At 50.0% G+C, this 57,671-nt stretch carries 52 protein-coding genes and 6 pseudogenes (2 of these 58 cut by a window edge); 47 read left to right on the forward strand and 11 right to left on the reverse strand.

What is annotated here, in order from left to right:
* Positions 1-1,991: the 3' portion of a YecA family protein gene (locus NSS88_RS09785; protein ID WP_049626463.1), read on the forward strand. The gene continues 205 nt to the left of window position 1, outside the view; 1,991 of the gene's 2,196 nt are visible here — the last part of the coding sequence; the start codon falls outside the window, past its left edge; the stop codon is at positions 1,989-1,991.
* A 504-nt stretch (positions 1,992-2,495) separates the two neighbouring features.
* On the forward strand, positions 2,496-3,830 hold the full coding sequence (locus NSS88_RS09790) for an SEC-C domain-containing protein (protein ID WP_341084233.1): 1,335 nt from the start codon (positions 2,496-2,498) through the stop codon (positions 3,828-3,830).
* Between the two features lie 86 nt (positions 3,831-3,916).
* On the opposite strand, the gene NSS88_RS09795 is transcribed toward NSS88_RS09790, so the two are convergent.
* Positions 3,917-4,633, reverse strand: a complete 717-nt coding sequence (locus tag NSS88_RS09795; protein WP_061580649.1) for a plasmid pRiA4b ORF-3 family protein — start codon at positions 4,631-4,633, stop codon at positions 3,917-3,919.
* A gap of 125 nt (positions 4,634-4,758) precedes the next feature.
* On the opposite strand from NSS88_RS09795, the gene NSS88_RS09800 reads away from it, so the two are divergent.
* The 5 genes from NSS88_RS09800 (at position 4,759) to NSS88_RS09820 (ending at position 13,084) form a co-directional block, all read left to right on the forward strand.
* Positions 4,759-6,879, forward strand: coding sequence for a YecA family protein (locus tag NSS88_RS09800; RefSeq protein WP_049624260.1), 2,121 nt, complete (start codon positions 4,759-4,761; stop codon positions 6,877-6,879).
* Positions 6,880-7,216: 337 nt separating this feature from the next.
* On the forward strand, positions 7,217-8,563 hold the full coding sequence (locus NSS88_RS09805; protein WP_341084236.1) for an N-acetylmuramoyl-L-alanine amidase: 1,347 nt from the start codon (positions 7,217-7,219) through the stop codon (positions 8,561-8,563).
* A gap of 321 nt (positions 8,564-8,884) precedes the next feature.
* The gene (gene brnQ / locus NSS88_RS09810; protein ID WP_055358998.1) at positions 8,885-10,195 is read left to right on the forward strand and encodes a branched-chain amino acid transport system II carrier protein; all 1,311 of its coding nucleotides are present in this window, start codon (positions 8,885-8,887) and stop codon (positions 10,193-10,195) included.
* Between the two features lie 238 nt (positions 10,196-10,433).
* Entirely contained in the window at positions 10,434-11,774 is a 1,341-nt protein-coding gene (locus NSS88_RS09815) for a UDP-glucose dehydrogenase family protein (protein ID WP_061580651.1), read from the forward strand.
* 125 nt (positions 11,775-11,899) lie between these two features.
* Positions 11,900-13,084 (forward strand): M20 family metallopeptidase, encoded by a 1,185-nt coding sequence (locus NSS88_RS09820; RefSeq protein WP_061580652.1) that lies wholly within the window; start codon positions 11,900-11,902, stop codon positions 13,082-13,084.
* A 182-nt stretch (positions 13,085-13,266) separates the two neighbouring features.
* Here NSS88_RS09820 and NSS88_RS09825 read toward each other — a convergent pair whose 3' ends face one another.
* Entirely contained in the window at positions 13,267-13,497 is a 231-nt protein-coding gene (locus NSS88_RS09825; protein WP_055358995.1) for a hypothetical protein, read from the reverse strand.
* A gap of 569 nt (positions 13,498-14,066) precedes the next feature.
* On the opposite strand from NSS88_RS09825, the gene NSS88_RS09830 reads away from it, so the two are divergent.
* From NSS88_RS09830 to NSS88_RS16750, 11 genes and pseudogenes are all read left to right on the forward strand, one after another.
* Positions 14,067-15,176, forward strand: coding sequence for an RNA-guided endonuclease InsQ/TnpB family protein (locus NSS88_RS09830; protein WP_055358994.1), 1,110 nt, complete (start codon positions 14,067-14,069; stop codon positions 15,174-15,176).
* 267 nt (positions 15,177-15,443) lie between these two features.
* The gene (locus NSS88_RS09835) at positions 15,444-15,896 is read left to right on the forward strand and encodes a VanZ family protein (protein ID WP_049625161.1); all 453 of its coding nucleotides are present in this window, start codon (positions 15,444-15,446) and stop codon (positions 15,894-15,896) included.
* An 87-nt stretch (positions 15,897-15,983) separates the two neighbouring features.
* Complete coding sequence (locus tag NSS88_RS09840) at positions 15,984-16,100, forward strand: DUF3789 domain-containing protein (protein WP_011232702.1); 117 nt, start codon at positions 15,984-15,986, stop codon at positions 16,098-16,100.
* Positions 16,101-16,441: 341 nt separating this feature from the next.
* A pseudogene (locus NSS88_RS09845) lies at positions 16,442-16,729 on the forward strand (substrate-binding domain-containing protein); the annotation flags it as partial.
* A gap of 388 nt (positions 16,730-17,117) precedes the next feature.
* Positions 17,118-17,270 (forward strand): annotated as a pseudogene (locus NSS88_RS09850) (D-ribose ABC transporter substrate-binding protein); the annotation flags it as partial.
* Positions 17,271-17,386: 116 nt separating this feature from the next.
* Positions 17,387-17,770, forward strand: coding sequence for a DUF1360 domain-containing protein (locus NSS88_RS09855; RefSeq protein ID WP_341084246.1), 384 nt, complete (start codon positions 17,387-17,389; stop codon positions 17,768-17,770).
* Between the two features lie 318 nt (positions 17,771-18,088).
* On the forward strand, positions 18,089-18,322 hold the full coding sequence (locus NSS88_RS09860; protein WP_233434054.1) for a transposase: 234 nt from the start codon (positions 18,089-18,091) through the stop codon (positions 18,320-18,322).
* Between the two features lie 181 nt (positions 18,323-18,503).
* Positions 18,504-18,704, forward strand: a pseudogene (locus NSS88_RS09865) (arsenic resistance protein); the annotation flags it as partial.
* Positions 18,705-18,719: 15 nt separating this feature from the next.
* A complete protein-coding gene (arsC, locus tag NSS88_RS09870) occupies positions 18,720-19,139 on the forward strand; it encodes an arsenate reductase (thioredoxin) (protein WP_011232692.1) in 420 nt (139 codons plus the stop codon).
* Between the two features lie 215 nt (positions 19,140-19,354).
* Positions 19,355-19,612, forward strand: coding sequence for a DUF4275 family protein (locus tag NSS88_RS16745; protein ID WP_233434073.1), 258 nt, complete (start codon positions 19,355-19,357; stop codon positions 19,610-19,612).
* Between the two features lie 34 nt (positions 19,613-19,646).
* Complete coding sequence (locus NSS88_RS16750) at positions 19,647-19,793, forward strand: DUF4275 family protein (RefSeq protein WP_233434072.1); 147 nt, start codon at positions 19,647-19,649, stop codon at positions 19,791-19,793.
* 95 nt (positions 19,794-19,888) lie between these two features.
* Here NSS88_RS16750 and NSS88_RS09880 read toward each other — a convergent pair whose 3' ends face one another.
* Together NSS88_RS09880 and gloA2 are read right to left on the reverse strand one after the other, a co-directional pair.
* Entirely contained in the window at positions 19,889-20,875 is a 987-nt protein-coding gene (locus NSS88_RS09880) for a Gfo/Idh/MocA family protein (protein ID WP_341084253.1), read from the reverse strand.
* A 98-nt stretch (positions 20,876-20,973) separates the two neighbouring features.
* The gene (gene gloA2, locus NSS88_RS09885; RefSeq protein ID WP_341084255.1) at positions 20,974-21,360 is read right to left on the reverse strand and encodes an SMU1112c/YaeR family gloxylase I-like metalloprotein; all 387 of its coding nucleotides are present in this window, start codon (positions 21,358-21,360) and stop codon (positions 20,974-20,976) included.
* Positions 21,361-21,923: 563 nt separating this feature from the next.
* Here gloA2 and NSS88_RS09890 point away from each other — a divergent pair.
* From NSS88_RS09890 to NSS88_RS09905, 4 genes and pseudogenes are all read left to right on the forward strand, one after another.
* Positions 21,924-22,256: pseudogene (locus tag NSS88_RS09890) on the forward strand (carbohydrate ABC transporter permease); the annotation flags it as partial.
* 162 nt (positions 22,257-22,418) lie between these two features.
* Positions 22,419-23,291 (forward strand): ROK family protein, encoded by an 873-nt coding sequence (locus tag NSS88_RS09895; protein WP_055358826.1) that lies wholly within the window; start codon positions 22,419-22,421, stop codon positions 23,289-23,291.
* A gap of 201 nt (positions 23,292-23,492) precedes the next feature.
* On the forward strand, positions 23,493-23,633 hold the full coding sequence (locus NSS88_RS09900; protein WP_033008215.1) for a hypothetical protein: 141 nt from the start codon (positions 23,493-23,495) through the stop codon (positions 23,631-23,633).
* Positions 23,626-24,522 carry a TetR/AcrR family transcriptional regulator gene (locus tag NSS88_RS09905; RefSeq protein WP_341084258.1) on the forward strand — a complete coding sequence of 299 codons (897 nt, stop codon included), beginning with the start codon at positions 23,626-23,628 and terminating at the stop codon, positions 24,520-24,522. Before NSS88_RS09900 ends, NSS88_RS09905 begins: the two co-directional genes overlap by 8 nt.
* A 259-nt stretch (positions 24,523-24,781) precedes the next feature.
* Here the strand turns inward: NSS88_RS09905 and NSS88_RS09910 are convergent, their stop codons facing one another.
* Positions 24,782-26,218, reverse strand: coding sequence for a DDE-type integrase/transposase/recombinase (locus NSS88_RS09910; protein WP_289667381.1), 1,437 nt, complete (start codon positions 26,216-26,218; stop codon positions 24,782-24,784).
* A 168-nt stretch (positions 26,219-26,386) separates the two neighbouring features.
* Between NSS88_RS09910 and NSS88_RS09915 the strand changes: the two genes are divergently transcribed.
* Entirely contained in the window at positions 26,387-27,994 is a 1,608-nt protein-coding gene (locus tag NSS88_RS09915; RefSeq protein WP_061580905.1) for an MDR family MFS transporter, read from the forward strand.
* 157 nt (positions 27,995-28,151) lie between these two features.
* On the opposite strand, the gene NSS88_RS09920 is transcribed toward NSS88_RS09915, so the two are convergent.
* The 4 genes and pseudogenes from NSS88_RS09920 to NSS88_RS09935 all read right to left on the reverse strand — a co-directional run bounded on the left by NSS88_RS09920 (position 28,152) and on the right by NSS88_RS09935 (position 31,333).
* Entirely contained in the window at positions 28,152-29,207 is a 1,056-nt protein-coding gene (locus NSS88_RS09920) for an RNA-guided endonuclease TnpB family protein (protein ID WP_061580906.1), read from the reverse strand.
* 324 nt (positions 29,208-29,531) lie between these two features.
* Positions 29,532-29,885, reverse strand: a complete 354-nt coding sequence (locus NSS88_RS09925) for a DUF779 domain-containing protein (RefSeq protein WP_033013749.1) — start codon at positions 29,883-29,885, stop codon at positions 29,532-29,534.
* Positions 29,886-30,077: 192 nt separating this feature from the next.
* Positions 30,078-30,767 (reverse strand): annotated as a pseudogene (gene adh / locus NSS88_RS09930) (aldehyde dehydrogenase); the annotation flags it as partial.
* A gap of 5 nt (positions 30,768-30,772) precedes the next feature.
* Positions 30,773-31,333 carry a hypothetical protein gene (locus tag NSS88_RS09935; RefSeq protein ID WP_235599051.1) on the reverse strand — a complete coding sequence of 187 codons (561 nt, stop codon included), beginning with the start codon at positions 31,331-31,333 and terminating at the stop codon, positions 30,773-30,775.
* Positions 31,334-31,554: 221 nt separating this feature from the next.
* On the opposite strand from NSS88_RS09935, the gene NSS88_RS09940 reads away from it, so the two are divergent.
* The 5 genes from NSS88_RS09940 (at position 31,555) to NSS88_RS09960 (ending at position 35,635) form a co-directional block, all read left to right on the forward strand.
* Positions 31,555-31,989 (forward strand): DUF1284 domain-containing protein, encoded by a 435-nt coding sequence (locus NSS88_RS09940; protein WP_033013751.1) that lies wholly within the window; start codon positions 31,555-31,557, stop codon positions 31,987-31,989.
* Positions 31,973-32,131, forward strand: a complete 159-nt coding sequence (locus NSS88_RS09945) for a hypothetical protein (protein WP_155266779.1) — start codon at positions 31,973-31,975, stop codon at positions 32,129-32,131. The genes NSS88_RS09940 and NSS88_RS09945 overlap by 17 nt, the downstream gene beginning before the upstream one ends.
* A 133-nt stretch (positions 32,132-32,264) precedes the next feature.
* Positions 32,265-33,641 carry an aspartate kinase gene (locus tag NSS88_RS09950; RefSeq protein ID WP_033013752.1) on the forward strand — a complete coding sequence of 459 codons (1,377 nt, stop codon included), beginning with the start codon at positions 32,265-32,267 and terminating at the stop codon, positions 33,639-33,641.
* Between the two features lie 380 nt (positions 33,642-34,021).
* Complete coding sequence (locus NSS88_RS09955; protein ID WP_055358119.1) at positions 34,022-34,948, forward strand: processed acidic surface protein; 927 nt, start codon at positions 34,022-34,024, stop codon at positions 34,946-34,948.
* A gap of 24 nt (positions 34,949-34,972) precedes the next feature.
* Positions 34,973-35,635 carry a class D sortase gene (locus tag NSS88_RS09960; protein WP_049625969.1) on the forward strand — a complete coding sequence of 221 codons (663 nt, stop codon included), beginning with the start codon at positions 34,973-34,975 and terminating at the stop codon, positions 35,633-35,635.
* Between the two features lie 211 nt (positions 35,636-35,846).
* Here the strand turns inward: NSS88_RS09960 and NSS88_RS09965 are convergent, their stop codons facing one another.
* On the reverse strand, positions 35,847-36,284 hold the full coding sequence (locus NSS88_RS09965) for a YwpF-like family protein (RefSeq protein WP_033013755.1): 438 nt from the start codon (positions 36,282-36,284) through the stop codon (positions 35,847-35,849).
* Positions 36,285-36,555: 271 nt separating this feature from the next.
* Between NSS88_RS09965 and ssb the strand changes: the two genes are divergently transcribed.
* The gene (gene ssb / locus NSS88_RS09970; protein ID WP_276521818.1) at positions 36,556-36,915 is read left to right on the forward strand and encodes a single-stranded DNA-binding protein; all 360 of its coding nucleotides are present in this window, start codon (positions 36,556-36,558) and stop codon (positions 36,913-36,915) included.
* A gap of 181 nt (positions 36,916-37,096) precedes the next feature.
* Here the strand turns inward: ssb and NSS88_RS09975 are convergent, their stop codons facing one another.
* Positions 37,097-37,507, reverse strand: coding sequence for a helix-turn-helix domain-containing protein (locus NSS88_RS09975; protein ID WP_049624694.1), 411 nt, complete (start codon positions 37,505-37,507; stop codon positions 37,097-37,099).
* Positions 37,508-37,716: 209 nt separating this feature from the next.
* On the opposite strand from NSS88_RS09975, the gene NSS88_RS09980 reads away from it, so the two are divergent.
* The 18 genes and pseudogenes from NSS88_RS09980 to NSS88_RS10070 all read left to right on the forward strand — a co-directional run.
* Positions 37,717-38,226, forward strand: a complete 510-nt coding sequence (locus NSS88_RS09980; RefSeq protein ID WP_033013768.1) for a hypothetical protein — start codon at positions 37,717-37,719, stop codon at positions 38,224-38,226.
* 154 nt (positions 38,227-38,380) lie between these two features.
* Complete coding sequence (locus NSS88_RS09985; RefSeq protein ID WP_341084266.1) at positions 38,381-39,733, forward strand: C40 family peptidase; 1,353 nt, start codon at positions 38,381-38,383, stop codon at positions 39,731-39,733.
* A gap of 45 nt (positions 39,734-39,778) precedes the next feature.
* Complete coding sequence (locus tag NSS88_RS09990) at positions 39,779-40,558, forward strand: hypothetical protein (protein WP_049625131.1); 780 nt, start codon at positions 39,779-39,781, stop codon at positions 40,556-40,558.
* Between the two features lie 372 nt (positions 40,559-40,930).
* The gene (locus NSS88_RS09995; RefSeq protein ID WP_341084268.1) at positions 40,931-43,642 is read left to right on the forward strand and encodes an S-layer protein; all 2,712 of its coding nucleotides are present in this window, start codon (positions 40,931-40,933) and stop codon (positions 43,640-43,642) included.
* Between the two features lie 384 nt (positions 43,643-44,026).
* The gene (locus tag NSS88_RS10000; protein WP_053915189.1) at positions 44,027-44,512 is read left to right on the forward strand and encodes a tetratricopeptide repeat protein; all 486 of its coding nucleotides are present in this window, start codon (positions 44,027-44,029) and stop codon (positions 44,510-44,512) included.
* A 14-nt stretch (positions 44,513-44,526) separates the two neighbouring features.
* The gene (locus tag NSS88_RS10005) at positions 44,527-46,125 is read left to right on the forward strand and encodes an O-antigen ligase family protein (protein WP_025949153.1); all 1,599 of its coding nucleotides are present in this window, start codon (positions 44,527-44,529) and stop codon (positions 46,123-46,125) included.
* A gap of 9 nt (positions 46,126-46,134) precedes the next feature.
* Positions 46,135-47,076 carry a YveK family protein gene (locus tag NSS88_RS10010; protein WP_341084273.1) on the forward strand — a complete coding sequence of 314 codons (942 nt, stop codon included), beginning with the start codon at positions 46,135-46,137 and terminating at the stop codon, positions 47,074-47,076.
* Positions 47,077-47,757: 681 nt separating this feature from the next.
* Entirely contained in the window at positions 47,758-48,186 is a 429-nt protein-coding gene (locus NSS88_RS10015; RefSeq protein WP_341084274.1) for a hypothetical protein, read from the forward strand.
* Positions 48,187-48,328: 142 nt separating this feature from the next.
* Entirely contained in the window at positions 48,329-49,210 is an 882-nt protein-coding gene (gene galU / locus NSS88_RS10020; RefSeq protein WP_025949781.1) for a UTP--glucose-1-phosphate uridylyltransferase GalU, read from the forward strand.
* Between the two features lie 697 nt (positions 49,211-49,907).
* The gene (locus tag NSS88_RS10030) at positions 49,908-51,041 is read left to right on the forward strand and encodes an IS4 family transposase (protein WP_121678437.1); all 1,134 of its coding nucleotides are present in this window, start codon (positions 49,908-49,910) and stop codon (positions 51,039-51,041) included.
* A 92-nt stretch (positions 51,042-51,133) separates the two neighbouring features.
* Positions 51,134-51,364, forward strand: a pseudogene (locus NSS88_RS10035) (sugar transferase); the annotation flags it as partial.
* A 50-nt stretch (positions 51,365-51,414) separates the two neighbouring features.
* Positions 51,415-52,296 (forward strand): glycosyltransferase family 2 protein, encoded by an 882-nt coding sequence (locus NSS88_RS10040; protein WP_025949784.1) that lies wholly within the window; start codon positions 51,415-51,417, stop codon positions 52,294-52,296.
* Positions 52,274-53,563 carry an oligosaccharide flippase family protein gene (locus NSS88_RS10045; protein ID WP_075261376.1) on the forward strand — a complete coding sequence of 430 codons (1,290 nt, stop codon included), beginning with the start codon at positions 52,274-52,276 and terminating at the stop codon, positions 53,561-53,563. Before NSS88_RS10040 ends, NSS88_RS10045 begins: the two co-directional genes overlap by 23 nt.
* Positions 53,564-53,624: 61 nt before the next feature.
* Positions 53,625-54,512 carry a glucose-1-phosphate thymidylyltransferase RfbA gene (gene rfbA, locus NSS88_RS10050; RefSeq protein ID WP_025949786.1) on the forward strand — a complete coding sequence of 296 codons (888 nt, stop codon included), beginning with the start codon at positions 53,625-53,627 and terminating at the stop codon, positions 54,510-54,512.
* 18 nt (positions 54,513-54,530) lie between these two features.
* Entirely contained in the window at positions 54,531-55,088 is a 558-nt protein-coding gene (gene rfbC / locus NSS88_RS10055) for a dTDP-4-dehydrorhamnose 3,5-epimerase (protein WP_053915197.1), read from the forward strand.
* Positions 55,089-55,090: 2 nt separating this feature from the next.
* On the forward strand, positions 55,091-56,104 hold the full coding sequence (rfbB, locus tag NSS88_RS10060) for a dTDP-glucose 4,6-dehydratase (RefSeq protein WP_341084283.1): 1,014 nt from the start codon (positions 55,091-55,093) through the stop codon (positions 56,102-56,104).
* A complete protein-coding gene (gene rfbD / locus NSS88_RS10065) occupies positions 56,101-56,946 on the forward strand; it encodes a dTDP-4-dehydrorhamnose reductase (RefSeq protein ID WP_025949789.1) in 846 nt (281 codons plus the stop codon). Before rfbB ends, rfbD begins: the two co-directional genes overlap by 4 nt.
* 14 nt (positions 56,947-56,960) lie before the next feature.
* Positions 56,961-57,671: the 5' portion of a glycosyltransferase family 2 protein gene (locus tag NSS88_RS10070; protein ID WP_025949790.1), read on the forward strand. It continues 213 nt past the right edge of the window; the window shows 711 of its 924 coding nt (coding positions 1-711); its start codon is at positions 56,961-56,963; its stop codon lies off the right edge, out of view.

The following is a 57,671-nucleotide window of genomic DNA, read 5'->3' on the forward strand; positions in this document are numbered from 1 at the left end:
TTCGCCGAATGATCGAACAAAAGGATCATCGTGAAGAGTTGAAGGTGTTTGAGACGCTTTGGCGTTTTTTCCTCCATCGTTATCCGAATGGATTGCGCGGCGTTGAATGGTTTCAACAGGAAAAAGGGCGTCGTCTGTCTCCGGAGCTCAAGGAAATGTTGGACCGCTGGGTTCGACTTGTGCCGCGCCTTGTGCAATTTGTCGATTTGGATGATGAAGGAGGAGTGGCGGTCGACCGGTTGACGGGCGAGAAACTTCTCATGCCGTATTGCGAGACATTGGAGGTTGTGCGCCCTTGGGGCGGCATGTTTGCCTTTTTGGAGCCCTTTGACGGCGGCTATTACGTTTGCGGTGTATCATCGATTGTGGATCCGAAGGGCGTGGAACGGGCGGAAGAGAACATTCGCGTCTTGTTGACGCAAACCGATTGGCCGTATGAAAAGGTAGCCGTTGAACATTTTCTCGATATCGTTGATGCAGGCTATCCTCCGAGGGCGGACGATATGCAAGAGGAGCGCACGCGATGGACGTATGAATACGAATGTCAGGAAGCCGCTGAGGCGATGAGGAAGCTTGCTTCGATCGGACGCGCTCACATTGATCATGACGATGGGGAGAAAGTGGAAGGTTCATGGTGCACCAATGTGTACCATTATGTCGGAGTGATTTCCCCCAAGCCGATTCATGTGTTTGAATTAGGCGGGTCATTATCCGCTCATCGGTCGCGTCTCGTGTTGTCTACCGAGGAGGAAGGGACGGCCGAACAGCTCGTGTCGCTGCTGCAGGCGTTTGGGTATTCCCCAAAAGAACGAAAACGGGGGACAGAAGCCGTTTTGCGCCGAAAATGGATCGAAAACGTTTCGCTTCATATTGATTCAGACCCAGACTCTCCCCCTTGGGTGGCAACGATGGCCGGATTGGATGTTCAAATGGAAAAAGCCCTTCACACCCCGCTTGAGAAATGGAATGGAAAAACCCCTCACGAAATGGCGCGCGAGGGGCGTGTGCAGGAAGTGGATGTGTGGCTGAAAGAGTATGAATTCCATTTGTTTAACATGCAAGAACGAGCCAATTTGCCGGTGCTCATCGGAGTGAATCCCATTCGCTCCCGTTATGGATTGCCCCCATCTCCGTTTAGCTCATCACATCGTCTTTCGGACTTATGGAAAATGAAATGGATGGGGCCGGAAAGAACCGAGACATTGTTGATTCGCGCGGAATGGGAAGGGATGTATTTTACCGATGACGCATTGGCGTTTTATAACGAAGTCATCGTGAGCGGAGAAAAAGAGGCCAAAGAGGCGTGTTGGGCCGTGATTTTGCTCGTGTGTGAATATATGACCGGGCGGACGTTTTCATCGTGGGAGGACGTAGGAGAAGAAGAATGGAAACAATGCATCGTCGAGCAAATCCCGTCAAGATGGAGTTCGTTTTCATGGGAAGTGGTGAGCCGAGCGCTCGATATGTTGCTTGAGTGGGCCGATTGGCTGGACCGCCGTTATGGAACGAATCATCGAACTGTTGTTTGTGCCGTGCTGGAAGAGGTCAGAAGCGAATTGGAACATTGCTTTGCTTTGCTGGATGAATGGAGGGGCGAGAACGGAAAGGCGGATGAGGAACTGATGGCTTGGCAGCTTGCTCGTTTGTTTGGTTTGCCTATTCCCCTTTCCGTCGGTTTCTCGTTTTTCCGCGTCAAGCGTGTGGAACAGGGGAAGGCGGTGCTGGATTGGCTTGCCCATAACCGAACGGTGACATGGGACATTCCGAAGCGGGCAGAGCCGCATCTGTTGCCGGGCATGTATATCGTCGCCGCGACCGATCGCAACGGCAAGCTGGACGATCTTGCCCGCGTATATCCGCCGTCTTTCTCACCGTACGTAGAGCCGTGGCTTCAGGCGCTGCAAGAGTGGCCAGACAAGGTGGAGAAAGAACGGGCTGTGTTTCAAGAGCGCCTGCTTGCCTCGTTGTCCCGTTTGCTTCGCCGGCCGTAGGCGTCCCGATGAATGACGGGGCGCTTGTTTCTCTCGGCTCGGCCTCTATGATTCTCCATTATGCAGGCAAGCCCAATGGTAAGAGTCATTCATATTCTATTCTTAGGATTTTGGGCCATCACCATAACGTGTGCTTGAGAAGCAGGGTTTTTCTCGTTTTACCGAGAAACGGATGAGGACGCGAATGATCCAAGAATCCTACACCTTTAGGAGTGCGGAGTGTCAACCGGCATGAAAATCATGGATTGGCTGATTTCTCCTTGGAGAAGGAAATATGGCATGTTTTGAAAAAGCCAAGGGCACCTTTTGATAAAAAATGGAATGCGAATCGATGTTCTCGACATGAGCGGCGGAAGTCCCAAAGTGCTTGCGATATGTGTTGCTGAAAGCAGTTCCATCACACGTTGATCGTGAATGTCTCCCCAAAGTGTTTAGCTGGCCCGAGCGTTAGCGTAGAGGGGGAGAACGTTCAATGACTATGATACAAAGAAAGTAGGTAGCTATATGGTGAAGGCATCGCGAAACAATCTTTGTCCATGCGGCAGTGGGAAAACGTACAAGCATTGTTGTGGGAAGAAAGAAGCAGTATCGATAGAATCTCTAATTGACCGTGAAGTGGCCAAATGTATGCAAGATGTGTTTTCGTTTGCGTTAGAGCGATATGAGGAAGAGCTTGCTTTCATGATGTCTGGTTCTCCATTTCAAGGGCTTCCTAACGAGCTGGAGACCAGCGCCAATTTATTGCTGACGAACTGGGCGATTTTTCACAGACACGTTGATGACAAAGGGATGACAATTTTTTCAGCCTATATGAGAAGCCGGCGCCGCACGCGGTGGCGTCCAGCAGTGCAAACTCATTTGAAGCGATGGGACGAGGCGGTTCCGTCGTTTGACGAGATCATTCATATCGAGGATGAGCGGCGTTTCCTTGTACGCGATCTGTTGACCAGAAAAGAAAAGTACGTCCGTTTTTTGACGCCGGAGGAGCTTCCGTCTGCTAGGGAGGGGGACGTGCTAGTAGGATGCCTCGTTCCGCATGGGGACGAGTGGACGTACTTCATGAAGGTGCTGCCGATTCTAAAGAGCGGGAAGGATCGGCTTGCGCGGGCGCTTCAAGCGGAATGGAATCCGGATACGAAAACGTGTGAAGTGTTTTTGCGCGAGTCGTTTCCGGAATTGCTTGAAATAGCGGTCCATGAGCTGTTGTGGCAGCTGCTGAGCGAAAAGGACTGGGGGGATCGAGATCAAGATGATGTTTTTCGCGAATTGAAGAAAAAGGAAGAAACAACCTCCTCCCTAGTGCTCAGCGAGGCTGCGTTCCTTTGGCGCGCATATTGCGAAATGGATGAACCGGTCATCAAGAATCCTGCTGTGTATGCGGCTGCACTCCGTTATTTGGCGAGTGAAATGGCTGGAAGAGAATTTGTCAATATGGAAAAGGTTGCGGAACACTACGGCGTTCCTGTAGAGGAAGTGGAAGCCGCTGTGATGGAATTGTTTTTATTTCGCACAGAGTTGCTCGATGATGGAGATGATGAGGGCGAGAATGATGATGAGTGGCTCTTTGACGATGGGGATGACGGTGATGAGATCTGGTTCGACGACGGTGGGATGGAGGATGGCGATGAGCTGGACCGTGCGATTGAGGAATGGCTTGACCAAGTTGAGGAGTTGTTTGATTGCGAGGGCTGGGACGTTGATCAAGTCCATCGCTTGATCGACAAAGCGATCCGAACATGGAAAAAGGACGGGTTGCTTGAAGGAGTCGATGCAGCTGAGTTGCGCAAGGAGCTCGAGGAGCTCGTCTGGGAGACGTTTGCCGAACGGGGATTTTTGTAAGGCGATGGACAAAGCAGGCAACAAAGGACAGATGGGTGCGAAAGAAGGTGCCCTTGAGAGATGACGGATACCTTCTTTCGCATGCGTTACAATCGGATATAGGCCAGCCGCTCGTTCGCTTCCTCGACGTCAAAGGCATCAGGATCAAAATCTTCGCCTTTCATGTCGTACATCCAGTCTACCAGCTCGCGCAATTCGGGATCGGCAAGAGAGTCTTTTTGCGCCGCCGCTTCCAGCAGCTCCAGGTAGCCATAGACGCCGCCGCAATCCTCGGGAGGGCATGCCCGTTTCCCTTTCAGGCAAGTGGCGCGTTCCAGCGGTTTGGGGAGTGTTTCAATCTTTTCAACAGTGACGGTATGGCGCCAGTAGTCGCCAAAATCGTAAATGTACAGAAACTTTTGTTTTTCTTCCGTCAGCCATTGCTGTAATGGGATGCGGCGGGCGTCCATCAGTTCTTTTTCCAGCTGAAACGAATCCCAGCCGTCAGGGATGCCGATGAGAACGCTTCCGAAATCGAATTCGTATAAATGGGCTTGTTCCCATCCCATCGCTTCTTGGATGATGAGATGAAGATCGTGAAATGTCGCATGTCCGGGAACAAGGACGCGCCGCCAAATCGGCGGACGGATGCCGTTTAAGGATATTTTTAACTGATAGGCGGTTTTGGAGCGACGCGGTTTCTTTGATGTCGTGCTTTTGCTTTTTGGTGTTTCCGTCCATCGACCGTGCGGATGGGAAGTTTTCGTTGAATTAAGCTTCGTCATCAATTCGTCGATCAAGTCGATGAGTCTTTTCTCTTCCATGAATATCGTCTCCTTTTTTAGGATTGTTTTTGTATACTTATAGTTTAACCTGTTTCTGAAAGAATCAAAATAATAATAATGGTGATAGAAATTAGAAAACGAAATTGATTCAAGGAGGGAGCCGTATGTCGGTCGGCCGAAACGACCCGTGTCCGTGCGGGAGCGGGAAAAAGTATAAAAAATGCTGCATGAACAAAGCGATGGAGGAAGAGGCGAAAAGGGCGCGGCAACATCGGTTTTTTGAACAGAAGTATGAGCTGTCGCAACAAGTGCACCGTTTCTTAGAGGAGGCGCTCTCCTACGCCGAACAACGGGCGATAAAGCACGCGTTCCGTCAGGCCGTTCGGGAAATGAAACACAGTGAGATGCTTGAGCCGCTTGAAACGCTTTGGTACTTGTTCGTTCACCGTTTCCCAAACGGGATGCGCGGCGTTGAATGGTTTCGGCGCGAGAAAGGACGCCGTTTATCGTTGGAGCTGCGAAACATGCTTGACCGGTGGGTTCGGCTTGTTCCGCGTCTCGTTCAGTTTGTGGACCGCGGTGAAGACGGGGGGACAGCGGTCGACCGATTGACGGGGGAAACGTTGTTTCTGCCATTTAGCGAGACGATGCCGGATGTAGTGCCTTGGGGCGGTATGTTTGCGTTTCTCGAGCCGTTTGACGGCGGTCATTATATCCAAGGGGCTGCCTCCATCGTTGGGCCGGACGGAGTGAAGAAGGCCGAGGAACGAATGCGTTCTCTCCTTCAAGAGACGAACATGCCGTACGAAGAGTTGGCATTTTCCCGTTTTCTTGATATTGTCGACGCGTGTCACAGTGCTTCTTCATTACAGGAGCGCGGGACGGAAGCAGTTGAACAATGGACGGTCGTCTACGACATGCCTGATGCGCGCAACGCCCTCCGTCAGCTGGAACGACATGGAATCGTGATCGTGGATGAGGAAACGGACGAAGCCGTCAAAGGTTCACTGCGCGGTGTGACGTATGAATATTGCGATGATCTTGCCTCCAGCCCGATTTATCTGAACGAATTAGCTGGCTTTGTAGAGGGGCAGGGGCGGACGATGACGCTCTCCACCTTTGATGCGGACGCCGAGAGGGTGCTGACGAAGACGCTTGAGGCAATGGGGCTGCCGGCGACGGTTGTATCGCGGTCAGCGAAGACACACCTTGTCCCTAAAGGAGTGAAGTTGCTGTCATACGACGTCCAGTTGCCGCCGGGTGAGCCGTCATATATGGCGCTCGTTGCCAACAGTGCGGTGATGTTAGAGCAGACGCTGCATGTGCCGCATGAAGAATGGGGGGGACGGTCCGTTCACGAATTGGCCATGAGCGGCGAGCAGGAAACAGTGGAGCAATGGCTGCGCGCATATGAGTACCATGCGTTCGAACTTCTCCGCCAAGAAGGCAGTCCGGTGATGGTCGATACGAACAGCATCCGTTCCCGCTACGGTTTGCCGCTCTCGCCATTTGTGACGCCTAAGATCAAGCGGACAACGTCTGTTCAAGTATTGCAACGGCTCGATGAGGGCGGATATTTTGCCATGCCGGCGGAATGGAAAATGCGCTTTTTCGGCGCCGACCTCGTCCGTTTTTACCAAGAAAAAACGGAAGGAAAATCAGAGGCGACGAAAGCGAAATACCGCCTCGGTGTGACGGCGGTCGGCCATTACTTGCAGACGACGCCGCTGTCATCGTGGGATGCGCTAGAAGCGCGCCATTGGCAGCAATGTTTGGCATTTCACTACGTCATGTTTTCTCCTGACATAAGCATCAATCAAGCGAAACAAGTATTAAGCGGCGTTCAGGCGTTCACGAAATGGCTGGACGGCCGCTATCGGACAAGCCATGCCCGGGTCGTGCGCCAACTCGTGACGGAATTGCAGGAGCCGTTGTTAAAAGCGGTCCGCCTTCTTCGATTGTATCATCGCCCTGATTTGCCAATGGGGATGGCTGACATTATTTGGAAGGGAATGGTAGAAAGGAAAGAGGAGTATCGAACCGGGATGTTTCAGGTGGTGAGCGTCGGACGGGAAAAGGCCGCGATCCGCTGGTTGGAGACGGGCGAACAGTTCCACTGGCGCTTGCCGCTATCGGTGAAATCGTACGTCGAGCCCGGCATGTGCTTGGAAGCCGCGTTCACCAACAACGGCGCATTGGCGGCCGTCCAACGTGTCTACCCGCCGCAGGCCGCTCCTTACATGGAGGCGTTTGTTCGGTTTGACCGGCCATCCGCCAAGGTGTAAAGGGGAAGGGGATGTCTTGACACGAGGCATCCTCTTTTTCTATGATGGGCGCTTGTGAGGAAATGGGGCAGCCGTGCGATTGCGCCAATTTGAGGCATCGAAGGGCGCTTGTGCAGACGGGATTTGCGCCATTGTTGCGTTCTCGGCAGCATTCGCGTCTTGTTTGTTGGCGGCTGTCGCGCTGGAGGACATTGTGCGGAAACAGGGCATTCATTGTCGGTTCATGGACGTTGGAGGCGCCTGTTCTGTCGAGCGGTTTTCCTGGCCGACAGACAGGAAATGGCCTATTGTGCGCGAACCATATAGTAGAATGAGAGGGAACTAGGAGGGAGCGCGCATGAGGCGGGGGGGATGGCTCGCCGCATCGTTTTGTTTGCTTTGGTTGCTGGCGGTCCTTTGGCCGTCGGGAGTGAAAGGAGAAAAAGAAACGGAAGAAACGAAGCGTCTGGCGGTGGTGACGGCGGATCGCGTGAATGTCCGCCAAGGGCCGGGGGTGCCGTACCGCCCGGTGGCAAGCGTCCACCGCGGTGACGTGTACCGGTTGGTGGATGTGAAAGACGGTTGGTTGAAAATTGAATGGGAGAAAAATCGGACCGGGTGGCTCGCGGCGCGGTACGTCGCGTTGGCAAAAGAGACAGCCGTCGTGCAAGAAGACCGGCTCCGCCTTCGCCAAGAGCCGAGCCGAGACGGGCGAATTATCGGACATTTGGCGCAAGGGGAAACGGTGTTGGTGATTGGGGAAGAAGGCGGCTGGAAACAGGTCGTGACGGAAGACGCCATCGGTTGGGCCGCTGCATCGTATTTGGCGCCAGCCGAGGCCCGCTCGATTTCACAACAGACTGGAACGGTGGCCGCCGATTCACTCAACGTGCGAGCTGAACCGTCGCTTCACGCCCCGCGGATCGGCCGTCTTGTTCGTGGCGAAGAAGTTGACATTGTGGAAAAGAAACCGGGATGGTACAAAATTGCCTCCCAAACAGGGCTTGATGGGTGGGTGTCATCCGCATATGTGCAGGTAAAGGATGGACAAGCTAATGAAAAGGAAGCGGAAGTGCCCCAGTCGGCTGACCGCTCGCTGCTTTCAGCCATCGCGCCTAGCGACTCCCGCCTTTATGTAGACAGCTGGACGCGCGGTCCTGTTCAGGCGCTGGCCGGAAAAACGATCGTTCTTGACGCTGGCCACGGAGGCAAAGACGGCGGTGCGAAAAGTGTCGCTGGCGTTAAGGAAAAGGAGTTGACGTTGGGAACGGCGAGGCTTCTAAAAAACAAGCTGCAATCTTACGGCGCTCGCGTCGTGCTGACGCGCTCCGGCGATGAGTATGTGCCGCTGTCGGCGCGTGTTGCCGCCGCCCGCCTGTATCAGGCGGACGCGTTTATTAGCTTGCATTACGACAGCGCCGCTGATCCAGATGCGTCCGGCATCACCATTTACTATTACGATCGGTTTGCGGATTACGAATTGGCGCAATCGTTCCAAGGGCTGTTCAGGCAACTTTCCGCATTGCCGTTTCGCGGCATCGCCTTTGGCGACTATTACGTGTTGCGAGAAAACGAGAAGCCGTCCGTGTTGCTTGAGCTCGGCTATTTAAGCAATCGGTCGGACGCTGCGGTTGTGGCGACAAACGGTTATCAAGAAGCGGTGACGACGGCCATCGTGAACGCCATGCGCCATTATTTTCAATAGTACGCCCCTTTTCTAAAAAGTGGATAACGGATCTACTGCGGCATGACAAAAAGCGCCCCGGATTTTCGGGGCGCTTTTTGTCGCCTCGCCTTGTTTGGATCACCGCTGGCTGACCATAGAGGGCCATTAGCTTTTCAAGGCGTTTGCCTGAGGGCTGCAAGGGCGAAAGGGTGGAAGTTGGTTGACACAATAGTTAAAAAAGTTTAATATTTATAAAGGATTAGGATAATAATAATCGACTGTTATCCTAATTAACACTATTGTTTTATTATATATCAGAATATTAAATTCTTTTTCGAAATAATAGAAATGGGGGATACAATGAAAACGAGAGATGTGCTGTTTACTGGATTGATGCTCTTTTCCCTCTTTTTCGGCGCGGGCAACTTGATTTTTCCTCCGTATTTAGGGATGGAAGCGGGAACGGCCGTATGGCCGGCGGTTCTTGGATTTATCGTCACCGGTGTTGGGCTGCCGCTGTTGTCGGTCGCGGCGGTGGCGTTCACCAAAGACGGCATCCGTTCGCTCGGCAACGCTGTTCATCCGCTGTTCAGCCTTTGTTTTTCACTCGCTGTGTATTTGGCGATCGGCCCGTTTTTCGGCATTCCGCGCGCGGCTAGCGTCGCCTATGAAATTGGAGCGAAGCCGTTTTTCCCTGAGAGCGGATCTTTGGTGATGTGGCTGTTTACGGGTCTCTTTTTCGCCCTTGTGTACTGGCTCAGCTTAAACCCCTCGAAGCTTGTGGATCGAATCGGCCAGCTGTTGACGCCGATGTTGCTGCTTTCCATTGCTGTGCTTTGCCTTACCGGTTTAATCCGGCTTGACGACCCGCAGGCGATGCCGGCTGAGAAGTACGCCTCGGCACCGTTTGTGAAAGGGATGCTGGAAGGGTATTTAACGATGGATACGATCGCGGCCCTTGCCTTTGGCATCGTCGTCATTCATGCGCTCCGTGACCGCGGGGTGGACCGGCCGGCGTTGCAGGCAAAAGCCACGGTGCAAGCCGGATTGATCGCTGGATTGGGACTCGCGCTCGTTTATGGTGGCATTGCCATCATTGGTGCTAGAATGGCTGGTGTCGGCTCATTTGCCAACGGAGCCGAGCTATTGTCATACGTGTCATCGCTGCTGTTTGGCAGCGGAGGGAAGTTGCTGTTGGGCGTGATCGTGGCGCTTGCCTGCTTAACAACGGCGGTTGGTCTAGTCGCTGCTTGTGCGCAATACTTTCAAGAGCTCACCCCGACTGTTTCGTACCGAACGTATGTCATTGTATTAACCTTATTTAGCTTTTTGATGTCAAACCTCGGCTTAAATGCGTTGATCGCTGTTTCCGTTCCAGTGTTGACGATGCTGTATCCATTGGCGATCGTGCTCGTCGCCCTGTCGTTTTTCCGCCGCTTTTACCGTGGTTCGGCGAAAGTGTACGGGATGGCGTTGCTCTTTACCGGCATGTTCAGCCTGTATGACGGTTTGAAAACGATCGGGCTGGAGACGGCATGGTTAGAACCGCTCCTCTCATGGGCGCCGCTGTTTTCAGTCGGGCTCGGCTGGGTTGTCCCTGCGCTGATTGGCGCTGCGCTTGGCTTGATGATCGATCGGCCGTCCGCAACGAAACGGAAACATGCGGCGTAAAGGACTGACTCAAAAGGTCATGTACGCCCGGTCGGGGGAATAATATGAATATAAAATCCGTCTGATGTATATATGGAAGAAGGGAGGATGCCTCGTTGCTTTTGGGGCATTCTCTTTTTTGTGTGGAAAATAGTTTTTTGTTCGAGCAACGGGGCGGAACCCGTGAAAACCGGCAGGCGATTCGATATAATGAGGACAAGCGACGATCGCCGCAATGGATGAAAAGGTGTGAGGAATCGTGAAGATAGCGATTGCGGGAACGGGATATGTTGGACTTGTGACCGCGGCTTGTCTGGCCGATAAAGGGCATGATGTGACATGCGTCGATGTGAACGAAGAGAAAATTCGCCTATTAAATGAAGGGATCGTCCCGATTTATGAGCCGGGGCTTGACTCGCTTATTCAGCGAAACGGCGTTCGCCTTCGCTTTACGACCAACGATGTGGAAGCGTATCAACGGGCGGAAGTGATCATGATCGCCGTCGGCACGCCGCCGCAGCCGGACGGGTCTGTGCGGCTTGATGATGTATGGGGCGCATTGCGACGCATCGCCAGGGCGGCCGAACGCGATTGCCTTGTCGTTATCAAGTCGACCGTGCCCGTCGGCACTGGCGATGAAGCCGCCCGTTTTTTGGCGGAAAACGGACGGCCGGAGGTGAAATTCGACGTCGTATCCAATCCGGAGTTTTTGTCGCAAGGAACGGCGGTGCGCGATACACTGCAGGCGCCGCGCATTGTATTGGGAGTGGATTCGGACCGGGCTGAACGGGTGATGAAGGAGCTGTACGCCTCGTTTGCCCTCCCGTACGTCGTGACGGACCGGAGAAGCGCTGAGATGATCAAGTATGCGGCCAATGTGTTTTTGGCGTTGAAAATTTCGTACATCAACGAGATCGCCAATGTATGCGAGTTGGTAGGCGCTGATATTCAGGCGGTGGCGGAAGGAATCGGCATGGATCCGCGCATCGGCCGCCGCTTTTTGCGCGCCGGCGTCGGGTATGGCGGCTCTTGCCTGCCGAAAGATGCAAATGCCCTCTATTCCTTGGCGGCTTCCCACGGCTATTCGCTCAAAACGGTATGGGCGGCGATCGACGTCAATGAGAAACAAAAATGGAAACTTCTTGACAAAGCGCGTCTGCACATTGGGGATTTCCGCAACCGGACGGTCGCCGTGCTTGGCGCCGCATTCAAGCCGGGCACCGATGATGTGCGCGAGTCTCCTGCCTTGGCGAACATCGAGCGGCTCATTGCCGAAGGAGCAGTCGTGCGCGTCTGGGACCCAGCCGCTCTCGAACATGTCGTCCGCCGTTTTGGCGATGCGGTTGTTTGTTGCGAGACGATCGAGGAAGCCATTCGCGGCGCGGATGTTTGTTTCATTTTCACCGAATGGCCGGCTGTGCTGCAATTTGACCTTCACCGTTACAAGACGCTGATGAAAACACCGCTTGTGGTGGATGGGCGGAATTGCTACGACCCGAAGGCGGCCGAAGCCGCCGGCTTAATCTACGAGTCGATTGGGCGGCCGGTGGTGGTCGGATGGCAAAGCGCGATAAAGGAAACGGTGGAGCATCACGAATGACGTTTGGGACAGCAGCTCACTCACTAAACGTGCAGCGGGCTGCCTTTCTTCATGAATATAGAGAAATGAAAATTCAAAAATTTCCGTTTATAATATTAGGAAAGCGGAAAAGAGGAGGAAACGTGATGACAAAGGAAGAAATCAAACGGCTCGTCGATGAAGTGAAAACGGACGTCATCGCCTGGCGCCGCCACTTGCACGCCCATCCCGAATTGTCGTTCCAGGAAGAGAAAACGGCGCAGTTTGTGTACGAGACGCTGCAATCATTCGGCCATCTTGAGTTGTCGCGGCCGACGAAAACGAGCGTGATGGCGCGCCTTGTCGGCCCAAAGCCAGGCCGGGTCGTCGCCATTCGCGCCGATATGGACGCGCTGCCGATTCAAGAGGAAAACACGTTTGAATTTGCCTCCAAAACCCCAGGCGTCATGCATGCGTGCGGGCATGACGGCCATACGGCGATGCTGTTGGGGACGGCGAAAATTTTTGCCCAGCTTCGCGATCACATTCATGGTGAGATTCGCTTTTTGTTCCAACACGCGGAAGAACTGTCCCCGGGTGGGGCGGAGGAGATGGTGCAAGCGGGTGTCATGGACGGGGTGGACGTCGTCATCGGCACTCACCTTTGGTCGCCGCTTGAGTGTGGAAAAATCGGCATTGTGTATGGACCGATGATGGCCGCACCCGACCGCTTTTTCATCCGCATCATCGGCAAAGGCGGCCATGGAGCGATGCCGCACCAAACGATCGATGCGATCGCCATCGGGGCGCAAGTCGTGACGAACTTGCAGCACATCGTCTCACGCTATGTCGATCCGCTCGAGCCGCTTGTTCTGTCCGTGACACAATTTGTGGCGGGTACGGCCCATAATGTCCTGCCAGGGGAGGTCGAAATCCAAGGGACAGTGCGCACGTTCGACGCCGAGCTGCGCCAGACGGTGCCGCAATGGATGGAGCGCATTGTCAAAGGAATCACCGAAGCGCACGGCGCCTCGTATGAGTTTCAATTTGACTACGGCTACCGCCCGGTCATTAACTACGATGAAGTGACCCGCGTCATCGAAGAAACGGCGCGCAAGCTGTTCGGTGAAGAGGCAGTGGCTCGCTTGAAACCGAACATGGGCGGCGAAGATTTTTCGGCGTTCTTGCAAAAAGCGCCGGGCAGCTTCTTTTACGTCGGCGCTAGAAACGAAGAAAAGGGGATCGTCTACCCGCACCACCACCCGCGCTTTATGATTGACGAAGACGCGCTTGAGATTGGCGTGCAAATGTTTGTCGCGGCGACGTTGAAACTGTTGGCGGGGGCGGAATAACCGGTTCCGCTTTTTTGCACATCATAAAGGCGGATCGATATGTATTGCATGCTCTTTCTTTGTCACCAATTCACATGGTTGAACTTGGTGCAGCTCGCGTGAGTGGAGAAGAAATGAAGGAGGGCATAGAGTTCTCTGCCTCCCTTACTTTTTCAACCCCGACTCGATCAAGAACGTCAAGGCTAGGCGATTTTTATAATTTTTGTAATCGACGCTGGGTCGGGGTCTTGGTTGTAAAGAGTATGGACAAAATCGCCATCAAGCGTAGCGAAGTAGCCATAATGGTGGTATGTTGCAATGGCATAATGCAAGGCATCATAGGCTTCAAGCTGAAGGAGTCGCATTTGAGCTAAGGCTAAATCTTGAATGTTGGCAAGCATCGATGTATATAGACGCTTGTCCAAAATGTTCATCTATGGCATCTTCATATGTCATCACAAACGACATAATCGGCTACCGTCCTTGTTTGTAGATGTCCACTAATTTTTTGCCAAAGGGAGAAGGTTTGGCTATTTTTTTCCGTAATTCGGCAAATGGAAGATCCTTATCTGGTTTGTTGGCCTGTTCCGTGCAAGACAGTGTCACCCTCATTTTCGTTTCCAAAGCGGAGGGCATATTGATCACCTCATTGATTCTCCTTTCTAAAAATTATAATGCTGACCGAAAAAAATGTACACATTTTCCTTTTACTACTATACCCATACCCTTGTTCATGAAAACATAAACTAGGGAGAGAATCTCCCTTAAAAGGGGAATGATCGAAAGAAAAGAGGGGAACGGAAAAGAAATCTTCTTTCCAGCCTGTGAGCGAACGATTTTAACATCTTTCCGAAAGAAGTCTCCCACTTCTAAACGAAGTGAAAGTGGGAGATGAATTTCGGTTAGGTATAGCCTAAAATTGTCTCTTTTTTGTGTATTACAATATAATCAGTTATAGAAAAAATATATCGAAAATCAAGGTATGAAGTGATGTGGTGTCGATATGGCAAACAAAGCCTATCAGTTCCGTCTATACCCAACAAAAGAACAAGAACAACTGCTCGCCAAAACCTTCGGTTGTGTCCGTTTCGTGTATAACAAAATGCTTGAAGAGCGCATACAAATGTTTGAAAAGTTCAAGGACGATCAAGAATCCTTGAAACAGCAAACATGTCCGACCCCTGCCAAGTACAAAAAGGAGTTTCCTTGGCTAAAAGAAGTGGACAGCCTTGCGCTGGCAAACGCCCAATTGAATTTGCAGAAAGCGTTTCAACACTTCTTTTCTGGCCGCGCTGGATTTCCCAAGTTCAAAAACCGCAAGGCGAAACAGTCGTACACCACAAATGTGGTAAATGGCAACATCAAGCTTTCAGATGGCTATATCAAGCTGCCCAAACTGAAATGGATCAAGCTCAAGCAACACCGGGAGATTCCTGCCCACCATATCATCAAGTCTTGTACGATCACGAAAACCAAAACAGGAAAATACTATATTTCTATCCTCACAGAGTACGAACATCAACTTGCCCCAAAAGAAGTACAAACGGTGGTTGGGCTTGACTTTTCCATGAGTACGCTGTATGTCGATAGCGAGGGTAAGAGAGCCAATTATCCTCGATTCTATCGCAAAGCATTGGAAACATTAGCGAAAGAACAGCGTAAATTGTCTCGTAAAAAGAAAGGCTCGAATCGTTGGCATAAACAGCGTCTGAAAGTGGCAAAGCTGCATGAAAAAATTGCGAACCAACGAAAAGACTTTCTGCATAAGGAGTCGCACAAATTAGCGAAACGGTATGATTGCGTGGTCATCGAAGACCTCAACATGAAGGGAATGTCCCAAGCCCTCCATTTCGGTCAACGCGTTCATGACAACGGCTGGGGCATGTTCACCTCTTTCCTTCGGTACAAATTGGAAGAACAGGGGAAGAAACTGATCAAAATCGACAAATGGTTCCCCTCGTCCAAAACGTGTTCGTGCTGCGGTCGAGTCAAGGAGTCTCTATCGCTTTCTGAGCGTACATTCCGCTGTGAATGTGGATTCGAGAGCGACAGGGACGTCAATGCGGCCATCAATATCAAACATGAGGGCATGAAACGATTCGCGATCGTCTAACTTGTCCTCGAACCGTGGGGCACACGGGGATCGCTCGGTCAACTTCCCATCATGAGATGGGATTACCCGAGAAGCCCCCACCTCTAAGCGAAGCGTAGGTGGTGGGAGTATGTCACAACAATGGTAAAGCAGCTTTCAAAAAAGAAAATGGAAAAAGATCACCCTTCCTGTTATGATGATAAAGGGTTCAGCGAACAAGGTGTCTACTTTCGTTTGTTGTGTAGGTACCTTGTTTTGTTGGGAAAAAGGTTGTTGGCAGGTGAAACGATGAGAGCTTTCCTTTCCCGCTGGCTTCCCGTCATTCTCTGGTGCCTCGTCATTTACAGCTTCAGCGAGTCTTCCTCGTTCACTGGGGCGAATACGGCGCATGTGCTGCAGATGATTTTGTCGTACTTGCCGTTCGGCGGAGGGGATGAAGAGGGGTCGTCATTTTTGAATTTTTTGATTCGCAAAGCGGCGCATTTGACCGAGTTTGGCATTTTGGCCGCGCTTGTGTGGCGGGCGCTTGCGCCAAAACGGTTTGCGTATGCGGGCGCTTGGCTGTTTGCGACAGTGTATGCGGCAACCGACGAGTGGCACCAATCGTTTGAACCGGGGCGGACGGCGACGCCAAAAGATGTGGCGATTGATTCATGTGGGGCGCTCCTGGCGCTTTTGATTGTATGGGCTTGCCGCTGTTGGGCAAGGACCAAGCATCGGGCGGTCAAACGCGGCGTATAATAGAACAAAGCTCTCCCATCGTATAGATTTAGATGTAAACGGAAAGAATGGCCAATAACGAGTTTGCGAGAAAAGGGAGAGAGGGCCATGGTCGCGTTTATCGCGGGAATGTTTGTGGGTTCGTTTGTGATGCTCGTCATCATGAGCATGATGGCGGTGGCGAAACGGGCGGATGAAGCAAGCGAACGGTGGAGGGAAAAGTGAGAAGCTTGCAGAGGGGCGTTAGGCAATGATCGAACGCCTTAGGTGTTCTAAGACATGCTGGTTAATACAGATGCACGGTTTCATGCACGGCAGCAGCGGCAACTCCCTTGATAAAAAGGGGCTAATGGATGATGGCTGCTGTGGTTGTCGCTGATCATTTCGTTTGCGTCGTTGATCGCGACAGTCGTTGTGCGGTATCAAAAGAAAAGTCCTCTACTAGGTGTAGGTGGGGGTGGGGCGATTCTGCTTATTTCTAGATCGTTGCACTTTTTGCGGTCGCTGTGCGTGTTGGTCAGGGCATTGGCAGTTGTCAATGTCCTGTTTTTTATCCTATGCTTTTATTGCTGCTGGTCAACCCGACGGACTCAAGCGCTGTCACGTCTGCGATTGAATCCGCCAACAGCGCCAACATCCCGGTCATTACCGTCGATCGCAGCGCGGACGGCGGGAAAGTGGTCACCCATATCGCCTCCGCCAATGTGGCGGGAGGAAAAATGGCCGCGCAGTTTATCGTCGACCACTTGAAAAACGGCGGAAACATTGTGGAATTGGAGGGGATTCCGGGCTCCTCGGCCGCACGTGAACGGGGAGAAGGATTCCACCAAGTGATCGACAAAGCAGCCAATGTCAACTACCCCCACTTCGCGAACGCTTGAAGTGGGGGCTTGCAACTCCCCAGAAGTACAAGCGGACTTCGTCCTCCTTCCTTGACTTGGGGTTGCATCAGGGGGCAGGTTGACGACTACCCAACGACGCAGGTCATGCCTGCATCGTTACCGATTCTCTCGGTGTGTCTGTTGGCAGTACTTGGCTTCCACACACAACAGACGGACCTACGCTCGATGTTTTACGGTTACAACGTTTCCTGTAACCAACTCCATACATCGAGTAGCCGTGATTGGAGTGCCTTTATTGAACGGTTTTCTCCACGCCTTTATTCTATCATACACAAAAGAAAGGGGGAACGCGCATTCCTCTCCCACTTACTCCCTTTGGTCGTTGAAGTGGGAGTCTCCTGCGCGAAATAGGATGAAAGTCGTCGCCAAACAGGCGGCGGATTTTGACCGAGCTAAAGGATTGTCGGTCATGGAAAATATTTTGCAAAGCCATAAAGACATTCAAGCGGTCTTTGCCCATAATGACGAAATGGCCTTAGGGGCGTTGGAGGCGCATGGGATGAACAACGTGCTTGTTCCCTCGACCGTCTCCATTAACCATCGGAGGTCATAAAGAAACGCATCTTGGTTCATACTAAAGAAAAAGATGGAAAAAGAAAGGAATCCACCATGCTTCGCGAACTCGACTGGATGACGTACATCATGATCATTTTGGCCAGCTATAGGTTCACCCACTTGATCGTCTTTGATAAGATCACCGAATTCATTCGCAATCCGTTTATGAAAAAAGAGACAATCCGGCGTGAGGACGGCCATACGGAAATCAAAAAAGTGCCGAAATCGAAATTCGGCTATTTGTTGAACTGTTACTGGTGCGCGGGGGTGTGGAGCGCGATTTTTCTCGCGCTTGGGTATTTATTCATCCCGAAGATCGCCATGCCGTTCATTTTTATTTTTTTGATCGCTGGGGCGCAAGCGATTTTGGAAACATTCGTCGGGGTAGGGACGAAGGCAATCGATCTTCTGTCGGCGGCGAAAAAGCGGATGGACTGACATTGGCGGGCGTACGGCGGAAACATGCGGCACGCTCGCTTTTCTTGCTTTTGTCGATACATCATGGTTAACTTATATCATTATTTAACATAAATCAGCCAGAAGTCCCCCACCTCTACAGGTGGGGGATGAATGGCGTTCGGTTTTTCTGTTTTTTTCTTTCTTCTTTGGATGGCAATAGAATACAATAAACATAGGAGGTGAAACCATGTATCGAACGCTGAAAACCCGTTTTCGGGCAAAGAAAGAAGTTACCCAAAAACTCAGAAATTATCCAATTGGTCGTTTGGAAAATTATTTGATTATCTCAAATACAAATTGAATGCCGAAGGAATTCAAATCGAGAAAAAAGATGAAAGTTATACCTCGCAAACATGCCCTGTTTGCGGGAAGAAAAATAAATCTTCTTCTAGAAATTATACATGTCAATGCGGGTACAAACGACACCGTGATATCCATGGGGCAATGAATTTATTTGCCAAAGTATATTATGGTGAAATCCGCCCATTGGAATTTACGGTCAAACCGTTTACGTATCGACGGATTGCTTAGGTATGAAGTCGTAGATGGCGAGTTCCCGCCCTTGAGTATCATGGATACTCATGTTGCCTGTGGCTCCCAACGGGACGGGTGCCAGGTGTTGCCTGCAGATAGGCTGCCAACCAGCCTATCATGCATCCACCTCCGAAGGGGAAACAGGAAACCCCCACTTCGATAAGTGGGGGAGGTTCATACGCTGGCGTTTACGGCGGGGAGCAACAACTTTGAGCTGGCCATTGCCCTCGCCGTTGGGGTGTTTGGCATTCATTCGGGCGCGGCGTTTGCGGCAGTTATCGGTCCGCTCATTGAAGTGCCGGTGATGCTGGCGCTTGTCAACGTAGCATTGGCGTTTCAGCGAAAGTATTTTTCTTCGGGCAATCCAACATCAACGTAAAGGTGGGAATCAGCGATGAAGAAAAAAGTCATATACTTTTTATGCACCGGCAACTCGTGCCGCAGTCAAATGGCGGAAGGCTGGGCGAAACAACTTCTTGGTGAGGAATGGGAAGTGCACAGCGCCGGCATTGAAGCGCATGGCCTCAATCCGAATGCGGTGAAAGTGATGAAGGAAGTCGGCATCGACATTTCGAACCAAACGTCTGATGTCATCGACCCGGATCTCCTCAACCGCGCTGATTTGGTCGTGACGCTGTGCGGCCATGCGGCCGACCACTGCCCGGTCACACCGCCGCACGTGAAGCGCGTCCATTGGGGCTTTGACGACCCGGCGAAAGCGGAAGGGACCGAAGAGGAGAAACTCGCGGTGTTCCGCCGCGTCCGCGATGAAATCGGCGCGCGCATCCGCCGGTTTGCCGAGACGGGGGAATAGGGGCGGTGCAGCAAGGCAGGCGCAAAGAGCGGGGAAACTATCTTGCATAGGGTGCGCAGCAACTGCTCGTCGAAGTGCGGACGGAAACAGGGAAGTGGCTGGGCGGACGAAAACCGCTCGGTGTGACGAAGATGGTGAGAAGCCATCTTGTTGATAGACGAAATGAGCACATCGATGAAGGCGGTGCCACATTAGGTCACTGGAGGAGAAACGAAATGGAGTTATTTCATCAGTTAGCTCGCCGAAACATCAAAATCCGTAAACAGTCCGGTTTCGGAGCGCAATGGCGACAACAGTGGGAAGAGGTGTTTGCCGGCCATTTGACCGAGGAAGAAAAACAACACATCCACCTTCATAATCGGAATGGAGTCAACGGCTACTTATGGCATGTGTTCAGCTATGGGATGAGAGGCTGTTTCACAGGAGAAGAAGCGGAAATGGCGTTTGATCAAGAAGAGAAAACATGTTGCTAATCTTTTCTTTCAACATGGCGACGATGCGTTCACCGTGGAGGATGCGTCCGGCTTGAAAGCCGCCGATCTGGCAACGGAAAACGACAAAATCGATCTATATGTGGTGGACAGTGAGTTCAACTGGACGTTTGTCATGACGCATGAAAGCGGATGGCTTGGCCCGTATTTTAGCAGAAGGTGACAGCCATGGCTTATCGGTAGCCAAGGAAATCCAATGAGACAGAAAGAAAAAGAGTTCCAACCGAGCCCCAGGAAGACTAGGTTGGAACCTTTTTATTATCGCTCGTCGGCTGGGAACACGATGCCGGTTTGTTTTCGCGCTTCGTCCATGATTTCCATCGTCCAAAGCGAATGGCGGTGCGAGTTGACGGACGATTCGCGTTCTCCGTTTTCGATCAAACGGATAAACTCTTGTGCTTCATAATACATCGGTGGCTTGTCCTGCGGCGCGGTGATGTCCTCGACGCGTCCGTCGCGGTAGCGGATTTCCGCTTTGGCTGGTGTGTGGATGGCGTCGATAATCATGTTTCCGTCTTCCCCTTGAATTTCCGAAGGCAAGTGTGAGTTCGTGATTTTCGAATAAAAGACGACCGCGTCCATGTCGCCGTAATCGAGCACGATCGAGCCCTCGCCATCAACGCCGGATTCGAGCTTCACGCTTTGCGCCTTCACGCTGCGGGGTTGGCCGAACAAAACGACCATCGGGTACAGGCAATAGACGCCAAGGTCCATCAACGCCCCGTTCGAGAGAGCGGGGTTGAAGGCGTTGAGCACCGTTCCTTGCTTATAGGCGTCATAGCGCGATGAGTATTGGCAATAGTTTGCCACATAGCGGCGGATGCGGCCGAGTTTCGGCAAGTGCTCGCGGATGGATCGGAAAGTGGGGAGCAACGTCGCCTTCATCGCTTCCATCAATACGACGCTGTTTCGATTGGCCGCTTCGATCATCGCTTTGACTTCTTTCGCATTGGAGGCGAGCGGTTTTTCGCATAAGACGTGCTTGCCGTGGTTCATGAGCCAAATCGCCTGCTCGGCATGAAGTGCGTTCGGGCTGGCAATATAGACGGCATCAATGCCGTCGCTTTCGGCCAGCTTTTGCAAGTCCGTGAACGTCCGCGGCGCCCCGACTTTGTCGGCAAACTGCTTTGCGGTCTCCTCGGTTCGCGAGTAGACCGCGGCGAGTTCGAAGGAATCGACGAGGCGCGCGGCGTCAAGAAATGCTTCGGTGATCCAGTTTGTGCCGATGGTTGCGAATCGAATCATGTTGTTTGGCCTCCTTCATTTGTATCGCCCCCATTGTACCACAAATCAACGGAGAGGCTTCGTTTTGTCATCGTCATGGAGCAACTGTGCTTTTCTCTCTAGTTTTCATACAGCTCGATCGGCAGCCCGTCCGGATCTTGGAAGAAGGTGAATCGTTTGCCGGTCGCTTCATCAACGCGGACGGGTTCGGGATCGATGCCGTGTTGGCGCAAGTAGGCAATGACTTCATCGAGGTTGTCCACCGCCAAAGCAAGATGGCGCAGTCCGCACGCTTCCGGGTAGCTTGGGCGCTTCGGCGGGTTTTCAAAGGAAAATAGCTCAAGCTGAATGCCGCCATCAGCCTCCAAATCGAGTTTGTACGAACGGCGCTCAGCGCGGTATTGCTCCCGGATGGGGCGAAATCCGAGAATTTCTGTATAAAATCGTTTTGATCGTTCATAGTCCGAGCAAATCAAAGCGATATGGTGAATCGTGGCAAGGCGCATGTCAACTCCTCCCTCTCCTTATATAAACGGGTGATGCCGTTGAACTAGTTTTATTTTTCAATTAGAAAAACCTTATAAAACCAACTTCTTTTTCACCCAATGCCGCCGATTGGCGCCTGTATGGCTCATACTGAGAAAAACAGCCTCCCCGCCGTTTTGGACTCGTTCCCGGTGTTTGGGGACAAATGAAATCGAAAATGTTATGTTGCGATAATGGAAGTTGCTGTCGTTGATTGTCGAAGCGGGCGAAAAATGTCTGCTCTCCTTATATTGACAGTTTGACAATCTATAGACTATCATAAATCTTTTAGGTTGGAAAATTTAAAATATTCATTTGATATTTTGGTAGAAAAAACGAATGGTCACCACGTTTTTTGTAAGCGCTTAACTTCTATGTTTCCTCATGATCGCCACACCATCGATGCTGCACCATTGTGTTTGTTTCCCATCACAGCATGAGAACAAGGGGAAGGGGATATGGCATGATCTACGAATTTAAATTGCCTGACATCGGCGAAGGGCTGCATGAAGCGGAAATCATCCGCTGGCTCATTCGCGAAGGGGATGAGATGATTGAATCAGCGAAAATCGACGGCGCTGGGTTTGTCCGTATTTTTCGTTATATTATGCTCCCCTTGTCCATCACTGGATTTGTCGTCGTGGCGATCTGGCAGTTTACAAACATTTGGAACGAGTTTTTGTTCGCCGTGACGATCACGACATCGGACAAACAGCCGATCATGGTCGCCTTGCAAAACTTATCCGGCAGTCAAATCGTCCAATGGAACGTGCAAATGGCGGGAGCCCTGTTGGCGGCGCTGCCGACCTTGCTTGTGTACATCTTCCTTGGCAAATATTTTGTCCGTGGGTTGTTGGCTGGTTCGGTGAAGGGGTGAGCCAATCAGCAGTGTAGATCAACAAACCCGGTAGACAATAGAATCGATTGCGCTATGTTTCAAAAAGCCGCTGATCAGCGGCTTTTTGTCATTGATGCCCTCTCCCTTTTTCTAGTAAGATAGATACAAGAAAAGAGCAGATGAAGAAAGAGAGGCGTACATATGATCCTAGGAGCCATTGAAGCTGGAGGCACGAAATTTGTCTGCGCCATCGGCGATGAACAGGGGAACATCCATGAACGAGCGGTGTTTCCGACGACGGCGCCGGAAGAGACGATGGCGCACGTCATCGACTTTTTCCGTCCGCACCGCATCGAGGCGATTGGCATCGGGTCATTCGGCCCAGTCGATTTGCGTCCGGACAGTCCGACGTACGGGTACATTACGAGCACGCCGAAACAGGCGTGGGCGCAGTTTGATTTTGTCGGCACGATGAAGCAGCATTTTCCCGTGCCGATCGGCTTTGACACGGATGTCAACGCGGCGGCGCTCGGCGAGCTGCGCTGGGGGGCGGCGCAAGGATTGGATAGCTGCCTATATATGACGGTCGGGACAGGCATTGGTGTCGGCGCCGTCGTGGAAGGGCGTCTGCTTCACGGGATGCTTCATCCAGAAATGGGACATATGTTCGTCCGCCGCCATCCGGATGATGCGTTTGCCGGCATCTGCCCGTATCATGGCGACTGTCTAGAAGGCATGGCGTCCGGCCCGGCGATTGAGCGGCGTTGGGGGAAAAAGGGGGCGGAGCTGGCCGACCGGAGCGAGGTGTGGGAGCTTGAGGCGTTTTACTTAGCCCAAGCGATCGCCAACTACATCCTCATTTTATCGCCGAAAAAGGTGATCACGGGCGGGGGCGTCATGAAGCAGACGCACGTGTTGCCGCTTGTGCGCCGTCATGTGCAGGAGTTGCTCAATGGGTATGTTCAGCACGAAACGATTCTCGAGAAGATCGACGAGTACATCGTCCTCCCAGGGCTTGGCGACAACGCCGGCATCGCGGGCGCGTTGGCGCTTGCGGCGAGAGCGATCGAATAGCAAGGACGGCCGTTCACCGTCTTCAATCAGGCGGTGGGGCCGTTTTTTGTTTGAAGGCAGGGATATTGACCGATTGTTCAATGGAATTAGCAAAAAATCGACCTATTGGTCAAAAAAATCGTTTTTGAGTTGCGTATCTTTATGACGTTGGTTTATAATTATTTTGACCATTTGGTCATAAGTGATATGGAGGCGAGGACAATGATCCATGTTCGACGGTTGGTAGAATGGCTGCAACAGCGCGGCGTACGGGTTGATGTCGTGAAACCGCGCGCGGTGTTGCCGTCGTACCGGCAATGGATGAGAGCGAATGGGAAAGGAATGAGTCGTTGCCATGGATGAACGGCGCGTTCGCTTTATTGAAACCGCGATGAAACTGTTTGCGGAAAAAGGGTATCATGCCACCTCGATTCAAGATTTGGTCGAGGCGTGGGGCATTTCCAAAGGGGCGTTTTACCATCATTTCGCCTCGAAGGAGGAATTATTGCTTGAAGTGCTTCGCTATTACAGCGAAAAAATGGTCGCAGATTTCACGGCATCCGGCGGGGATGGCCCGGAAAAGGAGCGGTTTGTCCGCCAGTTGGCGGCCCATTTTTCTCACATTCGCGAGTACAAAGACTTTTTGCGCATGATCATGTCGGAACAATTGCCGAAAGTCAATCCGGAAGTGGAGCGGTATATGTTTCGCCAGCATGGGCGCCTTTTTTTATGGTATTGCACGCGCCTAACGGAGGTCTATGGCGAGGCGGTTGGTCCGTATGTGTATGATGTGGCCATGATGACGAACGGCATCATCCGGCAATATTTGTTTTACTTCTTTTTTCGCGAGGAGGCGTTTGATGCGGACGAGGCGGCTCGTTTTCTCATGCGCCGCCTTGATGCCATTGTCGCTAGCTTCACGGCTGAGGAGCGTCCGCTTTTGACGGAAGAGTCGTTTGCGCCATGGGTGAAGATGGAGGAGCAGGAGCGAGAGCGTCAGCGGGAGCGGCTGGCTTCCGCGTTCGCCGCCGTCCGGGAGGCTGTCAACGATCTCGATCCAAAGCAGGCAAGCGATGTGCTCGAAGCCATAGCAGCGCTGGAGGAGGAGCTGCTTGGACGGCACGCGCCGCCCCGCGTCTATATCGTCGAAGCGCTGCTGTTGTATTTGCGTCATCAACAAACGCCTCAACTCGCACCGGCTTTGGATGCATTGGTCAAAGAAATGGATGAATACCAACGACAAAACGGGTAGCGTCAAAAGTTCTATGAAAACTCCACACAGATCATACCATTGAGCATCGTGGGGCATGCGGAGGGCCGGATTCGCCCTTGACCAACACCCGCCAAAGGTGGGAAAGAGTCGTCAAGGGCGACGGGGACAAAAAGAAGGCAATAGGAAAGCCGCCCTTGCCATGACCGAATTTTACCTTTGGCGGTGTTCGGTTGGTCAAGGGTTCGCTTCGCCGAATCCGGCAGGAGTTCTGTTCAACGGGCTCCGGCGGACAAAAAAGTCAGGCCGCCTCTTGTTGGAGAAACGCTTGTGCCATGGCGATGAGCTTCGTCCACCGGGCCGGCATATGCGGAAGATCCGCCAGTTCCGGGATGACGACCGGGACCCGGCCTTCGAGTGCGCTATGCGGGCGCAGGAAGTTGAAATACGCCACAAACAGCGTCACAAAGGACACCGAGCCTTCTTCCGCACCAAACCCATGGGTCGGGCGGTAGTTGCCTTTAAAGGTCCGGTTGAATCGCTCGATGATCTGTTTGAGAGGGCGAAACTCTTCCGAGACCGGATCTTCGTTGGTTAGGCCGATCACCTGGCGGACGTCAAACGAAATCCCGTGCTGGGCGAAGAAGTGTTGCGCCAGCCGGTAAATCGGGTTGCCATCCACGACAAACGACAAGTCGTCTGGGAGGGACGGCAGCTTTCGCAGGACATCATCGATGGCCTGGATGGCCGAGAGCGTGTCCCGCTTGGGCGAGACGCGATACGACAGCACGATCTTTTTGACGGCATCAAACATAAAGAACAGGTAATGCCAGCGCCCTTTGACGCGAATATACGTCTCGTCCCCGCAAAACGAACCGGACAGCTCATACGGGAACCGGTCGACAAAGGGCTTGATCCAAAGCGCGACGCTGTTGGCGTAGTTGAGCACCGTCTGATGGGAGATCGAGACGCCATGGATGTCCTTCATGGCGGCGGCGGTCTCCCTCGAGGACATCCCAAAGTTGACGTAGTACGTCAACACGAGCCCCAACACGTGCGGCGACGCAGCCAGCCGGGACAAATCGACCTTCGGTTGGATGGGCGACGAGGAAGCCAACGGGAGAAAGTCAAACAAGAACTCTCGAAACAAATACCGCACCTTGAAGGCTTGAGGATCCTGTTGAAACTGTTGGCGCTCCTTCTTGGTCATCCGGCGAAGGTTGGCCTGGTAAAACGGGCAATCGTTGTTCTTGCACTTATAGATGTGGTATTCTTTGCGTTCCTTGATCTTTTCCAGCGTCTTTTTGCAGTGCGGGCAGCGAAAGACCGCTTGCTTGGTGAACCGATTTCGGTGGTTGAACCGGCACTGGCACACTTTGCATTGGTATTGCCCGTTTCCGCCGTTATTGGCGTACAGGTAAGAAGAGGGAGCCTGGCAGCGAGGGCAGGTCAACGAATCCGGAACACGGTGTTTCGCATTCGCGCGGCGCTGGATGGGCCGTAAAGGACGTCCGTGCTGGGCTTCATAGTCTGCCAACAGCTTCCGGTAATCAAGGGTTTCCGGCACATCGATGATCGGAAGGTCATCGACCTGAAGTTTCCGGTACGGCTTTTGGATGGGTTCGTCCAAGTCCTCGAGATTCAAGGATTTTCCCACGATCACACCCATCAAATACACAATGATTTGATATTGGGTCTTGATTATTTCGAGCAAATAGGCTAATAATTGAGGTAACAAAGCTTGTCACTCCTTTGTTTTGGCTGTTGGGTGTCGTTACCTCAATGATGGCCGAAAACAACGGGGGTGGCAAGCTTTTTTTCGTTCAACCGTTGAAACTCAAGGGAAAACCGTGAGTGTGGAGGATACACTTTTGACAATACCACAAAACGGATGGGAGAGAGAAGTATGGAAAAAGCGATAGCAGTGCCGACGAGCACCATTCGTCATCGCCCGTTGCTCATTACCGGGCTGATCATTGCCATGCTGTTTGCGGCATTAGACGGGACGATTGTCGGAACGGCCATGCCGCGCATCGTCGGGGAGCTTCACGGATTGGGGATTATGACGTGGCTGACGACAGCGTATATGTTGACGTCGACGACGGTCGTGCCGATCGCCGGCAAGCTCGCCGACTTATTGGGCCGTCGGATTGTCTATGTGAGCGGGTTGGTCATTTTTATGGTTGGTTCAGCGCTTTGCGGCATGGCGAACGATATGACCGAGCTCATCGTTTACCGCGGCATTCAAGGACTGGGCGGCGGGATTATGATGCCGATGGCGATGATTGTCATCGGTGACGTGTTTACCGGCAAGGAGCGGGCGAAATGGCAAGGGGTGTTCGGCGGTTTGTACGGTCTCGCTTCAGTGCTCGGCCCGCAAATCGGCGGCTTTATCGTCGACCATTTGAACTGGCGCTGGGTGTTTTACATCAACTTGCCGGTCGGCATTCTCGCCACGGTGCTGATTGCGATGGGGTTAAGCAAATATAAAGCCGAAGGGCCGGTGAAATTTGACATCGCCGGGATGGCGACGTTGACGGCGGGCGTCGTCAGCTTGTTGTTGGGGTTGACGTTTGGCGGCGACCGATATCCGTGGGGGTCGTGGCAAATCGTTTCGTTGTTTGCGGCCGCGGTTGTCTTTTTCGCTTTGTTTGTTTGGGCGGAAAAACGGGCGGAGGAGCCGATCATTCCGCTTTGGCTCTTCCGCAACCGGACGTTTACGCTGCTCAATGGCATCGGCTTTTTTATGAGCGTCGGTATGTTCGGCGCGATTATGTTTGTGCCGTTTTTTATGCAAGGCATTGTCGGTGTGAGCGCCACCCAATCCGGAACGATTATGACGCCGATGATGATCACGATGATCATCGGCAGCGTCCTTGGCGGTCGACTGGTATACCGGATCGGGGTGAAGCTGCAGCTGATCATCGGCATGGCCGTTATGGCGTCCGCATTCGGGCTGCTTGGCACGATGGATGTCGAGACGTCGAAATGGACGGCGACGATGTATATGATCATTCTCGGTCTTGGCACAGGGCTCGTGATGCCGATTTTGACGCTCGCCCTGCAAGAAAGCTTTCCGAAATCGGAGCTTGGTGTGGTGACATCTTCAAGCCAATTTTTCCGCTCGATTGGCGGGACGTTTGGGATGACGGTGCTTGGCGCCATCATGAACCACCGGTCGAGAGCCTTGCTTGACGAGCGGCTCATGCCAAAGCTCGAAGCGCTGCCGGCGCAGGCGAAAGGGCTTGTCGACCGCTTTGCCGATATGATCCATACCGACCCGCAAGGCTTGTATTCTGTCTTGCTCAGTCCGGAAGCGATGGCGAAAATTCCAGCGCCGCTTCGGGACATGTTCGTGCCGGTGCTGAAGCAATCGCTTGTCGATTCCCTGCAAGCCGTCTTTTGGTTCGGGCTCGCGTTTATCGCGGTCGGCTTGCTTTTCGTGTTCGGTTTGAAACGGATTGTCTTGTCTGATCGGGCAGAGGCGATGAAGCAGGCAAAAGAGGCTGATTGACACTCCGCACGCCTAAAGGCGTGGGATTCTTGGGTCGCTCACGTCCTCATCCATTTCTGGTTCGGACAACGCCCAAGTTCAGGGGTGTGTCATCACCCCATCCCATCGGGTTAGGATGTACCCCCATGGGCGGCGCACCTGTGACCAGTGCGCTAGGTTAGACGGCGAAGCCCGAAATCGCTTTGGCGATGTTGATGGCGCCATTCAAGTCGGCGTGGAGAGTGTATCCACACCTTTGGCATCGAAAGCGGATGCCGTTTCGGTTCGCTTTCTCTCGATAACCACATTTACACGTTTGGCTCGTGTAGGTTGGATTCACCCACTCAACGCGAATGCGCGCCATTTCCGCCTTATAGGCAATCATCGTTTGCAGTTGATGAAACGCCCAAGCATGAAGGCTTCGCCCCGCTTCTTTGGTCGATGTTGCCCGCTTGCGAATCCCCGTCAACGCTTCCATTCGAATCACGCCAACACCGTTGGCGAGCGCAAAATTCACGATTTGACGGCTGATTTTGTGATTTTGATCCTTCATCCAGCGGGACTCTTTGCGGCCGATTTTGCGAATCATATGGAGCTTCTTCGCTTTGCCCAACCTTCGCCGCAAAGCCGCATATCGTCGGCGTACAAAGGCGCATTGGTTCCCTTTGAAAAACAGTGATTTCGTTCCCACGCTGGCCACAGCGATATAGCGAAGCCCAACGTCAACGCCCATCACCTTTGTTTCGTGCCGCGGCTTGACTTCAAAGGTGATCGCGATCGCCAAGTACCATTTCTTTCTCTTTTTGTAGAGCTTGGCTGCCCCTTGTTTAGCAGTTCCGTTAAGCAGCCGATTCAGCCATGCTTCTTGATAGGGGCGCGTGACGACCGGCACGCCAATTCGCTTCTCCAGTGTGGGGAAGGAAACCGTGTAGAACGCTCCTTTCTTTTCCACCTTTACGTTTTGGTTGTTAAAGCAACACCAGAATGTTCGAAACTTCTTTGTTTTCTGGTTTTTCTTTTGGGACTTCACTTCTCGAATCGTTTGATTCACGACGGCGGAAGGAAACCGCTGCGACGAAAACGCTTTAAAAATTTTGCTCGTCGCTTGATTCAGCTCGGGATGATCCAACAGCCAATTCGCAAACGCGGTATTCACTTCTGTCATCCGTTCATACATGTCCTGTTTGACTTTCGTTGGGTTGTGCAGTTCCAGCCTTAGTGTGATGGTCGGCATGGATTCACCTTCTTGCGACGATTACATGATACCGTTTTTTTCATCATCATTCAATATAAGAAAACGGCTCGCTTTCATCCCACTCCTCAAGGAGTGGGCTTTCTCGCTCGCAGGTCTGTAAAGAAAAGGACATGGCGGACCGCGCCTCATTTGGTCAGGTGGCGGACCGCCATTTTTTTGTTGCGACGAACAAACCGCTCCGAAGGGGATAAAGCATCTGGGAACGGGGGCGAAGGGGAGCGGTCGAGCTCCGTGCTTTTCATTGGCCAAGCGATTCATGCATCGCACATGGCGGGTTCACAGCGGCGTCCCGCAATGGGCGGCTTACGGCGCACCTGCATCCTCGCTTTGGCCGAAGACGCGGGAGCGGGTGAGAAAGCGGACGCCTTCCGGGCCTTCGAGCGAAAACATGCCGCCGCGCCCGGGAACGACGTCAATGATGAGCTGTGTATGCTTCCAATATTCGTATTGCGCCTTGGCGATGTAAAACGGGCAGCCGCCGATTTCGCCAAGCAACACGTCGGAATCGCCGACGATCAACTCACCGAGCGGGTAGCACATCGGCGAGCTGCCGTCGCAGCAGCCGCCGGATTGATGGAACATAAGTGGGCCGTATTTCGCCTTTAATTTTTCAATCAATTTTAACGCCGCTTCGGTGGCGATGACTTTCGGTTCAATGAGGCATCGGATGCACCTCCTTTTGCATCACGGTCAAAGACAGGCGCCGGCCTGGCGCAGCTGCGCTGGATTCGTCGAATGGAATGGTTGCTGCGTTGTTTTCCATTCCATCATCAAAAGGCGTTTGCGTGGTTTTGGCGGCAATGGATGCAACAGTGGGCAAAATGCTGTGGAAGAGCAGGTGGACCAATGTCAGAACAAGCCAAGTTTTTTCGGCGAATAGCTGACGAGCAAGTTTTTCGTTTGTTGGTAATGGTCGAGCATCATTTTGTGCGTTTCGCGGCCGATGCCGGACATCTTGTAGCCGCCAAATGCCGCATGGGCCGGATAAATGTGATAGCAGTTCGTTCACACGCGGCCGGCCTGGATGCCGCGGCTGAAGCGGTACGCGGTGTTGATGTCGCGCGTCCAGACGCCGGCGCCAAGGCTGTACAGCGTCTCATTGGCGATCGAAAGCGCTTCGTCATGATCTTTAAACGTCGTGACCGCGAGCACCGGGCCGAAAATTTCTTCTTGGAAGATGCGCATTTTGTGATGTCCTTTGAAAACCGTCGGCTTGACGTAATAGCCGCCGGGCAGTTCTCCTTCGAGCATGTTCCGCTCGCCGCCGATCAAAAGTTCGGCGCCTTCCTGTTTGCCGATGTCGATGTATGACAAAATTTTCTCGAGCTGTTCGGAGGAGACTTGGGCGCCGATCATCGTTTCCGTATCGAGCGGATTGCCTTGCTTGATTTGCTTGACGCGTTCAAGCGCCCGTTCCATAAAGGCGTCGTAAATCGACTCATGGATGAGGGCGCGCGACGGGCATGTGCACACTTCGCCTTGGTTTAGAGCGAACATCGTAAACCCTTCGAGGGCTTTATCGAGAAACTCGTCATCTTTGTCCATCAATCGACTTCCAGGCCTTCCAGCCAGCGGCTCGCGTAGACGCTGCAAAGATGATGGAACACTTCGATCGCCTCGTTCGGGTCGGCGGCGAAAAAGACGCTCGCTGCCGTTTCGTTTTCTTCGCGGACGAACTCAAGCAAAAAGTCGGTGGCGATCCGGTTGAACAAAAGAAGCGCACCGTAGGAGCGCTCAAGCTGGCGTTTTCGCTCGAGCGGGTCATCGATGGACAAAAACGGACGCTCATAGCGGGCCGTCATCTCTGACAGCCGGTGCCGGATCGCTTGCTGGGCGTCCGTGAGCATCGCCTCGATCGTCTGTGGCGTTAGAAACGTTTGCTCACGCAGCATGTAGCTCCAAATTTGCTTTAACGCATGCGCCGATTCGCCGGCGAAGGCGATGTTGCTGAGCAAATTATTCATATAGCGTTCGTCATCCGCTGCCTGGATGCGCAGTTTCATAATGATTTCGAGCACATCGGAATGGATTTTTTCTTTTCGCCATGGTTTGGTCAGTTCGTGAAGCAAAACGGAAAGACAACGTGCCGCTTCGTCTTTCGTCATCATTCGCCATTCCTTTCGTTGCGAAGTTGCCGCTTTCATTGTACCATGTTGCTCCCCATCCTTGAATGAAAAAGAAGTTGGAAAGGCGCCGGTCAAATACATGATTGCTGCTAGGGACCAGTTGGCGTATGATGATTTTAGAGATGAAAGAACGGCGCGACAGGCATATTTTCACGCGCCTGTCATATGCTCGAACGAGACGAAGGAAAGGAGAGAGGAGCATGAAGCCGTTGCGTCTGCGCGGCCACCATTTGCTTTGTGTGCACGGGTTTCGCGGCATGGGCTACAGCCCGTCGTTCGTGGAAAAAATGTGGGAGATCGTGGCCCGCATTCGCGATGAACACGACGATTTCCCGATTGAAGTCGTCGCGGCGCTCGATGAGGCGTGCCTCGCCTGTCCGCATCATGGAGAGACAACGTGTGAAGCCGGCCCCAATTCCGATGCCCACGTCCGTTCGCTTGACGGAAACGTCATTCGCCATTTAGGTTTGGAGCCGGGCAATGTGTATTGGAAGTCTGAACTGATCCGGCGGACGGCGGAACGGGTCAAGCCGGATGATTTGGACGAGTTATGCCGCAACTGCTCGTGGCTGCCGTATGGCGTCTGCAAAGAAGGAATCGCCAACGTCCGCCGCGGCAATGTGGCACAAACGTGAGGCAGAGCGGCCGTTTTCGGAAAAAATTGAGGAGGAACGATGGAAAAACGGCGCTGTGCTGAACCATCATCCGTTTGTCAAGGCGGGGGGGCTGTTGCAGCACCGTCTTTCCATTGACGAAGCACGGCGCCATCTGTTTTGAAGAGAGTCATGGCCGGCGATGGCGGCGTTTTGGGACGTTGGCGGAAATTTCTAAAAAATGAATAGTTCCATGGGCGGAAAAATGTGATATGATAAACAATTATAGATACTTTCGACAGAAAGGGTCATGAACGATGAAAGTAGCTAAATTCGGTGGAAGTTCGGTGGCGAGCGCTGCACAATTCCGTAAAGTGGCCGACATCGTCAGCTCGGATATCGAGCGCCGCATCGTCGTTGTATCAGCTCCTGGAAAGCGGTATAAAGATGATGTGAAAGTGACGGATATGCTCATTCGGCTCGCCGAACAGGTGGCAGCGGATGAGCCATATGAACAAACGATGCAAGAAATCACAAAACGATACGCCGACATTGTAGATGAACTTGAGTTGGAAGCTGATGGATTTTTGGCTGAACTTGTGGATGACTTACAATCCAAAATCAGCGCCTATCGGAACGATCCGCCCCGCCTGTTTGACGCCATGAAAGCGAGCGGCGAAGACCATAACGCAAGGCTCATGGCGCTCTATCTGCAAGATTGCGGGCTTGAGGCGAGCTACGTCAGCCCGCTGGAAGCCGGCATTATCGTCACTGATGAGCCAGGCAACGCCCAAGTGCTCCCAGAGTCGTACGACAAACTGAAGCAGCTGCGCGAACGTCGAGGTGTTTTGGTCATCCCGGGATTTTTCGGCTATTCCCGATCGGGCCATATCGTCACGTTCCCGCGCGGCGGGTCGGATATTACGGGCTCGATCGTTGCCGCGGGCGTCAAAGCGGACGTGTACGAAAACTTTACCGACGTCGATTCGATTTATTGCGTCAACCCGTCGATCGTCGCTGATGCGCGCAAGTTGAAGGAAATTACGTATCGGGAAATGCGCGAGCTGTCGTATTCCGGCTTTTCCGTCTTCCATGACGAGGCGCTGGAGCCCGTCTACCGCGCCGGCATCCCCGTTTGCGTCAAAAACACCAACAACCCGGCGGCTCCAGGCACGTGGATCGTCGCCAAGCGCAATCATATCGACGAACCAGTCGCCGGCATTGCGAGCGACACAGGCTTTTGCAGCATCAACATCAGCAAATATTTAATGAACCGCGAAATCGGATTCGGCCGCCGCGTGCTGCAAATTTTAGAAGACGAAGGCATTTCATATGAACATACGCCATCCGGCATCGACAACATGTCGATCATTTTGCGGGCGAGCCAGCTCGCGGACGGAAAAGAAGAACGCATTTTAGCCCGCATTCGCGAGGAGCTGGCGGTCGACGAAGTCAATGTGGAATACGGACTGGCGCTCATCATGGTGGTCGGCGAAGGGATGGAAAAAACGGTCGGGATGGCGGCCAAAGCGGTGACGGCGCTTGCCAATGCCAACATCAACTTAGAGATGATCAACCAAGGATCGTCCGAAGTGAGCATGATGTTCGGCGTCAAAGAAGACGTCGTCAACGAGGCGGTGCGCGCATTGTACAACGCCTACTTCCAACAGGCAACCGTAAGCCACCTTTCCTAACGCGAAACAGGCGTCCGAAACTCGGGCGCCTGTTCTTATGTACCGAGAAGCCCCCGCTTTCACGCGATCAGCCGAAGGGGGGAATGAATCAGCGTCTTCCATCATGGATGTCCCCTAACGCCGCTCAAAATATCTTGAAAGAAGGACTTCGTTGGAACAGCCAAGTCACAGGGACAGACGGGGATGGTCTGGCTGGCAGTCTGCCTTATAGCAGGTGTCCCCGAGAATCTCCCATCTCTAAGCGTTTGCGTAGGTGGGAGAACGTTCAAGCGCTCTAGGCCAAGCTTTCTTCTTTTTTCGCTGGTTGGCGTACATAAGAGCGGCATGTTCGGAAAATACTACCAATGTACGTCAAAGAAAGCGAAAGGGAGGAAGACCGAATGCGGCAATGGCTAGGAATGGCTGTGCTTGTCGCCGTTTTCGCTTCGTTTCCGGCTGGGGCGGCGGCCATCAGCCGAAGCGAGCTTGAGCAGTATGCTGAGAGCGTCGGCTGGACAGTGAGCGACCTGTTGGCTTATTTGGATCAATACGGCTTGACAGCCGCCGATTTTCGCACCATGGATGAGATGAAACAATGGCTCGGCACGCCCATCACTGACGAGCGGCTTCATGCCGTTTTGCGTCGGCACCGGCTGACGGTCGAGGAGCTCGAGGCGCTGCTCGGCCAGTTTGGCGAAACGGTGCAAGACTACACATTTGTTGAAGACTTAGACCGGGCCGTCCGCTTTTACTCACAGCATAACGCCGCCATGCAGCAAATCAACGACTTGCTTGGGGTGCTCGGGATGACGGAACAAGAAGTACGCGCCTTCACCCGCCATATCGCCTCGATTGACGACCCGCAATTGGCTGGGCGGCTGGCGGCGCTTCGTGCGCAGCTGCGCCCGTTTGAGCAGACCGAGGGGCCGTGGACGGATGAGCAACGTCGCGAACTGCGAGCCCTTTGGGAAAAAGCGCTTCGTTTGCTGCAGCTTGAGGCCAAGTACTATGTCAACGGGCGGGAGATGGAGCCGTCAGCGGCCGCTGCAGCCGATACGAAGACGATCGACGTGAAATTGTATAACCGCCAAGGTGAAGAAATGGCCGATATCGCGATGACAAGGGACATGTTGACGTCCGGCTACATCGTCCGCGCCGGGGAGAAAGGGATTGAAGCCGGGCTGCTGGCGCTTGAGATGAAGGGGATGATGCAAGGAGAAAAATTGCCGGATACGGCGTCGCCGTATTTGCCGCAGGCGGCGGCCGGGTTGCTGCTGGCTGTCGCAGGCGCTCTCCTTTACCGGCGGGCGGGGCGCCTTAAAGGGTGAGCGGCTGTGAAGAGGGAGCAGACAGTGTGGAAAAAAGATGCGCCTCGGTATCGATGGAAACGCAAAGCTGCCCGCTGGGCGGCCGCAGCCGTTTTCGCCATCGGAGCGGCAACAGCAGGTTGGAACGGCTATTGGTACATCGTTGGCTGGAAAGCAGCGAATCAAGAGGCGGTCCGCTTGCCTGCCTTGGACTCGTCTCCATCATCGGCGGCCGAAGCCGCCCACGCGTCCCGCCGTCCGGTTGAACAAGCCGCTGCTCCGCTGGGGGCGCATCTTGGCGAGCTGGTCATTCCGAAGCTCGGGGTGGCGATCCCGGTATACGAAGGCGTCCGCGAGCAAGAGCTGCGCCGCGGCGCCGGCCATTACCCGGCCAGCGCTTGGCCGGGGGGAAAGGGGCATGTTGTGCTGTCAGGGCATCGCGACACGGTGTTTCGCCGCCTTGGGGAACTAGGGATCGGTGATGCCCTCGTCATCCGGGCGGCGGACACAGCTGTTCATTATCGCATCGTCCGCATCCGCATCGTCGATGACGATGATCGGACCGTTCTCGTCAACAAGGCACGTCCGACGTTGACGGTGACGACGTGCTATCCGTTCCGTCTCATCGGCCGCGCCCCGAAGCGCTACATCGTCACCGCCCGCCCGGTTCAGACCGTTTCGCTGGAACGCGTTCACAATGAATGGTAAGCTGTCCATGCCAATGGACATGGACAGCATTCGCTTTGGCGAGGGATGCGTCAGTGAATGAAAGCTGTCGCGCGTCAATGGCGCGTATCGGCGACCTGCCCACACTGTCCGGTTTCGTTTGTGCATGTCGATTTCGCTGCCCACGTTTGATGGCCGTCCGATCTCGATGGATATACAAAAAGGCTAGAGAGTCGCGCTCTCTAGCCTTTTATTATGTCCGTCCGTCCCTCGCTCTCACGCCTTGCCGCTCATCCATTTGCTGGCGGAATTCTTTGAGCAGCGCCTCGCCTTGCAATCCTTTCTCAACAAGGCCGGCCAATACCATTTCAGCCAAATGAGTCCGCCGTGGGATCATCAACCCTTCCATCAGCACGCTAATATGGCCGTTCATTTTCGTGATCGAACGGACGGCAACAAGCATGTTCGCCGGATCGTTGCCCGGGTTGGTGATCGTCACTTGCAGCTGAAACTCAGTCCGCTCCTTCAATCCGGCAAATACCGGTTCGTATTCATCATCCAAATACGCCTCGACGAGCCAGCGGTTTTGCCCGTCTTCCTTATTGATGATCAGGCCGTCAATAAACGGAATGTCCCGGCGGTGCATCCCCTCGTCAATCACCGAGAGCCCGACAAGCTTGAACGTTTTCATGGTCGCCCACCTCATCACGATTGTCTATTCATGATTATACCATAGCCAACGAAGGGAAGAAAAACAGGATGATGCGCCTGTCTCCGCCAAAGCCATCCACATATTTTGCTGCGAAATGACAAAAACGCCATTTTGCTGCGCTATTGCTGGCGCATTGTCCGCATTTGCCGGGGATTGTACTTATAGATTGCGCAGAAAAATGCAAAAATCGCAGTTTTACGGCAAAAAACGCGATCGTTTATCATAAGGATGCGGTGGATGGAAAGGAGGGATGCGCCGGCGTATGGTCAATCAAGTGGTGCTTGTCGGGCGGTTGACGAAAGACCCGGAGCTCCGTTACACAGCCGAAGGAGCAGCCGTGACGACCGTCACCTTGGCGGTGGCGAGAAATTTCCGCAACGCGGAAGGAGGGATTGATGCCGATTTCGTTCCATGCGTCTTATGGCGGAAAACAGCGGAACATACCGCCAATTATTGCCGGAAAGGATCGATGGTGGCGGTGACGGGAAGAATTCAGACGCGCCGCTACGATAATAAGGACGGCCAACGCGTCTATGTGACCGAGGTCGTCGCGGATTCCGTCCAATTTCTCCACTCCGGCAAAACACGGGAATGGCCGGAGCACGTCTAAACGGATTCGCGACTTCCGTAAAGGGCCACTGAATCCGTTCCCTTTCTCCCGTTTTGATGATTTGTTTCCCCATTCATTCCTTTCTTAACGAATCCCCAAGAGAAAGAACGTGTCCTCGCAAGACTCCCCAACGATGGCGCTAGCAGCCGATGTTAGCGCTTTTTTTGTCGAAGGGCGGGAGTCAGCCGAGGGCTTCGGCGCACTCTTTAATGATCGTGATCAGCATCGTTTCGACATGTTTTCGTTTTTTCTCCGGCAATTTCGCCAACGTGTACACCGCGTCGCTGATCTCGCGGTTTCGCAGCACATAATCGACGACAGCGAGCGTCTTTTCACCCATTTCCGTTTCCCCATACAGCCGCTTCACTTCCCGCAGCACTTCCCGCTGTCCGAGTTCGCTGCCGAGTAAAAAATCAGCGCTGACGTTAAACAAATGGCATAGCTTTTCGAGCGATTGAATGTCAGGAAGCAGGCTGCCGTTTTCCCATTTGCTGATTTGCGAACGCGACACGTTCAGCTGCTCGGCCAGCTGTTCCTGTGTCCAGCGCCGTTGTTTTCGCAGTTGTTTGAGCGTCTCCCCCAAGTTTGTCATCGTTCGTCACCACGCTTTTCATCATTACTATTTAAAGATAGAAAAGCGTGGAGCTAATGATTGTTCCTTTTTCGCCCATTTCTCTCTTTGTTTCTAAATCAGAACGGATTTGTCCGTGATTTCGTCGTTCGGCCTCTTTTTTTGCCCAGGAAGGACATAGTACAATTAGTTAAAAATAGGAAATTATGAACCAAAAAGAGGGGGTCAAGGTGAACATCTATCTTGCCGATTTTGTCATTTGTGAACGAAACGGGGAGAAGCACGCCCAAAAAATGTACCATATCTATATTAAGGAAATGAAAAATCCGTTTTCCGTGCGGCTGAAAACGATCGCCCCGGCCAGTTTCACTGATTCGCTGCGCTCGCTGAAAAACGAAGGTGGACGGATGCGTTTTGCATCGGAAGGCGAGGCGCTGTTCCGCACGATCACCTGCTCAAAGGAAGCCCAGCTCTATTTTGTATTTAAATGCACGAGCCAGCTTTACATGTTTATCGTCAAGCTCGATCTTCGCCAAAAAAAGTTTACCGTCGCCCTTTATGAATGGAACGAACCGAGGCAAAAATACATCCCGATCCGCGCAGATGAATGGCTGGAGATGGAAAAACAGCTCATTTATGAAGTGCTGCAGTCGATTTACCTTGTCGATGACCGGCATGTATCGCACTTGTTCGCCAATCTGTCGCGTCCGAAACGGGGAACACCCCATTCCGGTTCATGATCTTCTTTCTTCTCCCAATGGAAAAAAGCATTTCCTTTCATGGCTTTCATACGATATACTGAAAATATAGAACATTGCCGCGCCTCATCTTGAACATCCACTCAGGACAAGACGACAACAAACGGAAGGGGCGGCGAAGGGAGAGGACGCATCCGTGAAACCGAATCACGCCTTCTTTGCCGCTGCCATGGTTTCGTCCTTTTTTCTTGCCCCGGATGACAGCCAGGCGGCGGAATGGAAAAAAGGCATGAGTTCCCCTGAAATCAAACAGCTCCAGCAGCGCTTGAAAGAAAAAGGCTTTTTCACGTATCCGCAAGCGACCGGCTACTTTGGCGCCATCACCGAAGAAGCGGTCAAGGCGTTCCAACGGGCGATGAACTTGCCGGCGACCGGCATCGTCGATGACGCCACCTACGCGAAGCTGAAAAAGCCTGCGTCAAACGACACGCTCACCATCGGTTCCCGCGGTGCGGCCGTCAGTGATTTGCAACGCCGGCTGAAACAGCTCGGCTATTTTCGCTATCCGCAAATCACCGGCTACTATGGCGCGGTGACGGCCGATGCCGTGAAGCAGTTTCAACGGGCGAACGGGCTTCCCGCCACCGGGCGGGCGGACCGGGCGACGCTTGAGCGGCTGAAGCAAAAAGCAACAAGTCAGCCGGCCACGTTATCTGACGCGCTGACGATCGGTTCGCGCGGCGACGACGTCCGCAAGCTGCAGCAGCAGCTTAAACAACTCGGCTACTTTACCTATTCGGACATCACCGGCTACTATGGGGTGCTGACCGCCGACGCCATCCGCCGCTTTCAACGCGACAACGGCCTGCCAGTGACCGGCGCGGTCGACAACCAAACCGTTGCCCGCCTCGCGAGCGCAGTAAAAGCGAAAACGACCTCCCCTGCACCGATCGAGCGCGAGCGCCTGGCGGTTCGCCTCTCAATCGGCGCGCTCGGCGACGACGTCAAGCGCATTCAGACGAAGCTCAAAGAGCTCGGCTACTTCTGGACGGACATCACCGGCTACTACGGAACCGCCACCGCCGATGCCGTCCGCCGTTTCCAACAAGCGGCCCAACTCCCCGCAACCGGCATTGTTGACGGCGAAACATACGAGCGCCTGATCGGACAAGCCCCTGCGGCGAAGCTGGACGTCATCGAACTCGTCGCCGATGCGGCCGAACTGCTCGGAACACCATACGTTTGGGGCGGCGAGACACCGGAAGAGGGATTTGACTGCAGCGGCTTCATTTTCTACCTGTTCCAGCAACAAGGCGTCCCCATCCCGCGCACCGTCGCCTTGATGTGGAATGCAGGCGCATCGGTTTCCGCCCCGGAAGTCGGCGACATCGTCTTTTTCGCCACGACCACGAATAGCCCGTCGCATGCCGGCATCTATATCGGCAACGGCCAGTTCATCCATAGCGGCGCTTCGACCGGCGTGACGACGAGCCGCCTCGACCAATCGTATTGGAAACAGCGGTACTTGGGGGCGAAGCGGTTCTTTTAGCATGCTGGAACGACAACGATGACCAAAATGAGGAGGAAAACGAAGATGAAACATGCATCCCAAATGGCAGCCGCCATCTGCCTCGCCGCCGCCATCGCCCTCGGAGGAAATGGACAAACAGTTGACGCCGCCGTCCAATGGGGGCAAGTCCAATGGAAACAAGGCATGATCGGCAAAGTCGTCATTTTGCGCGACACGCCTCTATACCGCCTGAACGGAGCGGCATGGCAGACCGCCATGACGGCGAAACAAGGGCGCGAGTATCGCGTCTACAGCCAAAAACGGGCAGGCGGCGCCGTCTATTACAGCCTCGGCGGCGGACTGTATGCCAAACAAGGGGCTGCCATCCAATACGTGCCGTTCACAAAAGACGAACTTCTCGCCCTTGTCGCCCGCTCATTGAAAGGGCAATACATTCTTCAGGCAGGAAATGAATCCGTTCCGTTCGTCATTGAGCGGCAAAAAGGAAATCGTCTGTTCGGCTGGTACTTATACGGCCAAAATATGTCATTGCCGCTTGAAGGCCGCATCGACGGCGCAACGGTGACGCTCTCCATTTTCTTCAACGACAACGCCGAAGCGATCGCCGACTCGATCTCTTACTTAAAAGCGTACAACGTGCCGAAGGAAGAGATCAAAAAAATCGCCGAACAGCTCGCCAACAGCGGTGATTACGCCATGCAGCTGCAATTTTCCATCACGAACAGTCCGGAACAATTCGCAGGACAGTTCCGCTTTCTCGATTTGTACTTGAATGACCGCAATGACGTCGTCAAAATGACGCTTGGCCAACCGATGGACGTCACGGTGAAGAAAAACGATTGATGTTTTTGCACAAAATGTTTGCCAACCAAAACCATCAAACTGCCAAAATATTGTTCTAAATTTCTGTTACAGGCATATTCATATCAATGTCGCCATCGATGGAAATAATTTCAATGGCATATTCTCTAAAAAATTTGTATTTAGGGCTAGAATTTAGAAAGAAAATGTATTATTATAGAAGACGTAGAACATTAAGGAATGATGTGAAAGTGCTAGCACTGAATGATAGCCTTGCTAATAAGTCTATCATCTGGACACACAGGATGATCTTGGTTCATGTTAGCACCTTTTAGGCAATGAATCTACTAAACGGCAGCCGTTTAGGATCATTGTCTTAAAGTTTCATAAAAACGAAGGGGGATTTTAGGCTTTATGGACAAAAAGAAAGCAGTCAAACTTGCCACAGCCAGCGCTGTAGCAGCGAGCGCTTTCGTCGCCGCCAACCCGCATGCTTCCCAAGCAGCCACGGACGTTGCGACGGTCGTCAGCCAAGCGAAAGCGCAAATGAAAGAAGCATACTATACGTACAGCCATACGGTAACGGAAACGGGCCAATTCCCGGACATTAAAGATGTATATGCCGCCTACAACAAAGCAAAACAAGCGTATGCAAACGCGGTTGCTGTCGTGAACAAAGCCGGCGGCGCGAAAAAAGACGCGTATTTGGCTGACTTGCAAGCTACATACGAAACGTATGTATTCAAAGCCAACCCGAAATCGGGCGAAGCGCGCGTGGCTACGTACATCGACGCTTACAACTATGCGACAAAATTAGACAAAATGCGCCAAGAACTCAAAGCAGCCGTCGATGCGAAAGATCTGAAAAAAGCAGAAGAGCTCTACCACAAAATTTCGTACGAGCTCAAAACGCGCACGGTCATTCTCGACCGCGTCTACGGCCAATCGACGCGCGAACTCCTCCGTTCGACGTTCAAAGCCGATGCTCAAGCATTGCGCGACAGCTTGATCTACGACATCACCGTTGCCATGAAAGCGCGTGAAGCGCAAGACGCTGTCAAAGCCGGCAACTTGGACAAAGCGAAAGCCGCGCTTGACCAAGTCAACCAATATGTATCGAAAGTAACCGATGCGTTCAAAGCCGAACTGCAAAAAGCAGCACAAGAAGCCAATGCGGCGTATGAAGCGGCGCTGCCTCCAAAAGTGGAAAGTGTAACAGCCGTTAACGCCAAAACGTTGGAAATCAAATTCAACAAAGCGGTCGATGCTGCAACGGTAATCGACAACAAAGGAACAAGCGATACGTCCGATGACGTCGTGAAAGCGAGTGCTATTACACTCACAGCGATTGACAGCCAAGGACCGGTTTCCACCGTGAAAGCATCGTTGAGCGATGATAAGAAAACGCTGAAATTGGTGGCTGACGGCAATCAATTTTTCACGAAACGTTATGTTGTCGACATTAAAAACGTCAAGACATTGGACGGCAAAGACGTACCTGCCTACACGACGACGATCGACACCACTGATTCGGTAAGACCGAGCGTTCTATCGTTCTCTTACGCGGACAACGGCTTGACGCTGAAAGTGAAGTTCTCTGAACCGCTTGCCAGCGTAGGAACAGTCAAACTGTACGACGGAACAACTGAAATTTCGGTTTCTCCGAAGTTCACGGCTGGCGACGATGAAATGACAATCAACCTTGCATCTTCGTCTGTGCCGGTTAATAAAGATCTGACGTTGAAAATCTTCGGTGCTGTCGATTACAACGGTAATGTGATCAATCCAAACCCAGCTGAATTGACAGTCAAGAAGACAACGGTTGATATAACGAAACCAGTCGTTCAAAGCATCGAAGCGGTCAACACGAAAACCGTCAAAGTGACATTCAGCGAAAAACTGTTGAGCGCTCCGACCATCAAAATCGGTGGCCAAACAGCTTCTGTTTCGGTTGATTCAACCGGCTTAGTCTACACGGCAACGTTGGCTTCTGCTTTGTCGAAAGGTGTGTACGCAGTTGAAGTAAGCGATTATAAGGACTTGGCGGGCAATAGCGGGGATGCGTACACGAAAGTTGTTCAATTGAAAGCCGATAACACAGCGCCGAAATTCGTCAGCAGCCAAGTTGTGAAAATTAACGGTGTTGAGCATCTTGTGCTGACATTTGACGAAGAGGTCACGACTGGCAGCAACATTACAGTCGTTCAATCGAGCGATAAGTATATTGACGAAAACAATGTACTTAAGGCTGTCGGCGCAGATTTGAAAACAACTAGCGACAATTTCAAATTATATCTGCCGACAGACGGAAAATCGAAATCGGTTGCTTTGAACATTTCTTCCTTGCCAAAAGGCACATACACCGTGACGCTGCCGAACGGTTTAGTAAGCGACTTGGCTGACAATGCATATGCAGAGCGTAAACAGATTACATTCGTTCGCGGCTCTGACAGCTTAACGACGAAGCCAGCTCTTGATACAGCCTACGATGGTAATGGTGTGAAAGCGGACAACAACAACGAATTAGTATTTGCGTTCACACAAAACTTGGACGCTTCTGCATTGAACCTGTCCAACTTCAACATCAACGGTTTGACCGTCACGAAAGCAGTCTTTGATGGAGATACGAAACATATCCGCGTGACGCTCGCACCCGGGGCAAATACGTGGACAGGCACGCACGTCATTACGATCAGCAACATTAAGAATACGTCTGGGCTCGTTATGGATACCGTGACCGTAAATGAATACATGAAAGAAAACGTGGCTCCGACGTTCACAGCGACCTTAACCAGCGCAGACGTCATCCGTGTCGACTTCAGCGAACCGGTGGCAAATGCGATGATCAGTAGAGTACTTTCTGCTAACAACTTTATCGTAAAAGTCGATGGTAATGTTGTCACTGTATCGAATGTTTACGAAGACAACAATGCTACTAACTTAGTACAGAATTCGAAAGGGTACAAAACGGTTTATCTGAAACTGCAGTCTCCTGTGACCGACTTGTCTAAACCGATTACGCTGTCCGCAACTGACATTGTGGATGTGAATCAAACAGGCAAGATTACCGATAATAATGTAGTTGGCAACAATGTTTCTGCTACTGTTGTAAACGTAGCAAAATAAGGATGGAGTGTATAGCAATGTAGCAACCCTCCCATGAAAGTGGTGAACTCACTTTCATGGGAGGGTCTTTTGTGAGATTCTTTTTCAAATGATGTATCATCAGGGAAACAACTGAATTTTAAAGGTTTTCATCAAAAGTTGTACTTGACTGCCTCAGAATAGGTCTTGCTTGCGTCTGTAAGGAAAAATCCGTAAATGAATAGCTGTGATGCGTGATGATTCAAACGATGTCGTGCTTGTCAATTACATGTTGTGGTGATGAACCACTTTTAGCAAAAAGCTGCTCTGTTGCCGTTTCAACCACCTATTGCTTTATAGGGCAAAATGCACTAAAATTTACAAGTGGGAGGTTGTCGATTTTTGCAGAATGAGGAGAATTTACTCATGCATGGAAAATGGGACCGATACGTGTTTCTTAGTCTGCTAGTCTTGATTTTATCGGGAATCAGCTATGCTCACTGGAAAGGCCAACAACAGGACGAGCAGTTTCTAAAAGACTATACTGAGTATCAACAGGCGGTTCAGTTGATGCAGCAGGGACGGGCAGAGCAGGCTTTGCCGTTATTGCGGTCGTTGCTGGGCAAATACCCGGATCGTTACAACATCATGCGCACACTTGGTTTGGCGTATGCGATGAAAAATGATTTTCAGAAGGCTGCTTTTTATTACGAAAAAGCGATTAGAAAAAGGCCGTTCTTGCAACAGGATCCGATTTTCACGTTGCAATTTGGCGAGATTCTGTATTACAACGGTGAGTATGCGAAAGCGAAAGCATACTTGGAGAAAAGCAAACAGTTGCCTGGATCAGAAACGTATCATGCTAGAATCGATGAACTGTTGTCTCAAATCCAGTATCAAAAATCATCATAAGGTGAGAAGCGAACATGTCTGATTGGTATAAATATTTAAATATTGAACGTGATGAACATGAGGACCAACTGGATATGGAACGGGTCGATGCGATATTGTTTTGGGGGCTGGCATTCATTGTACTGGCCATTCCATTGATCGCAAGAGTGCATATTGGCGACTTTATCAGCCCGTCGATTACCCAAACCGATGTATTGGACACAGGAAAAAAAGCGGATGTATTTACATACTATAAATTTATCGTGTTTCTTGTCTCTACAGCGTTTCTCAGCCTTGTTTTTCTATATAAAGTATTCGTGTTGAACTACCAGATTCCGAAAACAAAAATCAACATCGCTCTAGCAGTTTTAGCTGTCTGTTTGACGTTGTCAGCTGTTTTGGCGCCCTATAAAACATTGGCCTTGTACGGAATGTATGACCGGCATGAGGGAACGATCACGTATTTATGCTACTTGATGTTGTTTTTCATTGCGTCTAATATACGCTACACCCTAAGACGCATCCAATGGCTCATTTATTGCTTCACTCCATTTGTCATCATGAATGCGATATTGGGGATCGTCAATTTCTTTGGTTATGACGTATTAAAGCTCCATTGGGTGCAAAACCTGCTGTATTCCAGTCTCCCAGAAGGAGCAAAACTAGCTCAAGGCTCCCGCTTTCTCGCTACGATCAACCACGGAAACTATGTGAGCGGGATTTCAGCTTTTTTCATCGCTCTTTTCTCATATTTGACGATTTTCGAAAAAAGACTGTGGCGAAAAATCGTCAATGGTCTATTCGCCTCATTAGCGTTTGCCATGCTTCTTTCTTCGCTTGCCAGCAGTGGTTTTGTCACGCTAGTGTTGATGAGTCCGTTGTTCATTTATATGTTTGTGAAGGCTGAACAGAAAAAAACAGCGGTTCTTTCGAGCTTGGTATTGGTTGTCGCCTTTGTTGCCATTTACATTCCTTTTGTGAAACACAATAGCCGTGTTTGGGATGAGACCATTGGCTTCTTCATCCCGTACAATCCGTTTCAACAGCATCATCAGCAAGAAGCAGCATTGGATGAAGCGATAATGGATATCAAGCAAATAGCAGGAAATATCACGAAAAAGGTTGTAAGCGGCTCATTGGCCTATGCCGATGAGCAGGAATACAAACTTCCTGAGCTCCCGGGACCGGGGATAGCACCGGGATCAGGTCGGGCCTTTATTTGGGAAAAAGCGTTAGAACTTATTTCTGAGAAGCCGTTTCTAGGATATGGACTAGATACATTTCCGTATTTCTTTAATCAAGATGATCCGGAAAAAAATTCGAATTTAGGTGAAGGATATAGTGTGATTGTCGATAAGCCCCACAATATGTATATCGGTATGGCATTTGGAGCAGGGATCGTAGCATTATCTGCCTTAGTAGTTGTGATAGCGGGGGGCCTCATACAGTTGCTGCGTTCTGTCCACGTACGCCTCAATGCATATGTTGCAGCGCTTTCCGCGGGTCTGATGGCTTATGCCATTCAAGGCATGTTTAACGATTCCATTATTGGAACTGCTGTATTCTTTTGGGTGGGACTAGGTGTTTCCATCGGATTTTCACGCATAACAACCAAACAAATCAGTCAAAGGTAGGAACGGATGATGGATGAAACGATTAGCTTGCGAGAACTCATCGAAACGATATGGAGAGGAAAATGGATCATTGCGTCTACAACAATTGTAGCGCTAATGCTTTCCGCGCTGGCTAGTTTTGTATGGATCAAACCAACATACTCAGCCAACGCTACGGTATCCGTGAATAATGGGATCGTGCCCGGAAAACAATTCGATGAAACGGATAGTTATTTCAATGAGATTATTACGCCCTCGGCCTATATGGAGCGTGTGCAATCCCTTTCTGTGATCGAAGAGGGGATCAAAAACGCGCATTTGCAAGGAAAATATATGGCGGAACAAGTCAAAGGGAGTTTAAGCGTTGAAAATGTGCCGAATACCAATTTGGTCCGTGTCACCCTCAAGGCGGCCAATCCCTCTGACACCAAAAAGCTGTTGGACGGGATTTTAAACGCTGTGAACCAATCTATATGGAAAGATATTCAAACAGGTGTTGAGAAAGATCTCCACCACTTCATGAAACTGAAACAAAAAGAGCATGTTCAACTGCAGCAAACCATCAAACGTTATCGTCAGGAAGCAGCGTCTTTGAAGCTGCCGCCGTCCCTTTTGCTTGATGCAGTGATTTCCTATAATAACCAATATATCATGACCTTAGACTCAGACCACCTACGTAATATTTCATCTCTTTCGGAAAAAGAGTTAATTGCTTTAAATGAGTTGAGCAATCAAATCAAATCGTTGGCTGACCGTTACCGTCAATACGTCAATAAGGAGCAGCAGTTGCGGGATTTTATACAGACATTTTCCATTGGAAATAAAATCTTAACCATCTCTGCTCCCGTCGTTCCCCAAGCACCCGACAGCCCGAAACCGCTCTTGAATATGGCGATTGCTTTTGTGGCGGGCGCCATGATTGGAACAGGAATGGTCTTTTTCCGCCGTTATTGGGAGGAATCGGGGCGATAACGAAAAGGAACAGCTCATTCGAGAGAAGGATGCTTGCATAGATGGAACAACTTGATGCACTCACTACCTGCGTTTGTTTTGGGCATCATGAGGAAGCAGGGAAAGATCGATGGTTCTAGAGAACTGGTAAAAAACGGCCAATTTCGCTGAGCCTGTTGCCTTCAGCCGAAAGAGAAGCGCCGATTTTCCAAATCTTCTCCGTTTGAGAAAAGAGTTCGTTTCTTGTGACTTTTCACTAAATCGCTAGGCCTTCTAGGAGAATGGTGAAAAACGACCGATTCCGTGGAATCCATTGCTTTCGGTTGAAAGAGGGACGTTGATTTTACAGGACTCCTCAATTTGAGAAGAGTCGGCTTTTCCCAAATTTCCACTACATCACCGACTTTCTAGGCTTTTTCGCGGAAGTTGTCTGATCCGTCCCTTTTGAAAAAAGGTCGTGCATAGAGGACAGCTGTGGGTTGGCTGGCCCATCTAAAAGAGAAAAGATGGCGGTGATGTCTCCTTACCGTTATCAATGGAGGCACTCGGCCATGCCGTGGGTGGGGACGATGACGGTCCTAGCACCTTAGACGCCCGTCGTCGAGGGTGTGGCGTGAGGGCGGGTTCGATGCCCGATCTAACTGATTTTGTTTCTATGTGCTTCACTGGCCATGCTATTCATCAGAGCAGGGAGATGAAGCCATGAGCCAAGAGCTGAAAGAATTGCTTCGTTCCGTCTTGCAAGAAGAACTGAAACCAGGCCAAGACAGGCTTGAGCGGTTGGAAGGCACAGGCACAGTCGGGCACATTCGCCAAGACGTATCGCAGCTGCAGCAAGACGTATCACAACTTCAGAAGGATGTCACCCAACTGCAAGAAGGTCAGAAAGCATTGCAACGTGATGTCACCCAGCTGCAACAAGGCCAACAAATATTAGAACACGAGATGGTCGGCATGAAGCAGATGCAAGAGCGAATCCTCGAAGAGCTGCACATTTCCAAACACAATCAAGCCCTCATGTTGAATGATGTCACGAGCATCAGAAAATCCGTCGATGTCACCGTCTCGTACTTGCAGCGTCGATCCGATGAGATGTTTGACAAACTGATCGATCATGAAAAAGAAATTTGAAATCTAAAATCACGGATGCCAAATTAAGTCCCAAAAAGGGGCTGTTTTTTATGCCCATATGCATCGGCGCATCGGCGCAACGGCGGTTGCACCGATGCGCGAGGGCATAGGGGCCAACTATACATAGGGGGTTACGTACTACATGAAAAAAGTGCGCAAAGCGATCATCCCAGCCGCGGGCTTAGGCACGCGCTTCCTCCCGGCGACGAAGGCGATGCCGAAGGAGATGCTGCCGATTGTCGACAAGCCGACGATCCAATACATCGTCGAAGAAGCCATCGCCTCAGGGATCGAAGACATCATCATCGTCACCGGCAAGGGAAAACGCGCCATCGAAGACCATTTCGACATCGCTGTTGAGCTTGAACAAAATTTGATGGAAAAAGGAAAATATGACTTGCTGGAAAAAGTGAAAGAGCCGTCGAAAGTCGACATTCACTACATCCGCCAGAAAGAGCCGAAAGGGTTGGGACATGCCGTCTGGTGCGCGCGCAACTTCATCGGCGATGAACCGTTCGCTGTGCTGCTTGGCGATGACATCGTCCAAGCCGACCCGCCGTGCCTCAAGCAGCTCATCGACCAATACGAACAAACATTGAGCTCGATCATCGGCGTCAAACAAGTTCCAGACCACGAAACATACCGCTACGGCATCATCGACCCGCTGGAGCAGCACGGACGCCGCTATCAAGTCCGCCAATTCGTCGAAAAACCAGCGCCAGGCACCGCGCCGTCCAACTTAGCGATCATGGGACGATACATCCTCACGCCGGAGATCTTCTTATTCCTTGAAAAACAAGAAGCCGGCGCCGGCGGGGAGATTCAACTGACCGATGCGATTCAAAAGCTGAACGAAATTCAGCGCGTCTTTGCGTATGAATTTGAAGGAAAGCGGTACGATGTCGGGGAGAAGCTCGGGTTTATCAAAACGACGATTGAGTTTGCGGTGCAGAATGAGGAGTTGCGGAAGGAACTGATCCCATTTATGGAACAGTTATTGGAAAGTGTAGCAGAGAAGGTGTAAGAGAAAAAGAAAGAGTGGAATAGAAGTTGACGAAGCGGGGGAGGGACAGCAACAATCGAAACTGCCTACCGCCAATGATAAGAAAGATGCTGAATGGCCAAGCCAATCATGGACATCTTACGGGACGATCATCGGACGGATTTGTTCGTAGCTGTTTCTCATCGTCGCGATCCTGATTACACTTGAAGATCCGAAAGGTCCCGTCTTTTTTAAAACAATTAAAATAATGATTAGACCGAATAGCGCTTATTAAGAAAGAGATTAATTCTTACATGTAACAAGCTCTGATATTCACTAAATTGACCAGTGCACCATTAATAAGATTCATCACCAAAAGATGTACTTGGCTCTTAAAGACAAACATGATAACAATGTTGCTCAAAGAGATGTGTGGTATAAAAAGGAAAAACACGGTTTTGATTTTCTTTATCATGACCGTCTTTCTTTGCCAAGTACACTTTGTGGTGAAGAGTCATTAATAAGGTTCATCACCAAAAGATGTACTTGACTTTTAAAGACAAACATGATAGCAATGTTGTTCAAAGAGACGTGTGGTATAAAAAGGAAAAATGCTGTTTTGATTTTCTCTATCATCAGGCGTGTTGATTATCCAATAAAATCCAAAGGGTATAGAAAAAAGAGCACCTTTCCTGTAGAATGTGAGTAGCAACACAAACAAACCCAGGAGGTGCTCTCTATGAACAAGCATACCACACTCCCGAATTTGATGCAAAAACTTGTTTCGGATGAAGAGATTCAACTGATTGCCGAAGCGGTTGGGTATCGTGATTCGTCTCGAACCTTTACGTTGCGCGAGTTGATTCACTTCTTCCTGCTGGCCGCCATGCATCAATGGAAAAGCTTTCGCCACGGAGCCGATGTGGGGCCTCTGTATGGATTGCCGCGATTCCATTATTCCACAGTATCCAAGAAAGCGAAAGAAGTTCCCTATGACATCATGAAACGCTTGTTGGCGTTGATCATTTCCAAGTGCAACCGCCAAACCCGCCGTTCGCTTCGGTTTCCCAAACCGCTTCGGGTGGTGGATTCGACGACCGTCACGGTCGGGAAAAACCGCCTCCCATGGGCTCCGTATCACGGCGAACGCGCCGGAGTGAAGCTGCACGTCGCGTATTCGCCGGAATCCTCGTTGCCGGCAGACGTGGTGGAAACCATCGGACTGCGTCATGATGGCCCGGTGGGAGAACAGTTGACGAACGCTCAACAAGTGCTGGTGGAAGACCGGGCGTATTTCAAAATCGAACGCCTCGATCGATTTGTGGAGCAGCATCAGCTCTTTGTCATTCGGATGAAGGACAACATCGAACTTCATCAGAAAAAAAGCTTGAACCGCCTTCCGAGCGCATCTTCATCGGTTCAAGCCGACTTCACGTGCCAGTTGGGAACGAAACAATACCGCTCCACCAAGCGTCACCGGGTAGTGATCTTTCGAGATGCGAATGGCCGCGACATTCGGGTCGTGACGAACCTCTTCCATGCGTCTGCGGAAACCATTGCCGACATGTACCAACAACGTTGGACTGTTGAGATCTTTTTCCGTTGGGTGAAGCAATATCTGAATGTCCCGACCTTGTTTGGCACGACGGAAAATGCGGTATACAACCAACTGTTTGCGGCGTTCATCGCGTATGTGTTGCTGCGATGGCTGTATGATCAAACCAAAAAACGGACGAACGTCTCTCTTTCCTTCATTTCGTTTGTTCGCCGTTTTTTCTCTGGGCAGCTTCCTCTCGATTGGAAATCCGGGATGGCCGCTGCTTTGTTTGAGTATGCCCAAATTTATGGAAGGCGTATGTCTAATTTTGGATAATCAACACTCGTGCTATCATAATCGTCTTTCTTTGTCAAGTACACTTTGTGGTGAAGAGCCATTAATAAGGAAAAATAGGTTTTATTGGAAAGGAACTAGTGATCGAGGAAGAACTAAAAAGTTATAAAATGGGAGTTTTAAAATTCTTATCAGTCAAGCCAGGAATTACAGGCTATTGGCAGGTAAGCGGGAGAAGTGAGGTTGGGTATCCTGAGAGAGTAGACGTGGAATTATTTTATGTATATAATCAATCGTTGTTTTTAGATATAGTGATTCTCGTAAAAACAGTGTTCATGGTCCTTTTAAGAAAGGGAGCTTATTAATGTTTAATGCCGTAGCTTAAGCTATTCATGATTTCAGAGGGAGAGACGTAATGAGTACCAATATTTCCGTTTTGATTAATACATTCAATGAAGAAAAAAATATTCGCAACTGTTTAGAATCTGTTAAATGGGCAGATGAAATTATTATTGTGGATATGTATAGTGACGATAGGACGGTGGAGATTGCACGAGAGTATACAGATAAAATTTATATGCATGAGCGCCTAGGATATGTTGAGCCAGCAAGACAATTTGCTCTTGAAAAAGCCTCAAATGAATGGATATTAGTTGTTGACGCAGATGAGATAGTTCCGATTGAGTTGAGGAACAAGCTTATTGAAATTGCTGAATCTGGAGAGTATGATGCTGTTTTCATCCCGCGTATTAACTATTTTTTTGGATATAGAATGAAAGGTTCAGGATGGGGGCCATTACAAGATATGCAGTTGCGTTTTTTTAAGAAAAAATTTATGAAGTATGGGACTAGGATTCATAAGGGTTCAAATCTCGATCTGTCAGCGCGTGTTTACAAATTAAAAGATGAATCATTGGGATTTATCCATTTTAACTATATTGACGTTGAGCATTTTTTAGAGAAGTTAAACAGGTATACAACGATTGAAGCGAAAAATGCTGTTGATGCAGGCGAAAGATTTAGTATAGCAAAGCTTCTTATAATTATGTTCAAAGAGTTTATTAATCGATTTATTAGGAAAAAGGGTTATGCCGACGGTTTCCAAGGTTTTGGGCTATCGATGCTTATGGTGACTTATAGATTGAGCGCATACTTAAAGCATTATTTGATCGAAAAATATTCATCTGACCAGACTAAAGAAAAAATATTAAATCAATATACCCAAATAGCTAGTAATGAAATAAAAAAATATTTAAATGAAGAGGATGTAAAAATTGCTAAAAAGACTTCTTCTTAAGGTTAATAAACAAGTGTTAAAAAATGTTATATCTTTATCAATACTACAAGGTTCTAATTATATTTTACCGTTAATTACTTTTCCTTATCTTGTTAGAGTATTGGGTAGCGAAAAATATGGAACAATAGCTATAGCTACTGCTGTTGCTCAATATTTAAGTGTTTTTGTTGATTTTGGATTTAATTATACAGCTACTCGCGATGTAGCACTACATAAAAATGATTCAGAAAGATTAAATAAAATAATTTCCAATGTGTATTCAGCTAAGTTAATTTTTTTATGTATAGCACTTGGTTTTTTAACAGTCATTGTTATTCTTATTCCAATTTTTTTTAAGTATTATCCAATATATTTTATCTTTTTTATGATAGTTATAGGTAATGCATTATTCCCTACGTGGTTTTACCAAGGGGTAGAAAGAATGAATTATATAACCGCAATTAATATCAGTATAAAAATATTGTCTGTTGTTCTTATTTTTTTATTTGTAAAGGAGAAAGATGATTATATAACTGCTTCAATTATTCAAGCATCAGGGATATTGATTGCGGGTTTTATAGGATTTTCAATGTTACAAATTAAGTTTTCAATAAGTGTAAGAAATTTAAAGTTAAATTTTAACTTTAGGCATTTATTACAGGAAATAAAAGATAGCAGTAATGTTTTCATATCCACTCTAGCGGGAAATGTTTATGGCCAAGGGGCTGTTATCATAACTGGCATTTTTGCTGGAAACAAATATGCAGGTTATTATTCTATAGTTCAAAAAATTGCAAGTGCCATTGTAGGGCTATCTCAACCTTTTGCTCAAGCTATTTATCCATATTTATGCAATGTATATGTTAATAATTATAAAAGGTTTAATGAAATCAAAAAGAAAACAGCATTTTTGGTCATAGCTTGTTCTTTTACAATTAGTGTAATCAGTTTTTTTTCCTCAGCGATTTTCATTAAATGGGTAACCGGTGATAAAAATTATTATATTACTAACATGATGAGATTTTCTTCAATTATGATTGGGTTTACTATTTGCAATGTATTGCTTAATCCATTTATATTAGCTATGAAAAAATATGTACAAATGAGAAAAATGTATCTTATTACATCAACACTGTTTTTAATTCTCTCCATTCCTGTTACGTATTCTTTAAAAGGAATTGGAATAATGGTTTGTATGATTTTTGTGGAGATTAGTATATTTGTGGGGAGTATTTTTATAATGATGATCAATAAACAGTATAAAAAGTTTTTTAGTTTATTATCATGACAGGTGCTTAATACGTTAATTTAAAGTAGTTTAGCAGCATATGGATTAGGAGAAGATATGTATGAAAGGCATCATCTTAGCCGGCGGGAGTGGTACCCGCCTTTATCCGTTAACAAAAGCAGTATCTAAACAATTATTGCCTGTTTATGATAAGCCAATGATCTATTATCCGTTATCTGTTTTGATGTTAGCTGGTATTCGAGACATTTTGATTATTTCTACTCCTAGTGACACACCTCGTTTTAAAGAATTGCTAGGAGATGGCTCAGACTTAGGAATCTCATTATCCTATGCCGTGCAACCTTCTCCGGATGGTCTTGCACAGGCATTTATTATTGGTGAAGAGTTTATTGGTGACGATAATGTTGCGCTGATTTTAGGAGACAATCTTTTCTACGGTCATGGTTTAACTCAGTTGTTGCAGAGAGCGGTTGAGCGCAAAACTGGGGCAACGATTTTCGGCTATTATGTCAATGATCCTGAACGTTTTGGCGTTGTAGAGTTTGATGAAAATGGCAGAGCCATTTCGATTGAAGAAAAGCCTAAACATCCGAAGTCCAATTATGCGGTGACAGGGTTGTATTTTTATGATAACCGGGTTGTTGAATTTGCGAAAAGCATTAAGCCTTCCGCACGTGGCGAGTTAGAAATTACCGATGTGAACAAAAAATATTTGGAGCTTGGCGAATTGCATGTGGAGATTTTGGGGAGAGGTTTTTGCTGGCTGGATTCCGGCACGCATGAATCTTTGCTGGAGGCTTCGCAGTTTATCGAGACAATCGAGAAACGCCAAAGCTTAAAGGTTGCTTGCCTTGAGGAAATCGCTTATGTAAAAGGATATATTACGCGGGAACAATTGTTAAAGTTAGCGGAGCCGTTAAAGAAAAACCAGTACGGCCAATATTTAATAGATATCGCGAATCAGAAAAAGAAACCAATCTATTTATAAAATGGCGGGGTGCTTGTTATGAAAGTGATCGAGACTTCACTGCCCGGTGTGTTATTGATTGAACCAAAAGTGTTCGGCGACCATCGGGGTTTTTTTATGGAAAGCTACAACAAAAAGCTGTTTGTGGAATATGGGCTTGATCTTGATTTTATTCAAGACAATCATTCATTGTCAAAACAAGCGGGAACGTTGCGAGGCCTTCATTATCAGTTAAACCCAAAGGCACAAACGAAATTAGTTCGCGTGACGCGTGGGGCGATTTATGATGTCGTTGTCGATATTCGCAAAGGTTCACCGACATTTGGAAAGTGGCAAGCGTTTATTTTAAGTGCGGAGAATAAACAGCAATTGCTTGTACCAAAAGGGTTTGCGCATGGTTTCTGTACGCTAGTGGAAAATACGGAAGTACAATATAAAGTGGATGAATACTATTCTCCAGAACATGACCGCGGCATTCTTTGGAATGACCCAGCGTTAGGCATTGATTGGCCGACAGCGAATCCAATTCTTTCTGACAAAGATACGAAACATCCATTATTAGCCGATGCCGAAATCAACTTTGAGTGGGAGAGATAATAATGAATCTTTTAGTCACAGGCGGAGCAGGTTTTATTGGCAGCAACTTTGTCCGTTACATGCTTGAGAAATATCCAAATTATAAAGTAGTCAATTATGATTTATTAACCTATGCCGGCAATCTTGAAAACTTGAAGGATGTCGAAAATCATCCTAATTATACGTTTGTGAAAGGCGATATCAATAACCGTGAGTTAGTCGATTATCTTGTGAAAACCCATAAGATTGACGTTATCGTAAACTTTGCGGCGGAATCGCATGTCGACCGCAGCATTGCAGACCCTGGAATTTTCGTAAAAACCAATGTATTGGGCACGCAAGCGTTATTAGATGTGGCGAAAGCCAACCATATTAAGAAATATGTGCAAATTTCAACGGACGAAGTGTATGGTACACTTGGGGAAACGGGGTACTTTACCGAAGAAACGCCATTAGCGCCAAATAGCCCTTATTCGGCAAGCAAAGCTGGCGGAGATTTGCTTGTAAGGGCGTATCATGAAACGTACGGTCTCAATGTGAATATTACGAGATGTTCCAATAACTATGGGCCGTATCACTTCCCTGAAAAACTGATTCCGCTCATGATCACGAACGCGTTGGAAGGAAAAGAGCTTCCGATTTACGGTGACGGCCAAAATATTCGCGACTGGCTGCATGTGAAAGACCATTGCGCGGCGATTGATTTAGTCATTCATAAAGGCAGACCGGGGGAAGTATACAATATCGGCGGGCATAATGAACGAACCAATAATGAAATCGTGCATATAATCGTTGAAAAACTCGGAGTTTCGAAAGAGTTAATTAAATATGTGGCCGACCGTCCGGGGCATGACCGCCGTTATGCGATTGATCCAACGAAAATTATGACAGAGCTTGGCTGGAAGCCGCAATATACCTTTGAAGAGGGCATCGAAGAAACGATCCAATGGTATATCGACAACCAAGAATGGTGGAAAAATATGAAATCCGGTGAATACATGAACTACTATCAAAAACAGTATGGTGACAAGCTATGAAAGTAGTTGTAACAGGTGCAAAAGGCCAGCTTGGCACAGATTTAGTCGATGCGCTCGCTGATCGAGGCTTTGAAGTGTATGGGTATGGACGGGAAGAGTTAGATATCACAAACTTTGACCTAGTGAAACAGGTTATTGCGGAAGTTCATCCTGATGTTGTCATACATGCCGCTGCATACACAAAAGTCGATTTAGCCGAATCCGAGCCAGACCAAGCGTTTTTAATTAACGCATACGGAATGAGAAACGTCGCTGTCGCATCAGAAGCGGTAGGAGCAAAACTTGTTTATATTAGCACAGACTACGTTTTTGACGGAATGGCAAATACCCCGTACAACGAATTTGCGCCGACGAATCCACTTAGCGTGTATGGTAAAAGTAAGCTAGCCGGTGAGCAGTTTGTGCGCGACTTGCATTCGAAGTTTTTTATCGTCAGAACGTCTTGGGTCTATGGGAAACATGGAAATAACTTTGTCAAAACCATGTTAAAGCTGGCTCAAGAACGGGATGAATTGATGGTTGTCCATGATCAAGTCGGATGTCCAACTTACACAGTAGATTTGGCCAATTGCATTTTGGAACTGATTCAAACGGAAAAATACGGCGTTTACCATGTTTCTAATTCTGGGCATTGTTCTTGGTATGAGTTTGCGAAAGCAATTTTTGAGGAAGCTGGGATAAAAGTCAAGGTAAATCCTTGTACAACAAAAGACTTCCCAAGACCAGCGCCAAGGCCTACTTACTCCGTGTTTGAGCATATGGCGCTTAAGTTGAATGGATTTAGTGGCATAAGAAATTGGCGAGAAGCATTGAAAGAATTTATGATAAGAATTAAACTATAAGGTAGTGATAGCACTTGAAGCGAGTAACGGATAAAGATGTTGCGATTATTATTTTAAACTGGAACGCTTATGACGATACGTTTGAATGCTTAAAGTCGCTAGAGCACTTAACGTACCCTTATTTTCACGTGTTTTTAGTAGATAATGCCTCACAAGATGGCTCATTTGATAAACTTCAACAAGATTACAACGATGGGAAATTTCATTTATCCATTACATTCATTCAAACCGGAGAGAATTTAGGGTTTGCTGGTGGAAATAACGTCGCAATCAGAGAAGCGTATAAGCAAGGGTATCAATATTTTTGGCTCTTAAATAACGATACAGTAGTAGATCCAAATGCACTCACTCCATTGGTAGAAACGTTAGAAAACGACAAACAAGTAGGGATTGTTGGTTCCAAGATTTACTACTACGGGACGAACAAAATCTGGTTTGCGGGGGGCAAGGTCAATACCTGGACAGGGAAGACAAAGCATATAGGAATTAAAGAAGAGGATGTAGGGCAGTATGATCAAGTAAAAGAAGTGGATTATATAACGGGGTGTAGTTTGGGGTTCAGGAGAGAGGTGCTGGAAACGGTAGGGTATATGTGTGAGGATTATTTTTTGTATTATGAAGAGACGGATTGGAATGTTAGAGCTAATCAATATGGATGGGAAATTAAATATGTTCCGCAATCTCGCGTACATCATAAAGTATCGGCATCTTCAGGTGGAGAAAAA

Source organism: Geobacillus sp. FSL W8-1251, assembly GCF_038005945.1.
Taxonomy (GTDB): Bacteria; Bacillota; Bacilli; order Bacillales; family Anoxybacillaceae; genus Geobacillus; species Geobacillus stearothermophilus.

What these genes read in the sequence shown, in the direction of transcription:
- NSS88_RS09790 (WP_341084233.1), top strand. Translation starts at nt 2,496, where the DNA reads ATGGTGAAGGCATCGCGAAACAATCTTTGTCCATGCGGCAGTGGGAAA.
- NSS88_RS09795 (WP_061580649.1), bottom strand. Translation starts at nt 4,633, where the DNA reads ATGGAAGAGAAAAGACTCATCGACTTGATCGACGAATTGATGACGAAG.
- NSS88_RS09800 (WP_049624260.1), top strand. Translation starts at nt 4,759, where the DNA reads ATGTCGGTCGGCCGAAACGACCCGTGTCCGTGCGGGAGCGGGAAAAAG.
- NSS88_RS09805 (WP_341084236.1), top strand. Translation starts at nt 7,217, where the DNA reads ATGAGGCGGGGGGGATGGCTCGCCGCATCGTTTTGTTTGCTTTGGTTG.
- brnQ (WP_055358998.1), top strand. Translation starts at nt 8,885, where the DNA reads ATGAAAACGAGAGATGTGCTGTTTACTGGATTGATGCTCTTTTCCCTC.
- NSS88_RS09820 (WP_061580652.1), top strand. Translation starts at nt 11,900, where the DNA reads ATGACAAAGGAAGAAATCAAACGGCTCGTCGATGAAGTGAAAACGGAC.
- NSS88_RS09825 (WP_055358995.1), bottom strand. Translation starts at nt 13,497, where the DNA reads ATGAACATTTTGGACAAGCGTCTATATACATCGATGCTTGCCAACATT.
- NSS88_RS09830 (WP_055358994.1), top strand. Translation starts at nt 14,067, where the DNA reads ATGGCAAACAAAGCCTATCAGTTCCGTCTATACCCAACAAAAGAACAA.
- NSS88_RS09835 (WP_049625161.1), top strand. Translation starts at nt 15,444, where the DNA reads ATGAGAGCTTTCCTTTCCCGCTGGCTTCCCGTCATTCTCTGGTGCCTC.
- NSS88_RS09840 (WP_011232702.1), top strand. Translation starts at nt 15,984, where the DNA reads ATGGTCGCGTTTATCGCGGGAATGTTTGTGGGTTCGTTTGTGATGCTC.
- NSS88_RS09855 (WP_341084246.1), top strand. Translation starts at nt 17,387, where the DNA reads ATGCTTCGCGAACTCGACTGGATGACGTACATCATGATCATTTTGGCC.
- arsC (WP_011232692.1), top strand. Translation starts at nt 18,720, where the DNA reads ATGAAGAAAAAAGTCATATACTTTTTATGCACCGGCAACTCGTGCCGC.
- NSS88_RS16745 (WP_233434073.1), top strand. Translation starts at nt 19,355, where the DNA reads ATGGAGTTATTTCATCAGTTAGCTCGCCGAAACATCAAAATCCGTAAA.
- NSS88_RS09880 (WP_341084253.1), bottom strand. Translation starts at nt 20,875, where the DNA reads ATGATTCGATTCGCAACCATCGGCACAAACTGGATCACCGAAGCATTT.
- gloA2 (WP_341084255.1), bottom strand. Translation starts at nt 21,360, where the DNA reads ATGCGCCTTGCCACGATTCACCATATCGCTTTGATTTGCTCGGACTAT.
- NSS88_RS09895 (WP_055358826.1), top strand. Translation starts at nt 22,419, where the DNA reads ATGATCCTAGGAGCCATTGAAGCTGGAGGCACGAAATTTGTCTGCGCC.
- NSS88_RS09900 (WP_033008215.1), top strand. Translation starts at nt 23,493, where the DNA reads ATGATCCATGTTCGACGGTTGGTAGAATGGCTGCAACAGCGCGGCGTA.
- NSS88_RS09905 (WP_341084258.1), top strand. Translation starts at nt 23,626, where the DNA reads ATGGATGAACGGCGCGTTCGCTTTATTGAAACCGCGATGAAACTGTTT.
- NSS88_RS09915 (WP_061580905.1), top strand. Translation starts at nt 26,387, where the DNA reads ATGGAAAAAGCGATAGCAGTGCCGACGAGCACCATTCGTCATCGCCCG.
- NSS88_RS09920 (WP_061580906.1), bottom strand. Translation starts at nt 29,207, where the DNA reads ATGCCGACCATCACACTAAGGCTGGAACTGCACAACCCAACGAAAGTC.
- NSS88_RS09935 (WP_235599051.1), bottom strand. Translation starts at nt 31,333, where the DNA reads ATGACGAAAGACGAAGCGGCACGTTGTCTTTCCGTTTTGCTTCACGAA.
- NSS88_RS09940 (WP_033013751.1), top strand. Translation starts at nt 31,555, where the DNA reads ATGAAGCCGTTGCGTCTGCGCGGCCACCATTTGCTTTGTGTGCACGGG.
- NSS88_RS09945 (WP_155266779.1), top strand. Translation starts at nt 31,973, where the DNA reads ATGTGGCACAAACGTGAGGCAGAGCGGCCGTTTTCGGAAAAAATTGAG.
- NSS88_RS09950 (WP_033013752.1), top strand. Translation starts at nt 32,265, where the DNA reads ATGAAAGTAGCTAAATTCGGTGGAAGTTCGGTGGCGAGCGCTGCACAA.
- NSS88_RS09955 (WP_055358119.1), top strand. Translation starts at nt 34,022, where the DNA reads ATGCGGCAATGGCTAGGAATGGCTGTGCTTGTCGCCGTTTTCGCTTCG.
- NSS88_RS09965 (WP_033013755.1), bottom strand. Translation starts at nt 36,284, where the DNA reads ATGAAAACGTTCAAGCTTGTCGGGCTCTCGGTGATTGACGAGGGGATG.
- ssb (WP_276521818.1), top strand. Translation starts at nt 36,556, where the DNA reads ATGCGCCGGCGTATGGTCAATCAAGTGGTGCTTGTCGGGCGGTTGACG.
- NSS88_RS09975 (WP_049624694.1), bottom strand. Translation starts at nt 37,507, where the DNA reads ATGACAAACTTGGGGGAGACGCTCAAACAACTGCGAAAACAACGGCGC.
- NSS88_RS09990 (WP_049625131.1), top strand. Translation starts at nt 39,779, where the DNA reads ATGAAACATGCATCCCAAATGGCAGCCGCCATCTGCCTCGCCGCCGCC.
- NSS88_RS09995 (WP_341084268.1), top strand. Translation starts at nt 40,931, where the DNA reads ATGGACAAAAAGAAAGCAGTCAAACTTGCCACAGCCAGCGCTGTAGCA.
- NSS88_RS10000 (WP_053915189.1), top strand. Translation starts at nt 44,027, where the DNA reads ATGCATGGAAAATGGGACCGATACGTGTTTCTTAGTCTGCTAGTCTTG.
- NSS88_RS10005 (WP_025949153.1), top strand. Translation starts at nt 44,527, where the DNA reads ATGTCTGATTGGTATAAATATTTAAATATTGAACGTGATGAACATGAG.
- NSS88_RS10010 (WP_341084273.1), top strand. Translation starts at nt 46,135, where the DNA reads ATGGATGAAACGATTAGCTTGCGAGAACTCATCGAAACGATATGGAGA.
- NSS88_RS10015 (WP_341084274.1), top strand. Translation starts at nt 47,758, where the DNA reads ATGAGCCAAGAGCTGAAAGAATTGCTTCGTTCCGTCTTGCAAGAAGAA.
- galU (WP_025949781.1), top strand. Translation starts at nt 48,329, where the DNA reads ATGAAAAAAGTGCGCAAAGCGATCATCCCAGCCGCGGGCTTAGGCACG.
- NSS88_RS10030 (WP_121678437.1), top strand. Translation starts at nt 49,908, where the DNA reads ATGAACAAGCATACCACACTCCCGAATTTGATGCAAAAACTTGTTTCG.
- NSS88_RS10040 (WP_025949784.1), top strand. Translation starts at nt 51,415, where the DNA reads ATGAGTACCAATATTTCCGTTTTGATTAATACATTCAATGAAGAAAAA.
- rfbA (WP_025949786.1), top strand. Translation starts at nt 53,625, where the DNA reads ATGAAAGGCATCATCTTAGCCGGCGGGAGTGGTACCCGCCTTTATCCG.
- rfbC (WP_053915197.1), top strand. Translation starts at nt 54,531, where the DNA reads ATGAAAGTGATCGAGACTTCACTGCCCGGTGTGTTATTGATTGAACCA.
- rfbB (WP_341084283.1), top strand. Translation starts at nt 55,091, where the DNA reads ATGAATCTTTTAGTCACAGGCGGAGCAGGTTTTATTGGCAGCAACTTT.
- rfbD (WP_025949789.1), top strand. Translation starts at nt 56,101, where the DNA reads ATGAAAGTAGTTGTAACAGGTGCAAAAGGCCAGCTTGGCACAGATTTA.